The organism is uncultured Alteromonas sp. (assembly GCF_963976965.1).
GTDB lineage: Bacteria > Pseudomonadota > Gammaproteobacteria > Enterobacterales > Alteromonadaceae > Alteromonas > Alteromonas naphthalenivorans.
In genome coordinates, this window is record NZ_CAXBMP010000014.1 from 57672 (window position 1) to 115342 (window position 57671).

Genomic DNA, 57671 nt, shown 5'->3' on the forward strand with positions numbered 1-57671 from the left:
GACTTCATCTGAACCTGTCATAGGTGCTTTAAGGTAAAGCGGATCGGTAATGGTATATTCACGTTTTAAGACCGTGCCATCTTCGTTTAGTGAGAAGCGCTCTACAATCACCATCTCACGGCTGTTTTTAGCCGGTGACGGTGGACCGCCATTGCCTCTTGGGCCTGCTGGTGGGCCATTCCTACCATCTGGTTCGCCTTCAGGGCGAGGAGGACGATTGTTGCCTTGAGGGCTCCCCATACTAGCCCCAGTGCTAGCATCGTCAGGCTTTCCTCCAGGACCTCCGCCCATGGGCGCCATTAACCATCCTTCGTCAAAGCCAGTGGTGGTTACCACTAAGGTATTTCCTTCCCATATACCGGTCGAAAATCCTGCTCGATTGGGCTCATAGTCTTCGGGCATCTTAGTACCATCTAAATAAATGGTACGTGTCAGACTCATAAATCCGTAAGTTAGGTTTATCTGTGTGCTGGACTGTTCAATTTTATTAACCATAAGATCGAACCACCAATCCATGATGATATTAGTCGGTTCACATTGGTATCTAGGGTTTTCATCTTGAGTCGCCCCTTCTACCGCCAAAGCACCTGCATCAGTTAACTGTGCAAAAGCGCCGCCACCGCCAGGTCTGCTACCTTCTTTGCGCACCATTGCCCAATTTCCTGCTAGATTTGGTCTTCCATCAGCGCGAATAGTTTCGCGTTCAACGGTAACGTCACTGTCAACAGCTGATGCGGTACTTGCGCCGTTAACAAGGCTCCCGTTATCATCAAACACACTATTTCGGTTAGCGGTTACGCCATTTTCGAAAGTAATTTGCTGCATATAACATGTAGTGGGGTCGTTTCTATCTGGAGAGCCTAAAATGGTGATAGCACTGCCTGCTTTGAATTGCTCTGTGTTCCATCCTCTACGTTTGAGTAACGAGCCTGACTGTAGCTCACAACGCATATTTGTTACGCTGCCATCTTCGTTCGTAACATCGAAATACACATAGGCATGCGGGTTAACTAACCGTACTCGAGTAATCTCGCCAGACAACTCAATCGTTTTATTCGTTTCAAATTGACCGCTACTTCCATGATGGGCGAAGGCCACATTCGGTAAAATAAGCGCTACAAGTACACATAGGCATCGTAGATTCCACATTGGTGTTGATTCCTTCCCACTTAAAAAATGTAAATAATGCGAGCCGTTCCTCGCCTACTGAGTATCAATGAAAAAAGCAGTGATGCTAGTAATGTAAAGATCATAAAGTAAACTCGCAACGCTCGCCATTGACGAAATGTAAAGACTGGTTAAATACTTTCAAAAGCTCGGCCTCAAAGCGGTTGCTGTCATCACAAATGATTTATCAGCCATTGTGATTGACTATTATCTTCATTTTCAAAATTCTGTTTATACCTGTATCCCATTTATCTCTTGTCCTTAAAAAACTATATTCCCTCGCATCGGGGAAACCTATACCATTTTTTAAGGAGTGCTTTATATGGCTATAGCCACAGTAAACTATCATGTGAAAAGTAACGAAGTTCAGGCATTTCATTTCGATGTTAATGGCGTTGTTGGGAATTTGATTTCGCCTGAATTAATTTCAGTCAAAGTGCCGGTTACTGATATACGAAAAAAAAACTATTCAGTGAATTTCAATAAAGATGGGATCACTTTTATAAACGCACCAACAAAGGTACATGGGTTCGATGAGTCTGAAGCGTGGGCGAGTGACTATGAAAGTGAGCTTACTGCCATTCTGCAGCAACAGATAAAAGCAAAAGAAGTCATTGTATTCGACCACACAGTACGAATCGACGACCCAAATGCAACACGAAGACCTGCCCGCAACGTTCACAATGACTATAGTGAAGGTGGGGTAGAAAAGCGTTTGTTGGATATTTTAGGTGCCCAAAAAGCGCAAGAGTTTCAGCAAGGGCATTTTGGGTTTGTTAATGTATGGCGCCCAGTGGAATACACGATACCTTCATCCCCTTTAGGGTTTATCTGCCCACGCTCGATGCAAGAAGATGACTGGATGAACATCGAATTGGAATACCCCGATCGCAAAGGTCAAATATTAGGGGTAGCGGAAAATAGAACCCACGAATGGTTCTATCAATCTGATATGACACCCGAAGAAGCGATTATATTTAATATCTATGATAACCGTGGAAGGCCACATTTGGCGCATAGCGCACTCGATATGGAAGGCGATACTGCTGTGACGAAACCACGAAAGAGTATTGAAACGAGAACCCTTGTTCGGTATTAGTCTTTTAACATGGTACAGAGCGCACTTCAGAAATTGTGGGTGGTATATAAATAGAGGTGAATACCTTTTTAAGGGTTGAGGTATTTATTCAACACTTCAAGCAGCTTTTCTTTTCGAATAGGCTTGCTGACATGGTCGTTCATGCCTGCATTTAAACAGGCGTCAATATCTTGCTGCATAGCATTTGCTGTTAACGCAATAATAGGTAAGGTACCGTTCATTTGATGGCGTATGACCCGAGTGGCCTCGTACCCATCCATTTCTGGCATTTGAATATCCATCAAAATAATATCAAATGATTGTTGAGATAACGTGTAAATAGCGTCGTTTCCGTTAGCAGCACGAATTATTTGTAGATTTGTGGCGTTTAGCATTGCCATTATAACTTCAACGTTTATGTCATTGTCTTCGGCCAATAGCACGCGTGTTTTTTGGAACTGGGTAATGAGTTGTTCGGCTTCTGGGTTCTGAATGTATTCTTCACCTATTGAATGACAAAATTCCAAAGTAAAGTAAAAGCGTGAACCTTGTCCAATGGCGCTAACAACGTGAAGTTTAGAGCTCATTTGCTCTAATAATTTATTGCAAATATTTAAGCCTAGGCCTGAGCCTCCATACTTTCGTGCCGTTGAGCTTTCAGCTTGAATGAAGGGTTGAAACAAGTTTTCTTGTTGAGACTCACTAATACCGATGCCGTTGTCCTGAACCCATACGTCGAACAAGCAGTGGGTGTTGTCTTTCTGTTTAACCTTAATACCTATTTCTATATCCCCAGCACTTGAAAATTTAATGGCGTTGCTAATCAAGTTAGCAAGTACTTGTTTAAGCCTAAGTTCGTCAAAAATCATCTCTTTAGGAAGCTCTTTATCGATATTTAGCTTAATCGTTAATCCCTTGTTGCTTGCTTGCGCGTGGAATATATCAAGTAGCTTTCTTATGCTTTGACGTAAGTTATACGGTCCGTAATCTAGCGCTAGCTTACCCGCTTCAATTTTAGAGAAGTCCAGTAAGTCATTAATAAGTTGCAGAAGCATTTCAGATGAATTGACAATTTGGCTGGTGAGCTTTTTAGTTTGTTTATCTTCTAGTTTGTCAGTCAGTACTTGCCCAAAACCAATGATAGCGTTCAAAGGGGTTCTAATTTCGTGGCTTATGTTAGAAATGAACTCTGTTTTAAGCCTGCTGTGAAGTTCGGCTTTTTCCTTCGCTGATATATAAAGTGCATTGGTCTTGCGTGCTTTTTTAAGCAAAATTAAAATAATAACCAAGGTGACAAGGGTTAATGCAATAAAAATCACGAGCCAGCGGGTGAAGAGCTTTTGCGTTTGCTGAGCAGCTTCCCTAGCGTCAAGCAGTTCAGAAATAGCGCGGTTTTCTTTTTCTAATAGTGTGGTTTTTTCTTTTTGCTGCTCTATTTCGTAAACTAAATTTGCGCTCTCTAATAGCTCTAAATCTTCGTACTTTTTAGCTTCAAGGTATTCGTTATGGTAAACCTCGTATTCCTTGTACGCCGTTTCAAAATCACCTTCTTTGGCGCTAATTTGTGAGGCGAGCTTTTCAAGTTCTGCCCGCCATGTGGTCTTTTCACCCACGCGGTAGTCGTCATAGGTGCTGCGAGATTTATCAAGGGCCACTCTCGCTTCGCTTAAACGTCCCCGTTCCATCAACGCCTTCGCTTTTAATCTATAAATTTCGCTATCGTAAAAAGAGGTGGTAAGTGGGTGAGAAGTGACCGTTTCAGCCAGCTTCAACGCTTCTTCAATATTGTCAGTTCGAAAATAAGTAGACGCCATTCCATATAAGGCGATGTATTCTGCGTAATTAATGTCTATCTTTCTGTCAGATTCAATGGTTTGCTTAAAGTAGGTAATCGCTTTATCGAAGTTGCCCATATTTCTAAATAAAATGCCTATGGCGTACAGGTTGTCACTAACAAGCGGCCATTCATTGAGGGCTTTTGACTCTGCTAACGACTTCTCATAATACTCAAAGGCAATATCAAAAGACTTTACCGAGTGATAATAATCAGCAGCTATATAGTGATACAGGGCCGTGGCATAAGTGAGGTTATTTTCATGAACCAGTTCGTTAAGCGTATTTAATAAGTTAGCGCTTGATGCGAAAACTTGCCCTTCATTGTATGAAAGGATGAGATACGCAATTGCTATAGCCTTAACAGAAGAACTGGCAGCAGGAGATTGTATGACTTCACCGAACAACTGATATGACCGGTCATAATTAGCATTGATGCCTACCATTCTGGCCAGCCCCAATTTAATGATTAAACCATCTTCCGTTTCAGTGACTAAAGATTCTAGAATAGTCATCACATCATCAGGGGCGGTGTGATGTAATTTGAGCTTAAGTTGAATGTAGCTAACGGCTATTTTAGTTTTTTCAAACGAGGTGAAGTCAGGGGTGAGTAATCGTGTTTCCAGCGTCGATATCACTTCGCCAATGGGCATGGGGCTTTCAGTTTTAACCCGTGAATTCAACGACTCAAGTTCAGTCAATACATTGGCATACGCCACATGGCTAAATATACTAAGGCCAACTATTGTTAGAACTCTAAGAGAAAATTGGGTAATGGATAGCACAGTATTTTCTTACGTCTTGTTAGGTGACTGCTAGGCTTGAACTAACATCAACGAACTAAATTCAGTCTTTGCAAATTAGCAGACTTAACACGTTATGTCTTGAATTTAGGATAATTATCCACCGCGCCATTTGAAATTTAGCCTTTAGTCTAATGTTTTAAGTTTTATTGATATTTGCTCAAGCATTTCTACGTGTTCTTTTTAAAAGCCGTTTTAGGTAACCCTTAGCCTAGTATGACAATAAGTCATCTTCGTAACAAAGGCATGATAGCCCACAAGTCGCCACGTAGCATGACCACCGAACCTGCAATATCGGGCTTCCGATGAATAATTAACATATATGCTTGTCTTCTTAACTTTCTAAAAGCAGAATACGACCACAAAAAATAGTTCATCGCCAGATAGTTGGAAGCTTTATATGATTGGTTTTTTCAAGCCTGCAGCACATAAAACTCGGTTACAAGAACAAGAAATAGATCCAGTTTATAAAAAGCTTAGATGGCAGATATTCCTCAGTATCTTTGTCGGCTATGCGGGTTACTACCTTGTTAGAAAGAACTTTTCACTGGCCATGCCTTATTTAATTGAAGAGCAAGGCTTCACAAAAGGTGAGTTAGGTTTTGCGCTGTCTGCAGTCTCTATTGCCTACGGGTTAAGTAAATTTTTAATGGGCAATGTTTCTGATAGAAGCAACCCCAGATACTTTTTAATGACAGGGCTATTACTGTCTTCCTTGGTCATGTTTATTTTTGGTTTTGTGCCATGGGCAACCCAGAGCATAGCAATTATTTTTCTGCTGCTTTTTATTAACGGTTGGGTGCAAGGTATGGGGTGGCCCGCCTGTGGCCGTACTATCGTACATTGGTACTCGGGGAATGAACGAGGACAAGTTGTTTCGGTTTGGAATATTGCGCATAACGTTGGCGGCGGACTCATTGGCCCTTTATTTATCTTGGGAATGGCGTGGTTTAATGATTGGCGTAGCGCTTTTTATGTACCCGCAGCCTTCGCTGCATTAATCGCCGGTTTTGTATTTTTAACCTTACGAGATACACCGCAAAGTTGTGGTTTGCCACCTATTGAAGAACATCGCAACGACTATCCTCTCGATTATGAAGAAAAACATGAGCAAGAACTCAGTGCTAAAGAAATATTTGTTACCTACGTATTGAACAACAAACTCCTGTGGTTTATCGCTATTGCCAATGCGTTTGTGTATCTCATTCGATATGGCGTTTTAGATTGGGCGCCGCTGTACTTGTCAGAAGTAAAAGACTTCTCATTCGAGCATAGTTCTTGGGCGTACTTGTTGTATGAGTGGGCGGGCATTCCAGGTACGCTGTTATGCGGTTACATTAGCGACAAATGGTTTAAAGGCCGTCGTTCACCCGCTGCTATTTTGTACATGGTGCTCGTATTAGTCGCCGTTCTTGTATATTGGTTTAACCCTGCTGGAAACCCATCCATAGATATGGCTGCGCTAATGGCTATTGGCTTTTTAATCTATGGGCCTGTTATGTTGATAGGTTTATACGCGCTAGAATTGGTGCCAAAGAAAGCCGCTGGCACGGCAGCCGGATTAACGGGACTGTTTGGGTATCTTGGTGGTGCCGTTATCGCCAATATTGCCTTAGGTTTTACCGTCGATTACTTCGGTTGGAATGGCGGATTCGTACTACTCACAGGTGGGTGTATTTGTGCCATTGTGTTAATCGGGTTTACGGTTAAACATGAAATTGCGCATTTGAAAAGTAAAGAAGCGTCTGCAGCTAACTAAATGATGACGTTTATTTAACGCGAAATCTTGCCGTATTTAGACGTATTTAAATCTGGCAGTGGGTAATAGCATGAGCAAAATAAAGACAGCAAACAAAGCGAATATCGTCATGTTAGGCGCTGGGAGCATCGGATGTTATTTAGGAGGCTGTTTGCTGTCTGTTGGCGCGAATGTCACCTTAATTGGCCGTGCAAGGCTAAAAGAACAAATCGGGAAGAGCGGCTTAACGTTAACCGATTGGCGGGGTAGGAATACAAAGCTTAAACCGGACGCCGTTAATTTTACTAAAAGTGCCGAGGTAATGGAGAATGCTGATTACATTTTAGTGTGCGTAAAAAGCGGTGATACTCAAGAGGCTGCGTTGCTTATTGCGCAATATGGCAATAGCCTTCTACAGAAAACTAATCCGATTGTTATCAGCTTTCAAAACGGCGTAAGAAACGCACAGGTACTATCAGAATGCTTACCGAATTATACCGTCATGAAAGGCATGGTTCCCTTTAACGTGCTAGGGCAGGGCGACGGGCATTTTCACTGCGGTACAGAAGGCAATTTGTGTATTGAAGATAAAGCCGGGAAAGCGGAAGACTTAGTCGGCCTGTTTGACATGGCCGACTTGCCTGTTCAGGTGTATAAGGATTTATCTAGTGTGCAGTGGGGTAAGCTGCTCATGAATTTAAATAACGCCGTTAATGCACTTTCAGGCAAACCACTACTTGAGCAATTGCACGACAACGAATACCGAAAAGTAATGGCGGTTGTGCTAAAAGAAGCGTTAGTCGCAATGAAAACGGCTGGTATTGAACCGGCTAAAACAGGCAAGGTCGTTCCTAAACTTATGCCTTATATTATGTCATTGCCTAATTTTTTGTTTAAAAAGGTAGCTGCTGCAACGTTAAAAATTGACCCTCAGGCACGTTCATCTATGTATGAGGACTTAGCGCTGAATAGAAAAACAGAGGTCGATTACCTAAATGGCGAAATTGTTGCTTTAGGTGAAGCGCATCAAGTGAGTACCCCCGCTAATACCGCAATAGTCAAACTCATTAAAGCAGCTGAAAGCGCAAGAGAAGGGGCACCAAGATTGACTGCAGCCACCCTACAACAAGCGATAGCTGCTAGCTAGTCTATCGCTTTTAATCGTCTTGAAGGTCGTTAATATCGTCAATAATCTTGTTGAGCTTTTTCAACAAGTGTGACTTCTGCTTAGCGGTCATTGTCTTTACCAACTCATCGGCCAACGATAAATATGCTTCTCTGTTAGCCTTTCTGCGTGCTAGGTACTCTTCGGTGCGGTAGTCATCAGGGTGAGTAAGTAGGTGGGTTAGCTTTTGTTGAAAGGCTTCTGTATTTTGTCTGCTTGCAAACAGTCGGCGCGCTTCATTCTGCATGGTTATGCGGTATTCAAGCCAGTTTCCACGGGTACGGGCGAAGTGAGGTGCGGCATTCGCTATCATCGTTTTTTGCTCGTCAGTTAAGTCACCTACACTGTCTTCAAAACCTTCTTCGAAATTCTCAATTAACTTTTCAAGCCTTTCGCTGTCAGACATTGAGTCGTACTCATCAAGCTCTTCTTGCTCTTCTTTATTTTCTTTTTGAATTGCAGCAAACAAATAAATAACTTGGTCGTCACTTAAGCGGGAAGCGAGTTCTGCTAACTCAGGCGCTATTTTCGAACGTAATGTCATTACGTGCTCATTAGCCTGATTTAGATGATTGGCAATAACAGCTTTGTTTAACTTATCTTGTTTTATATCTTCGGTTATCTGCTCTAGTTGGGCCAAATATAAAGCCAATTGTTCTTCTCTGTGCCAATCAATCCACCCTTCAAGCTTAATATCGAAAATAGCTTCTTGTGAATCGTTAAGCTCTACATAATCGTCCATGTACCAATAAATAAGCCAATCGAGGTTATTGTATGCAAGCTTAGACGAGCACCCTGTCAGTACTAAGAAGCCAAGAACAAGCCATAACTTTTTCATCTTTAAATCCGTTGTCGATGTAGCTATTAGCTACTGATATATAAATTAATTACTGAGCACTAATAGTTCTTAGTAATTTAGCCGCATTTTGGATTTCAAAATCAATAAATCGCTGCTGAATTTCTATGGCAGCGCTACACATAATATCTGGTGACTCGAGAAAATCTTTAGGTGCTGCTACCACCTCAAAATGTGCCTTACTGCTATCCTTCATGCCTTTAACTAAATTCGTGATGATGTCATCACTTTCCTCGTCAGAATACAAAGAGGGGCTTACCTGCTGATGAGCAATAAGCTTTGCTATAACCTCAAGCTCAAGTGCCTTTACTTCGCTCGATAGCTGAGCTTCATTCCCAGCATGGTGTTCTAGTGGCACCTCTTCGGGATACACAAATGCGGCGCAGGCAAGGGGATATTGCCCTTGAAGTTCTTGCATTTGTTTTATCATTACATGCCAATAATCAACGATGTCAGCATCACTACCATGGGCGATATAATGCGTAATCCTCGCTTCAAACACCGCTCGAGCTCGGGTTGCAATAGCATTAATAGAAGCGCCTTCCCGTAAACCCTCTTCATTTATAGCGACAATTCGATAGTAGGTATCTGGATCTTTGTCTTTCATGGCAACCAAGTAGGCATGAGTCAATAAACCAGATTCTACTGCTTGCGTGTTTATTTCGCTTTCGTCTTCATAGCCACTGAACCCGTAGGCGCTACTGTCCACTACTTTACTGATAATACCTGCTCGTAAAAGTTCTTTGTGAGAAGGAGCCCAAAGTTCAGTATTCGGCGTATTTCGTATTTTTTTCGCAAACCAATTTGGAACATCGGCATCTTTATACGCTTGGTCAAACGCGGAACTTAACTCTGTGTTGTCATGCATAGACTTGCCGCCTAATGCGGGAGCGTGAAACTGCAACACGCCGTCTTCACCCAATAGCCTTTCTTTTCCCGCTAAATACACAATAGTGCATGCCGAAGAGCACGAGGTTTTCACAAATGTATTAAGTCCATATTCTTTGACTACAGCAGCTAGACGAGTCGCGCCGATAAGTCTTCCGCCAATACTGTGTAAGTGTATTGTTGTTATGTTTTCATTCTGTTTCAGTACATCTAGCAGCAGTAGTTCGGAGCCAATTTCTATACCGCCATAAAGTTCTAGCTCGGTGCCATTATTTAAAACTCTAAACTTGGTAGGGGGATAGGTGGATTCAGCGCCAATTAAAGAGATACTTTCAGTAATGATGGGTACCCCTGACCGATAGAAATCTACAGTGAAATTTATCATTCCTACTACTGTCATTATTATCGCCATTGTTGCCCAACCAGCAGAGCCACCGCGATGAGGGTGACGGATGGCAGAGCGAATTATGCCAACCGATTGCCAGATAACCACGGGTGTTAACACCACGTACAAAAGCATCATGTATATACCAAGCTCAGCTCGCGATGATGCACTTTCTATTTTAAGTTCAACAAATGAGCTTAGCGCAAGTGCACCAAGTGTTATTAAAATGCCAACCACCCAATAACTGATAGGTAACGATACTTGGCCTTTCCAAAAATGAATTAGCCAGTTTGCATGCAATGCTTCGTCATCGTATCTATCTTCTGCCAATACTGGGTCGTGATTGGCAGTATTTTGAGGATGAGAACTATCTTGATGCTGAGACGTTTCGGTTTTACTTGTTAAGGGGTGTCTTAAGGCTATTTCCTTTAGCACGGCAGACACTCTATAGGGGTATTGCTCTTTGTCGATGTAGGCTAACACATCTTCAAGTTCGGCAAGGCTGTAGTTTGAATAATCCGGAGCTTGCATTAAATACTTCCATGTGGCTTTTATATTATTGAAGATGACATTCATTGACGTGTTAATAATACGGAATATTAGCCGCTAACACTACAGTATTCACCATATCTACCTGAATAGATGAGGAAAAATCATGGCAACACACGAAAAGCTTAACTACGTTGAGTTCGGTACATTCGATATCAGTAGTACTAAGCGCTTTTTCGAAACTGTATTTGGTTGGGCGTTTACCGATTATGGCCCCGAATACACGGCATTTTCTAATCAAGGATTAGACGGGGGCTTTTTTAAAGCTGAGCGCGCTAGCACCACAGCAAATGGCGGCGCGTTATTAGTTTTTTATAGCGCTGACATTAGGCAAACCTTAAGCAAGGTAGAAAAAGCTGGTGGCAATGTGAACAAGCCTATCTTTGAATTTCCAGGCGGTTGTCGATTTCACTTTATAGAACCTGGGGGCAATGAATTCGCGGTTTGGTCTGAAAAGGAATAGAGGTCTGAAAAGGAGTAGTGGCCTGAAAAGTAATAGAAGCCTGCGCATGTTCACGCTGGCCCAGAGATGATCTGTATAAAAGAGCCCTTTATAAAAAAGCGCTGTATAAAAAAGCCCAGCTTAGAAAAAGCTGGGCTCTGTCACTTATTTTTAGCGGTGTTTACGCTATTATTTATTAAGCCTTACCAAGAACTATACGCAGCATTCTTCTAAGCGGCTCGGCAGCACCCCATAGCAGTTGATCGCCCACGGTGAAGGCTGAAATATATTCAGGCCCCATGGTCAATTTACGAATTCGACCTACAGGAATAGACAATGTGCCGGTCACTTTCGCTGGCGTGAGTTCTTGCATGGTGTCATCACGGTCATTTGGTACCACTTTCACCCACTCATTATGCTGTGCAAGAACTTGCTCAATCTCTTCAACTTGCAAGTCTTGTTTTAATTTGATGGTGATAGCCTGACTATGACAACGCATAGCGCCTACACGCACACAAATGCCGTCAATAGGAATAGGCTGCTCAGTTAAACCCATAATCTTGTTGGCTTCAGCTTGCGCTTTCCATTCTTCACGACTTTGCCCAGATGGCAACTGCGAATCAATGTAAGGAATTAAGCTTCCTGCTAGCGGCACGCCAAATTGTTCAGAAGGGTAATCATCGCTTCTGATAAACTCAGCGACTTGCTTATCGATGTCTAAAATAGCAGACGCTGGATTGTCTAAATTTGCTTTTACATTAGTGTGAATGGCACCCATCTGGCTAATAAGTTCGCGCATATGCTTAGCGCCAGAACCAGAAGCAGCTTGGTATGTCATGGGTGAAGCCCACTCAACCAAGTCTTTTTCGAATAAGCCACCTAGTGCCAACAACATTAACGATACCGTGCAGTTTCCACCTACGAAAGTGCGAATGCCGCTTTCAACGCCAGCGTCAATTTCTTTGCGGTTTACAGGATCTAAAACAATGACTGCATCGTCTTCCATGCGAAGCGCTGACGCTGCGTCTATCCAGTATCCATTCCAGCCGGTGTCGCGCAGTGAAGAATACACTTCTTTGGTGTAATCACCGCCTTGGCAGGTAATGATAATATCTTGCTTCGCAAGCGCTTGAATATCGAATGCGTCTTCTAGTACGCCAGCGTTAGCACCTGCAAAATCTGGCGCCGGAAGGCCTTTTTGAGACGTAGTAAAAAATGTGGGTTCAATGTGCGCGAAATCTTGCTCTTCTTGCATGCGCTGCATTAACACTGAGCCAACCATACCGCGCCAGCCCACTAAACCTACTTTTTGTTGTGACATTAACTTGAGAACCCTATAAAACTAAACTGTGTATTTATGTTGAACCAGCGGTGATATCACTCTGGCAACCCTATACCTGTCGCATATTCATTATTATGCCTGCAGTCTATAAACAATTTAAAACGCTGGCTAGCGGGTTTTTAGAAATATTACGTTATAGATATAAGTGAATCACATTTGGCGGGGGCATTATCAATCTTTTGTTGAAACTAATTCTTAAAATGCATAATTATCATTCATGTTAGAGAAAGGTAGTCTTGATTCAACAGTTTTTCAGGCTTTAGCAGTCTAAATGAGTACCGAGTCAAACGCGCTCTACTTTACGAAATTAAAAAGGAAATAAACGGATGAAAACTATATTAGTAACAGGCGCGACCGACGGCATTGGTCTTGAAACCGTAAAATTGTTAGCTCACGAAGGGCACAATTTGATCATTCACGGAAGAAGTGCTGATAAGTTAAAGCGTGTAGAGCAAATGTTAGGTGCCGATTACCCTGCAATAAAGGTGACAGGGTTCGTGGCAGATTTAAGCGACTTTCAAGCAGTTGATAAATTTGCAACTGATGTGGCAGGCGCTTTTTCAGCCATTGACGTTATCATTAATAATGCGGGTGTGTTTCATTCTCCCGACATTGAGACAAGCGCAGGACTAGACGTACGCTTCATGGTAAATACGATAGCGCCGTTCATCATTACTAAACGTTTGTTGCCACTTATGCCAAGTGATGGCCGTGTAGTTAACGTGTCATCTGCGGCTCAAGCCCCCGTTAACTTTGATCTGCTAAGCCAAGGCCCTTCTATGAGTGACGGCATGGCATACGCACAAAGCAAGCTTGCTATAACCATGTGGACACGCTTTTTTGCCGAAAAATACGCAGCAACAGGGCCATTGTTCGTGTCTGTTAATCCTAAATCTTTGTTAGGCAGTAAAATGGTGAAAGAAGCTTATGGTGTAGCCGGAGGTGATTTAGCAATAGGTGCGAAGATATTTGTGGAAGCAGCTCTTAGTGATAGGTTTGCAAACGTAAAAGGTGAATATTTTGACAACGACAACAATCAGTTTGCGCCTGCACATCCATTTGGTGAAAACTCAGCAAATAGAGAGCAATTGGTTAATGCAATTGAATCTATTGTTGCCTGTCACCTAAGTTAATAATTTCCAAACATTAGCATCTTCATGTAGAACACATCAGGTCCTCTGGTGTGTTTTGCCTATTCGGCACTATTTCATTTTTTCAATCTTGCCTTTGTACTATTTTTAATCCTTATCATTGCTTGCCTTGCGAGTATGTAAAATATTCCTTCTTCTTGTAATTCCTCTAATGCCTATAAATCGGTTTCAACTTAAGTCATTAATTTTATTTAATAATTTAACATGGAATTCTCCTTGCTTCGTTCAGTTCTGAAACATGAATGTTTCACCCTAGACCGTTATTACAACGTAATCAATTAGGTTATCTCTATAAGGAACTGAAATGGCTGAATCGTTTAAATACCAAGGACAAAAAGGGAAAGGCGGCGAGTTACATCAAACCGCGGGTAATGGACACCCAGCTATGACAACAGCGCAAGGTTGCCCCATTCACGACGATCAAAATTCTCTTAAAGCTGGCCAACGAGGGCCTACTGTTTTAGAAGATCACGTACTTAGAGAAAAGATTTTTCACTTCGACCACGAGCGTATTCCTGAACGTGTGGTACATGCTAGAGGCTTTGGCGCTCACGGCTATTTTGAAACTTACGAATCATTATCAGATATTACATCAGCAGATATTTTCCAGCGTAAAGGCGAAAAAACGCCTGTATTCACACGCTTTTCTACTGTAGCGGGCAATAAAGGTTCACCTGACTTAGCGCGAGATGTGCGCGGCTTTGCCGTGAAGTTTTATACTCAGCAGGGTAACTGGGATTTGGTGGGAAACAATATCCCTGTATTTTTTATTCAAGATGCTATTAAGTTCCCAGATCTTATTCATTCGGCAAAACAAGAGCCTGATCGCGGCTTTCCTCAAGCGCAAACTGCCCATGACAACTTTTGGGACTTTACCAGTCTATCGCCAGAATCTACACATATGTTGATGTGGGCTATGTCAGATCGTGCAATACCTCGGTCTTTCCGATTTATGGAAGGTTTCGGTGTGCATACCTTCAAGTTTATAAATGCAGAAGGTGAGATGAAATACGTTAAATTCCATTGGAAGCCAAAGCAAGGTTTACAATCGGTCGTATGGAATGAAGCACTTAAAATTAATGGCGCAGATCCTGATTTTCACCGCCGAGATATGTGGAATGCCTTACAAGCAGGTGACTTCCCAGAGTGGGAATTAGGCGTTCAGGTGTTCGACCAAGATTTTGCCGACAGTTTTGAATTCGATGTTTTGGATGCGACTAAACTGATCCCTGAAGAACAGGTGCCTGTGAAAATAGTAGGCAAAATGGTACTTAATAAAGAGGTTGATAACTTTTTTGCAGAGACGGAACAAGTGGCGTTTTGTACCCAAAACATAGTGCCAGGTATCGACTTTACCAATGATCCTTTGTTGCAAGGCAGAAACTTTTCCTACTTAGATACGCAGTTAAAGCGGCTAGGTAGCACGAACTTTACGCAGCTTCCTATTAATGCACCCAAATGCCCAATGCGCCATTTTCAACAAGACGGCCATATGGCAATGCAAAACCCGAAAGGGCGCGCTAATTACGAACCAAATTCGTGGGATGCCGATGAAAATAACCCTCGTGCGTGCCCAGAGACGGGTTATCAATCACATGCAGAGCCTATGGAAGGCAGTAAAACACGCTACCGCTCAGAAACCTTTGCAGACCATTACAGCCAAGCACGTCAGTTTTATATTAGTCAAACTGAAACAGAGCAAAAACATATGCGTGATGCATTTGCGTTCGAACTGTCAAAAGTTGAACGGTTAGCTATTCGCGAGCGGGTAGTGTCTCATTTGCTAAATGTAGATAAAACATTAGCCGAAAGCGTTGCACAAGAGTTGGGTTTTTTAGAAATGCCTGAACCCGCTGAAGCAGCGATGCCTACAAGAGAAGATTTACCGGTATCTGACGCTCTTAGTATCTTAAAAAATGCTCCTAGCACTTTTAAAGGCCGTAAATTAGGCATTCTTGTGTCTGATGGAATTGATGCCGATATGCTTTCAAATGTTATCGACTCCCTAATGGCTGAAGGGGCTATGTTTGAGTTAGTGGCGCCTAAAGTAGGTGGTGTAACATGCAGCGAAGGAAAACATATTGCGGCGCATCAAAAGATTGATGGTGGACCATCAGTGCTTTATGACGCGGTACTATTATTACTTTCAGAAGATGGCGCAACATCTTTATCGATGAAACCTGAAGCAAAAGATTTTGTTTCAGATGCGCATGCTCACCAGAAGTTTGTAGGTTACACGGCGAACGCCATGCCATTGATTAAAGCTGCAGGTTTGGGTGATGCAATGGACGATGGTTATTTGGATATCGAATCTATCAAGCCAGATGCGTTTATCAAACAGCTTCGCGACATACGTTTTTGGGCTAGGGGGTAAGGGCGTTTTTTGGCCATTTCCCCTTTAGCATATTTACTGTAATCGAAAAGGAATTGGCCCTAGTCTTCAACCTGAGGGGGGCGCTTTATAGGCGTTTCCCCCTATACCCAAGCAAATTTTCCCGTGCTAAGTTGAATTTTAATTTAGAATAGCTAAAAGGCTCGTGAGCTTTACTTTGCAAGTTGCGCAAAACGCAATTGCATTTGCGGTAAAAAGTAGCAAGGCTATATGAAATATATAAGAGCGCAATTTCACTATGTCTTTTATAGTGATGCACATTAATAACTATCGCGTTAATAACCGTCGCGTTGCCCGAGGAAAATATGCAGTACGATACACATCAAAAGTTTTCACCTACCACACTATTTTTACACTGGACTGTTGGCTTAATCATAATTGGCATGCTGGCTTCAGGTGTCTATATGGTAGAGCAAAATGCCTATTGGGTATTTTCGTGGCATAAATCTTTTGGCTTTATTGTGCTATTCCTAGCATTAGCTAGGGTGGCATGGCGAATGAAAAATGGTTGGCCTACAGCGGCAGGGGATTACTCTGCGTTAGTACACGGCGTAGCTAAAGTGATTCATTGGGTACTTATTCTTAGCACGCTGCTAATGCCAATATCAGGGCTTATGACTTCGGTACTGGGTGGCCACGGTTTATCTGTGTTTGGATTAGAGGTATTCGCACAAAATTTCAGTGTAGAAGACCCTGAAAAAACGTTGCCAATAAACTACGAGCTTTCAAAACTCGGCGGCACTGTGCATCATTATTTAGGCTATGTATTGATTGGTGCTGTTGTACTTCACGTTGCCGGTGCGTTAAAACACCACATTATGGACAAAGACGGCACGTTACGACGTATGTTAGGCAAAAGTATTTAGTTAGTAAAATTTAAGACTAACGGCTTCGAATAGACAAAAAACCACAGTTTACTTGCTGTGGTTTTTTTATGACTTTTCTATGCTTTTTTTAAAGACCCGCTTCTCTTAACACTTTATCCCAGTAGGGTTCACCACTATACCGCTCTTTTAAAAAGTCGATAAAGGCGCGCACTTTGGGCGCTAATAAACGGTTGCTTGGATATACAGCCCACAGTGCACACTCAGCGGTTAGGGGGTAATCTTTTAAGACTTGAACCAATTGACCACTTTCAAGATATGGGTAGCTACACCAGGTGGCCGTGAGGGTTAAGCCGTTGCCACCAATAGCAGCGTCGCGTACTGCTTCACCATTATCCATACGAATTCGCGTTTTAGGTTTTATCGATACTACGCCCTGCGGTGTGTCGAATTCCCATGTTTCCAAACCCATAAGATTTACAGCAGCATGTTGAGGTATGTCTTGTGGGGTTTTCGGCGCACCATATTTCTTAATATAGTCTGGTGACGCTACAATAATTCGCTTGTCATCGGCCAGTTTCCTAGCATGCAGATTAGAGTCTTTTAGCACCGCGTCACGAATTGCTACATCAAACCCGCCTTCTATCAGATCTAAAATACTGTCGCTGAATCGAAAGTCGACATTTAGCTGAGGGTAAGAGGCTAAGAATTCTTCCATAGCGGGTACTAAGTGTAGGCGACCAAAAGAGGCTGGAGCGGTTACTCGCAATGTGCCCTGTGGCGTTTGTGAGCCAACCCCAACGGCGGCTTGAGCGATCTCAATACTCGATAGCACCTCTTCCGCATGAGGTAAGAATAGTTTTCCTTCATCGGTTAACGACACTTTTCGCGTGGTTCGGTGAATAAGCCGCACACCCAAATTTTCTTCCAATTTATTAATGTGAGCGCTAGCCACGGCCGGTGAAACATTCAGTTCACGCCCAGCAACACTGATGTTATTGGTATTGGCGATACGTACAAAAAGCTTAAGGTGATCGATGTTCATAATGGATTATCAATAAAATCTATAAACTGTATGTGTTTATAACCTAATTATCATATGCCTGGCTAGTGTCTATTATTAGTCTCGAACTTAACGCAACGAGGCTAACTCACATGAAAGCAATGGTTATTAACGAATTTGGCGGACCTGAAGTATTTACTGCGGCTGAAATAGATGCCCCACGACTTAAAGCGGGCCACGTCATTGTGCGTATTGCAGCAACTAGCGTAAACACTGTAGACACCATGATCCGTGAAATAGGTCAAGACCTACCATTTTCCCCTAAACTTCCAGGCGGTGTTTTAGGGATGGATTTCGCCGGAACAATCGAATCTGTAGGCGAAGGCGTAGAAGACTTTAATGTAGGTGATGAAGTTTACGGTTGCGCGGGTGGATTAGCTGACTTGCAAGGTACATTAACTGAGCTCATTCTAGCGGATGTGCGTTTGATTGCGCCAAAACCTAAATCTCTATCTATGCGTGCAGCGGCAGCGCTACCTTTAGTGGGGATCACCGCTTATGAAGGATTAACCCGCGCACAAACTGCAAAAGGTCAAACGGTGTTGGTCCATGGCGGCGCTGGCGGTGTAGGTCACCTTGCTATCCAAATGGCCCGTCACTTTGGTGCAACCGTTTTTGCTACAGGTGGCTCAGATGAGCAAGCCGCGCTTATTGAGAAGCTGGGTGCTACTTATATTGATTATCGCTCAGAAAAAGTGGCTGATTATGTTGCTAAGCACACCGATGGCGCAGGTTTCGATGTGATTTATGATTCTGTGGGTGGCGGCAATTTACAGAACTCTTTTGAAGCAGCAAAACTATGCGGTCAAGTGGCGACTACTGTTTCATTGATTGAAACTGATTTGAGCCCTGTGCACTTCAGAGGTTTGAGCTTACATGTGGTATTCATGCTGATCCCTATGATCCACGACTACAAGCGTGAAAGTCATGGCGCTATATTACGCGCTATAACCGACATTGTTGATGCAGGTGCATTAACCCCAATCCTGGATAGCGAGGTGTATACCCTTGATCAAGTAAGTGATGCACATGCGCGCTTAGCAAGCGGCAAAGCCATGGGCAAAATCGTTATCGATGTAGCCTCTTAAATTTTCGAGCACAAGCTGTTGAATACGTTCTTGAACAAGCTCTTGAAATAACGACTTGTGCTAACTTTTAGATTTGTACTGTTTACTTTCCCTAAGCGCTACCCTTTGCGCACTTTTACCCTTGGTGATAGCCGTTATGCTCGCCAAGGGGCTTTTATTTTTTCTCTCGCCTTTAATTAATCGTCAATATCCTTATCTCTGTATTAAACCATAGAGCATATTTACTTATGTTCGCATGTTGCGTTGCGAGTTTTTTAGCGCTATTGGTATTTTGTACTCGCAATTGTAAACATCCCCTAAACTATCTTCACTTGCTAATCAGGAAGGAAATTTTATGAAAGTAATGCGTTTGAAAGACAACAGTGAAGGATTAGCATCACTTTACTGCGCAGACGAAGCAGAGCCAACCGTCGTCGGCAACGATGAAATTAAAGTAAGGATCCATGCTAGCTCTCTAAATTATCATGATTACAGTGTAGCGACGGGCGCTATTCCCACAGAGGGCGATCGTATTCCTATGTCTGACGGCGCTGGCGTAGTGGTAGAAGTTGGGGAAGGCGTTACACAATTTGCCCCAGGAGACCATGTGGTTTCTACCTTTTTCCCTGACTGGTTAAGTGGCGCACCTACGGTAGGTGATTTTAGTCGCACACCTGGCGACGGTATTGACGGTTATGCCAGAGAAGTCGTGGTAAAACCGCAGCAGTGGTTTACTAAAGCACCGAGCGGGTGGTCTCATGAAGAAGCGGCTACTATTACTACGGCAGGGCTGACCGCATGGCGAGCCTTGGTTGTAGAAGGCGGGTTAAAAGCTGGAGACACGGTTCTGTTGTTAGGTACGGGTGGTGTTTCTATCTATGCGCTTCAAATTGCCAAAGCAATGGGAGCGAAAGTGGCAATAACCTCAAGCTCTGATGAAAAGTTAGAGAAAGCAAAAGCCTTGGGTGCAGATTTCACGGTTAACTATAATACAGACGAAAAGTGGGGCAAAACCGTTGCCAAATGGACTGGTGGAAAAGGTGTCGATCACGTGGTTGAAGTTGGTGGGCCCGCGACATTAGGGCAATCTATTCATGCGTGTAGAGTAGGGGGCAGCATTATACTTATTGGTGTATTAACCGGTATTAAGGGTGATATTCCAACGGCTACCCTTATGCGAAAACAAATTAGGTTAACTGGCGTAATTGTGGGAAGCAACAAAGACCAGTGGGACTTTGTCAGTGCCTTGGAATGCATGAACTTTAAGCCTGTGGTTGATACTACATTTGCCCTTGAAAGGCTGTCGGATGCGTTTGCTTTTGAGGAATCGGGTAAACACTTTGGCAAAATTTGCGTGAGCATTTAAGCTAAGCATTGTGGGCAGCAACATCGCACGCTGCCCCCTTATTTAGCAAAGCAGGAATCGCTAGGGTTAACGTAAAAGTAAAAGTAAAAGGAATACCATGAGTTTGTCCCATATTATGTCTACTCGTGTGGTCAGTGTGCACATGGATGATAGCCTAGAGTTGATACAAACCTTGTTCGCTGAAACGGGGTTTCATCATTTGGTAGTCGTGCATCAGAATCAACTGCAAGGCATCATTTCAGACCGCGACGTGTTAAAGGCGACAAGCCCTTTTGCAAATACGGTTAATGAGCGTTTTCGTGATAAAGCGACACTAGAAAAGAAAGCGCACCAAATTATGACACGAAATGTGTTAACCCTTTCTGCAAGCGATTCAATTGTTAGCGCAATTTCATTATTCAATGACAACAAGATTTCCTGCATTCCTATCATTGATGAGAAGCGATGCCCGGTTGGCATTGTCTCTTGGCGAGATGTTATGCGCTTTATGGAAGCGAGGGTGAATGCTAAGAAAGGTTAGAGGCTATTGGTAGAAGTTGTGAAAACCATATAATCAGCGATGCTAACATCAATAAAAAAGGTGCGTATAAACGCACCTTTTTTGATTCTTTCCTAGTTTACAGTAAACAAACTAACTGGCTTTTCGATAGCTTACTTTGAACAAAATGCTATAGAGAACAGGCACTGCAATAAGCGTTAGAATGGTGGCAAAGGTTAGTCCGCCCATAATCGTCACTGCCATATCTGCAAAGAAGGCATCGAATAACAGTGGCGCCATACCTAAAATAGTGGTTAATGCAGCCAACGTTACAGGACGCAAACGGCTTAGCGTTGCTTCTACTATTGCCTTTTTAATTTCTAGCCCTTCTTCAATTTGTAAATCTATCTCTTCAATAAGTACGATGGCATTTTTAATCAACATGCCGAATAAACTTAAGAACCCAAGAAGTGACATAAAGCCAAATGGCATATTGGTAGACAGAAGCCCTGTCACTACACCAACTATCGCCATAGGCACCACTAACCAAATGATCAGCGGCTGACGAGCGTGTCCAAATAGCAGTACAGAAATAATGAACATCACTAAGAAACCCACAGGTAAACCTGCACCAAGCGCCGCTTGTGCATCGCTAGAGCTTTCAAACTCACCACCCCATTCAAGGGCATACCCGGCAGGAATGTCCATTGCTTCAATTTGAGGGCGAATACGGGCAAATGCTTTCGCGGCAGTTTCATTATCGCTAGGCTCAGCTTCTACTGTGATAGTACGTAATCTGTCTTTTCGGTGAATGCGCAGCTCTTCTGTCACAATATCTAAACCGCTAGATACTTGCGTAAAAGGCACGTATTGACGTTGCTGTGACGACCATACTTGGCTTTCTCGCACCGATTGAATGGCGGTATCATCAGGATGCCCCATTTTTGCCACAATACTGTAGGCATAGTCTCCATCTTGCACACTGCCTAAGCGCAACCCGCTACTAGCATATTGCACGGTTTGGCTGAAGTCTGAATGAGACACGCCCGCAATACCAGCATTGTAATTATCGTACTGAGTATTAATAGCAACGCCTTTTTCACGCCAGTTATGTCGAATATCTTTGATATTGCCATCAGCAAACATCAAGCCTTTCGCTTCTTCTGCGAGGGTTCGCAAAACTTCAGCATCAGGGCCTGAGAAGCGTGCTTCAAGTTTAGCGCCAGAGCCTGGGCCAAACTGCATACGCTCTTGATAAAAGTTAGCATCCAGGTCAATGTTGTCGAGCAAGCCGGAAAGCTTTTCTTGAACGGCAGGGATATTCTCTAACTCATTAACCCGTACCATGAAAAATCCATAGTTTTCATTGGCACTTTTGGGCGCGTATGTAAGCGTAAAGCGATCTGCACCTTGACCAATAATGGTGGTAACAGCCGTTACATTTTCTTGCGCTAAAATACGTTGCTCAGCTTCTTTAATGATTTTTTCTGTCGCGCGAATATCACGATCTTGTGGGCCCCAATAATGCACAAAGAAAAGCGGAGCGTTTGAGGGAGGGAAAAAGCCTTGTTTTACCATTCCGAAACTGCCATAGGCCACCACGGTAATGACAACAAGTACGGCAATAGTCACCCACCGTAATTTCAATGCCCCGGTGAGGGTTTTGGTGAACCAGCGCTGCAACACAGTAGGTTCATCGCCATCGGTTTGCTTCACGCCTTTGCGGAACACTAACTCGCCAAGCACTGGCACTAAAGTAACGGCTAGTACCCAGCTCATCATTAAAGAAACTAACACAACGGCAAATAAGGAGTATAAGAATTCACCGGTAGCATCATCAGATAGCCCAATTCCCGAGAAGGCCGCGATACCTATTACCGTTGCACCTAATAAAGGCCACTGCGTTCGTTTCACAATAAAGCTTGCCGCATCTTTGGCCGACGCGCCGGTAGCCATTCGCAGCATCATGCCTTCGGCCACTACAATCGCGTTGTCTACTAACATTCCCATAGCGATAACCATAGCGCCAAGGGATATACGCTGAAGCTGAATATCCATAAGCCACATGATAAGAATAGTGCCAAGTACGGTAACTAACAGTACCGCGCCCACTACCACGCCAGAGCGCCAACCCATGAATAGGCACAACGTCAGGGTCACAACGACTACCGACATTACTAGGTTTGCAATAAAGCCATCGACCGATTCATCAACCACCGCAGCTTGGTCGTAAATGGGGGTGAGGGTAATGCCCACAGGAAGGGTGTTAAGTAGATGATCCACTTTGGCATTTACTCGGGTGCCTACATCAACAATGTTCACGTTAGACAGCGCTGAAACCGATACAGTTAAAGCTTCTTCACCGTTACAACGAATGAGCTGGGATTGAATATCAGCAGGCTCTAACTTGAGGGTGGCTACATCGGAAACGCGAATAGAGCGATATGTACCGGGAATAACTAACGAAAGGTTAGATATTTCTTTTATTTTATCTGGTGCCCGTTCTACGATTAACCGTACATTCTTTTCGTCTACCAACACTCTGCCGCCGTTAAAGGGGCGTAAGTTATCTTCAAACAGTGAAGTTAAATCAGGAAAGGATATGCCCAATCCGGCAAGCTGATAAGGATTCACGTAGGCAACTATCTGTTCGGTTTGCACACCACTTACAGTGACCTTCGCAACGCCCTCCGTCGTTAATAGGTCTCGTCGAATTAAGCGCGCAAATTCCCGTAACTCACTGGTGGTAAAGTCGGGGGCACTTAGGGCGTAATAAAGCCCGTAAACATCACCAAAATCATCAAAAACCACAGGGTCTTGTGCGCCGGTGGGCAAGGATGTGGCGGCATCTCGTAAGCGCTTCCTAAGTTCATCCCAAATTTGAGGAAGTTCAGTACTGTCATAGTTGCTTTTAACTTCAACAGTAATTTCAGACAAGGCTGGCGAAGAAGTTGAGGTCAGCTTTTTAAGTTGCGGCATTTGCTGGATAGCAATTTCTAATGGTTCGGTAATTTCCTGTTCCACTTTCTCTGCGCCAGCGCCAGCGTAGCTGGTGTAAACCTTCACCTGTTTAATCGTGAATTCGGGGTCTTCCAAACGACCAATATTGGTCATTGCAATAATACCGCCCAACAGCAGTATTACTACCATTAGCCATACATTTACAGGTTTATCAATTGAATAACGAGCGATATCCATAACTTACTTTTCTCCCTCGTAAGGAAGCACCTTCATGTCTGCTCGCATTTTAGTTGCGCCTGCTGCAACCACCTTTTCACCCAGCGCTAATGAACCACTTAGTACTGCGAAATCTTCGTGAATGTGTTCAACAGTAACACTAACTTTGTTCACTAATTTACTGCTTTCGTTATATACCCAAACCCCAAAACCTGAGGCTTTGTCACCCACTAACGATTGCACTGGAACAACGACACCGTCAGGAAATGGTGAACCTTGTAAGCTCACTTTCACAACAGCCCGCGCGCCTGGCGTAAGAGGTAAATCTGCACGTGGCTCCATAGCAAAAACGACTTCATAAGTTTGCGAGACAGGGTCGGGCTGAGTGCTGTGTTCTACATAATTAACTGGGTACCACTGTGTTTCTTCTGTCGTTAACGATGCACTAGCTTGCTCAATTCCACGATTAAGGTTCGCGGTGAGTAGCCTTTCAGGTACGTTAATATTGAAGTAAATTTTAGAGACATCTTGTAAGCGAGCAATAGGTGTTCCCGCGGCTACAAAGCTATTATTTTCAACAAGACGCTGAGAAACCTTGGCATCGAAAGGTGCATATAATTGGGTATAACTTAAATCCTGCTTCGCCGTTTTTAGTTCTATTTCAGCTAATTCGTAAGTGGTTTTTGCAGTATCAAGGGTACTTTGCGCAACCAGTTTCTGCGCGTACATTTTTTCAATACGATCTAATTCGCGTTTGGATTGCTCCAAACGAGTGCGTTGTTCGTCAACACGGCGCTCAAAAGGTTGTCTGTCAATCGTAGCTAACAGCTTACCTTCTTCGATATCGCTACCTGTCGTTAAATCGGTTTGAACTAATCTACCTGATACTTCAAAACTAAGATCTACCGTTTTTACTGCAGAAACTACTGCCGGAAAGGTAAATTCATCAAATGCAGGAACAGTGCTCACTTCAGCGAGTTTTACATAGCGAGGGGCTACCGTTTGCTCTTGTGTATCATCCTCTGACGAACAACCAGCAAGAGTGAGAACAGACAGGGCAGTAAACGCAACAAGGTGACGAATTCGCGAAATGGGCATAGGAAATTATCGATCCGTATTTGTGGTGAATACAGTATAGACGACTATATTCACCTATAATTAAAGTAAACTGTGCGGTGCATTTTAGAGATCATGCATTGAAAAGTAAACTACGCAGTGTAAAATGACCGCATATTATTTTTAGACAGTAAAATTATGACTAGTGCTACACGTACCCGAAGTGATGTTAAGCGAGATGCTATTATTCAAGCAGCGAAGCAAGCATTTCAGGAATTTGGCGTTAACGGAACCAGCATGGATAAGCTGGCCGAGCTAGCGAACGTGTCTAAAAGAACAGTGTACAACCATTTCTCAGCAAAGGAAGAGCTGGTAATGCACCTAATTAAAGAGCAGTGGCAATCAGCGCTTGTTGATATAGGTGCGCCTTATGATTCAGAGGTCTTGCTGGCCGACCAACTCACCGACCTGATTATGGCCGACATCAACTTTATGAGCGGGGATGAACACTTAGAGTTGGCCCGTGTTGCTATTGGCCATTTTTTTTATGAGCCCAATCGTTTAAAAGATGAAGTTGCCCAACTTCAAGCCCAAGAAAAAGCGATGCATAAGTGGTTAAAAGCCGCAAAAAAAGACAACCGTATGGCTTTTGATGACATTGAGCAAGTGGTTGAAGAGATGGATAGCCTTGTAAAAGGGCAGTGCTTTTGGCCACAACTGTTTAAGTTAGAAGACCCACTTTCTGAAGCGCGTAAGTTGCAAATTGCAAAAGGCGTGACTGAACTGATACTTTGTCGTTATGGCGTGAACACTTAGTTCAAAGCAGATGCAATAAGGCTGCGAAGCTAATCAGCATACTAGTGAACCCCACAATATTTTCTTTCTGCGTCTTAATATTCCCACCGCTATACACCAGTGGGAATATTGTTAGACGTTAAAAAATCTTACCTAGTTGCCATACTCAATCTCAACCTCCACCTCAGAATCATTTGCACGAGATCTACGAAAGATTTTACGTTTTATCCACGAAAACGGTACGGCTAAGTCGAGCATGATTAAGTACAAGCAAGGCACTAAAATTAATGTGACCAGTGTGGCGTAAAGTACGGCAAAACCGAGTGCGGCGGCCATGGGTACGACGAACGCCGCTTGTAGGCTACTTTCAAACATAATCGGCAGTACACCGGCAAAGGTAGTAATCGAAGTCAGTGTGATAGCCCTGAAGCGCGCACTGCCAGCTTCTGTTACCGCTTCTTTAACACTGTAACCTTGTGCGCGGCGTTGATTAACAAAGTCTGTCATTACTAGGGAATCATTTATCACCACACCAGCGGCGGCTATCAGACCAAAAGTAGACATCATACTTAAATCTAGGCCGAGCCAGAAGTGACCCCATATAGCCCCAGTAAAGCTAAATGGAATAACCGACATTATGATAAGCGGTTGCCCGTAGCTTTTAAGCGGTACGGCCAGAAGAATATAGACCATAATCATCGCGGCTAAGAAAAACAATAATTGTTCACTTTGCTGCGCTTGCTGTTCTTCAATATCGCCGCCAAGCTCGGTCATCACTGATGGAAATTCTTCTTGTAACTGAGGAAGTAGTTTTTCCTTAATCTGTTCTACCACTTCGTTCGGCTCTACCGCCTCTTCATCTATATTGCCCCACACATACACGCTACGGTATCCACCTTCACGACGAATGTAACTGATGCCAGGTTTTTCTTCCAATAACGCAATGTCACCAAGCAATACGTCACGGCCTTCAGGTGTTTTGATAACGGTATATTTCAAATCAGCAAAACGCTCACGGGTAAGTTCGGGATAGCGCACCATTACCTTCACTTCTTCGCCATTACGAATAACGCGTTGTGCTTCGCCGCCATAGAAGCTAGCGCCAACTTGAGAGGCAATGTCAGAAAGGGTTAAACCTAGGTCATAGGCCACCGGCAACATAACTAATTGCACTTCTTTGCTGGCAGGATCTATGGTTGAACTAACGTCAAATAGTCCATCTTGTTGTTGAAGCATTTCAATAAACTTCAAACCTGCAGCGTTCAATGTGTTGATATCAGGGCCGAATAAGAGATAGCCAAATTCACCATCATCACCATTTCCGCCATTCACATCGTCTATCACGGTGAACGACTTCATACCGGGAATGTCCGGTATGGCTTCTCGCCAGCGCCTTGCTAACTCGAAGGTATCAATAGGGCGTTTGTCTTCGTGCACCAACGGAGTCAGAATTTGGCCTTGGGTACGCTCATTGTTGAAGGCCAGTCTGTCGCGGATCATACCGGTGCCAAACTCTTCAATAACTTGTTCTTCAACGTCTAAAATAGTTTGTTCTATCGTTTTTAACGCTGTGATGGTGGCGGTATCTGACACGTTTTCATTCATTTCAATGCGAACGCTAGGAAAGTCATGAGGCACTTTCGGATTAGGCACCATTCGCACATAGTTTGCGTTGATTAGCCCGATACTAATCATCAATATCCCAAAGAATAGGAAAAACACCGCCCAACGCCACTTTAACGCGCGCTCAACTGTGCGTTTATAAGGACCGTTTACAAAGCCGTAGAATCGGGTGTTAAATTTATCCCGCCAGCTTCCTTTTTTAATCGGTGTAAAGTGTGTATGGGCAATATGTGCTGGTAGTATTAGCTTTGATTCAACTAAGCTGAACGCTAAGCAAAAGATAACCACAATTGCGATATTGTAGAAGAAGGCACCTTCAGGGCCGCTACTTAGGGTAAACGGAGCGAACACGGCAATGGTGGTCAAAACACCGAATGTAGCTGGCGTAGCAACACGCTTTGCGCCCCGTACTACGTTATCAATGCCGCCGCCTTTGCTTTCTATTTCGGTATAGGCACTTTCCCCTATGACGATGGCATCGTCTACCACAATACCTAGCACCATAATGAAAGCGAATAACGAAAGAATATTAATACTGATGCCAAATATCGGCATTAGCATAACAGCACCTAAGAAGCATACCGGTAAGCCTACCATTACCCACAAGGCCAGCTTGAAACGTAGAAATAGGGTTAGCATCAAGGCGACAAGAACGGAGCCTTGAAACAAGTTTTTAAGCATCATGTCTAAGCGAGCATTCAAGTAGTAGGTCATATCTACCAATATTTCTAAGCTCACCCCGTTGGGAAGGGTTTTATTTCTTTGCTCGATATAGGCTTTCACCGTGTTAGCCACGGGGATGGTATTTTGCGACTTAGTCGCACTTACCGACATGTAAATGGCGTTTTTACCATTGTATTTAAAGTATCGTTCGCCTTCGGTAAAGCCATCTTTAATTGTAGCAATGTCACCCAAAGTGACTTTGGCCCCTGCAGTGCCAATCTTAACGGGAATTTGGGCAAACTCATTTCCGCTGTAATACTGGTTTTCTACCCGAACAGAAATGATGCCTGCATTAGTACGGAGCTGACCGGCTGATATGTTAGTAGAGTAATTGCTTATTGCACGGCTAACATCGGCAATGCTAAGGCTGTATTTACGCAACATTTCTGGCTTTATTTCAATGGCAATTTCATCACTGGGTGTAGACACTTCTACTAAGGACACGTTGCCTAGTTGAAGCAGTTCATCTTCAATCTCATTGGCGATGACCTTAAGTTCGGGAAGGGGTAAATCGCCCACCAATGGCATTTCAATCACGTCTTGTTGAAACTCAATTTGCGATATATTTACCGGCTCCATTCCCGCAGGGAAGGTAGCAATACCGTCAACTCTCAGTTTAACTTTATCGAGTACATCGGTAAGTTCTTCAGCGGTATCGATTTCAAGTGTAACGGTTCCAGAATCACGAAACGCACGGGCTACCGTTCTTTTAATCTCGGTAACGTCTTTTAGCGCCTCTTCTACCTTAATAAGAATACTTTCTTCTATTTCTTGGGGAGATGCCCCAGGATATTGTGCCGACACCGTAATGTAGTTTATTTCGATGTTGGGAAACATTTGTCGCTGAATGGTAAAATAACTGGCAAGGCCCATCAAAATGATAAATATCATTAATAGGTTAGCGGCTACTGCGTTATTGGCAAACCACGCGATAATGCCCGTTTCTGAATTCGTTTTATTCATGGTGGCGCTCCTATTTCGCGGTGTCGCTGTTCGCCGCAAAACCAGCGCTGTTATCGATGACTTTTACTTCCATGCCATTTTGAGGGTATTCAGGTAAAGACATCACCACTTTGTTCGGGTTAAAAGTACCTTGAATAAGAAAGTCGCTTCCATCTTCACGAATAACCTGAATTTTTTTCGAGACCAACTTACTTTCTTCATCTATTGTCCAAAGCGTGCGGTTGGTGACTAATTCTTGAGGAATACGGTATACATTTTCTAGCGTCTTACCTTCAAAACTTATCGTGGTATAGGTACCGAATTTCACGATAGGTTTAGTTGCATTCAGGGCGTAAGGGTCTTCAATTCTGGCTACAAAATGGGTCATTCTGGTGGCACTGTCGATAACGCCCGTGTCACGATGAATTGTGGCGGTAACTTGCGTTTTGCTTACATCGTCAAGGGCAAGTATCGCTTTTGTTCCTAGGGTGTTTTCATCTAAAAATACCCGGTCGAATCCCGCGATAGGAAAGGTGATTTCTGCCTGCTCAATATTATTGATAACCGCCGCGGTAGTGCCTTGGGTAACATAATCGCCGGTACTGATCTCTCTGGAAATAATAAGGGCATCATAAGGGGCAGTTACTTCGCAGTTATTTAAGTCGCGCTTGGCAATTTTGAGCTGAGCTTCTGCCGATTTAACCGCCGCTTGTGCACTCATAACCTGTGGCTTTCTAAGATACAAGTCGGTGATCCTCGCATCAGGCATAGATTTAGCTTCTAATGCCGCTACATCCGCTTGAGCTTGCTCTTGAATTAATTGGGCCTGCGCACTGGAAAGGTTAGCTTGCGCGAGTAATAGCGCTGCCTCGTAGGCATCTTTTTCTACCGAGAATAACACTTCACCTCGACGAACCAGTCCACCACTTACAAATTTGGGGTTCCAAGACTCCACCTCTCCGGAGACCTGAGCAGCAAGGTTAGTACTTTCTAGCGGCTGCACTTCCCCATATGAAGATAATGTGATGACAGAGCTTTCAACATCAATGTGCTCGATAGTGACGGTGGGACGGGTGTCTACCGCTTCAGTTATGGCTGAATCTGAGGCAGAGGCCTCAATGCCTTTCATTATAAAGTAACTTACTACCAAGATGGCAACGGGAAGTATGAATTTCATCCATTTCATAATCGGGTCTTTTTAAAAAAATTAGCTGAGTGGAGTTTAACGACAAACTGTGTCTAAGTTATTCATCAATTGTAACTAAACGTGAGTCAATAAATGTAAAGACTCAGGGAGACCAATGCTTGCATACGTAAGGGGATTGAGGGAGGGAATATCTTTGGTTGATTAGTCTAGCGACTACTTTTACGCTTGAGTTCTGTTGCGGTACACACTTTATTTCTACCGTCATTTTTTGCTTGGTATAACGCTTGGTCGGCCAAGTTTAACGCAGTAGTGAGTGTCATAGACGGCGTAATCTCGCACACCCCAAAACTTGATGTAACACGGTGCGATTTGTTATCAACCGGAATGGCTTTAGCACTCAGGTTTTCTCTTATTTGTTCAGTCACCATTCTCGCATCTTGCGCATTGGTTTCTGGAAAAATAAATAAAAATTCTTCGCCGCCCCATCGTGATAGACCATCTTGAGCGCGCAAGCGGCTGCTGAAAACGCTGGCAACCTGTTTCAAAACCTCGTCACCCACATCGTGTCCGAAGGTATCATTTATAGATTTAAAACGGTCGATATCAGCGAGCGCGATAGAAAATGGTTTTTTGTTTCTCTGCATTCTGCTGAGTTCTTGCTCAAGCTGCTGCTGGCCACCTCTGCGGTTTAGCTGGGTAGTTAGAGGGTCATATCTTGCTTGACGTTCGAACTGTTCGCTCAGGTACACGGCCGTATTGTAGCTACGTTGACGGCTATATTCATAAACTGCGGATAGGAAAGAAACCGTGATGAAAGTATAAACAATACGCGTTTTAAACTCGAAAGAATACTCTGTCGCCAATAAGGCATTATCGGGTGTAAAAAATATGACAATAATAACTGCGGCAAAACCTGTTAGCGCCATTAGCCCCCGGCGAAAACCGGTAAAAAACATGGTGACTGAGGGAACGGTAAATATCCAAAGAGGCCCCGTATTTTCACTTCCACCAGTCACGACTAGTATCAGCATAAGTGACATTAGACAGGCAATTAAAACGGTAGCAGAAATGAAACTGCCTCGCTTTGCCCCTATCATTGCTTGTAGTTTATGAGATATTGCAAACAGTATGGTGGCAGAAAATAACACGGAGGTTAAGAATGTTTCTTGTGCAAACAGTGCCCGAAACCCAAGTAAAAAAGTCACGGTCATCCCAACCGCAGAGAACATGTTAACGACTCTGATTCGACGATTTAGATCGTCAGACAGAGAAGCGTCGGTTCCAAGGTTTACAAACTTTTTAAGGGCACTAATCATAAAAATAGGGTTATCCCTTAGTGACTTCGCTAGCGATATTTTCCGCCAAGGCATGAATAGCTTCTCGCATCACTTCGATACTTGCAGGGAATCCATCGACTGCAAGGGGGAGTATGTACTCGAAATTACGTGCTGACTGCGATTCGTCGATATGTTTTACAGTGTATTGACCGCTCAGAATAATATCGCCTTGCCATGTCGCGATAAAGTCGTCTATCTGTAGGGTTAAATAGTCATTAGCCTCTTTGGCATTCATATTGTGGGTAACTAAAATTACACCTTGGGTGCGCAACGATGCTTTTAATGACTTAGTAATACCCTCATCAAGTGGCTCGGCCCAAAGGTGGTCAGTCGCGATATGTAAACTGGTAGAGCTGGTTTGATAAACTAGGCCACGCTGTTTTAGATAGTCGGGAAGGATAATCTTATTTATTAATAAACGATGGGGGGGAGTTTCATACTCATTTGCAAAAGACGAAGTCGTTGAATGTAGCAAGTAATATTGCAGTGCGCTGCCAGATGAAGCACAGCCTACTAGTGAAGCGCCAAGAAAAGCAGCGAAAATTAATCTTGCTCTAATAACTTTGCAAACCAGCGCATTCCTATTGTTAATAAAAGTGTTCATTATTATCCTTACAGTACATAGATAGCGCTTAGCTCAGCCGCTTCTAGGTTGGCATTTACTTGCCCACGCAAACCCAGAAGCCTTATACGTATTTTAGTTCTTAGTTGACTAAGTTTCTACTTCGCTAATTTTTCGCTTTTGGTTCAATACCAGAGCTATTGCTATCAGTAAAAATTAAGCTATTCGGTGACTGATTCAGCTTTAATAACAAAGGCTGAAGATTACGCATAGTATCTTGCATAGTATCTACCGTTTCTTTGATTTCAGACTGGCTCAAGCCCCCTTCGCTGTAGTTTTTTAACAAGCTGTCTAAGCTTATCAATACTTGATTTAAGTTAGTGTTAAGCAGCTCTGTATCTACATTTTCAATAAGCAAATCAAAGTCATCACTCGCCGTTTCAACAGACTGCGCAGCCAGTTTCATATCTTCCACGGCCAATAATACGTTTGATACCATGTCACCCAAAGGCAGTTGATTTATCTTGTCTAAAATCGCATCTGCTTTTTGCGTAATTTGCGTAAACTCGTTAGATACAGTTGGGATCACTTCGTAACCGTTCAGCACCGCTATTTCATCACTGTCGTCAGGTTTTGAAACGTGCTGTAAGTCTACAAAAAGACCACCGGTGAGTACATTACCCATTCGGAGGGTAGCCCTTAAATCTTTACGAAGCCAATTGCGTATGGTTTGTTTGATGGCATTCAAGCCTTCTTCTGTGTCCGGCTGTCTGACTTTTCCAGGGTAGATGTTAATAATGACGGGGATGGGATAATCCCGTTCAAGTATGTTGCCTTCCACGGCAGGAAACGAGTTAATAGCCGTTACATTACCGATTTCAATACCTCGGTATTCAACGGGGGCGCCTACGGTAAGCCCACGAACACTTTCATCAACTAAAAGCACATACTCGGCGGTAAGCTTGTACCGTGCATTGGAGGCAGTAGCAATATCGCCGTAAATAGTAAAAAACGCGTTCTCTACCACTTGCTCACCAATTTGAACCCCTTCAGGTACACCAAAGGTAATACCGTTGGCTAACAGGGTTTCTAAACTGCCGGTTTCCATTTTTACGCCGCTTGATTCAAGCTTAAGCTTTACGCCGCTTACATCCCAAAAACGCGTATTCTCGGTAACAAGCTTATGGTAGGGGGCTTCAATAAACGTATCGTAGTACACCACACGTTCTTCAATATTAAAGACCGCATCTTCAAACTCACCGACTTTGAAGCCTTTGTAAATGATGGGGTCGCCTGGTTTATAAGCAAACTCATCATCGCTTTGCAGAATGACGTGTAATCCAGGTGTGCCAGCAGGTGTTACCGGAGGGCGCTCGAGGGCGATAAAATTGAGCTGTTCTTTACCGCTGTCATTCGCAGCCATGGCGATATAACTACCAGAGAGTAAGGTGTTTAGACCGGACACTTCTGAAAAACTAATTCGCGGGGCTACCACCCAAAATTCACTTTTATCGGTAAGTAGGTGAGATGCATTGGCATCGATGCGCGCAGTTACCAATACACCATCTAAGTTAGGCTTAAGCGTAATCTTTTTCACTTGTCCTACATCTAAATCCCGTACTTTTATTGGGGTTTTGTTAACTTCAATGCCAGTGGCAGATTGCAACTCTATAGTGATCAGAGGCCCCTGATTTTTCCATTGCTGATAAACCATCCAGCCACCAACCACGACTACTAATATGGGAATGATCCATATACGAGAGATTGATTTTGTGGACGTAACTTTTGCCTCTTCTGTCATGGTAGTTGTTTCCAATGCTGCCAAATTAACCGTGAATCAAATGTCATCGCGGCTATCATCGTAGTAAAGACCACCGCGCAAAACGCAAGCGCTGCGGGGCCAGGGAAAATAGAAAGTGTATTACCCATTTGAATCAATGCAACCAATACCGCGACAACGAAAACATCAATCATAGACCAGCGTCCAATTGCTTCGGTGATGCGGTAATAGCGAATGCGTAATTGTGTAGAGCCTGTTCGGCCCAGTTGAACACTTAGATTCAACCAACACAGAATGATAATTTTAGCGACGGGTACCACTACGCTGGCCACTAAAATAATAATGGCGATGGGGTAGGAGCCCCCCTCCCACAGCGTGATCACGCCGCCTATAATGGTATTTGGGGTTTCTTGACCAAAAAATTCAGTTCGCATGATAGGTAATACGTTAGCGGGGATATACAAAATAGTTGATGTAAGTAGCAGCGCCCAAGTGCGTTGTATACTGCCACTGGCTTGTTTTTCTTCTAAAGGTTTTGGCGGTGGTAAGTTGCCTTCGTGCAGCCACAACGCAAACCCTGTACTGTCAAAGTTCGACATAGAAAGAGCCATAAATGCGGTAAAACCAATAAAAGCGTAAAAAGACATACCAATAGCTACATCGGCGAGTTCGGAGACTTTTATCAAACTAACTAATGTTCCAACTAAGAATATCTCGGCCATACTCCACGGTAGCAAGGCTCTTACCCAATAAAACATTCGCTTAATAAATGGGGTTCTTGCATTGTTTAAATGTGCTAACCCAAGGGTAATAAAACCTAAAAGCACCATGCCGGGTAAAATTAACGTCGCTAATCCGGTAATAATAGCCAACGATAAATAGTCATTTTCCATTAAAACAGAAAGACCACCGGGAAGATCGATACTATGCTTCTGACCACTTGATTTAAAAGTCAAAAAGTTAAAAGGTAGGGATAGGGCCAAGAACACAAACGCACTTATTGAAAACGCCAAAAGCCGCTCGCTCGCATTTCTCTTAAATGTGAGCAAGGTATGATGGCATCGAGGGCATACTGCCCGTTCTCGATGATTCAATTCTGGCAATACAACGCGATGATGGCATTGTTCGCAAACGAGGGTTAACCTATTACCTTCAGCCATAGGGGTAAGAAAACGACTACCTTATTTTAAATGGAAACATCGAACTGTAGATCCAAGCCTTAGAGCCGGAATGTATACCCAAACTATAAAAACGACGGTTAAACCGTTGAATTGTAATTGTTAACAGAATAGCGTATTCCACGGTTAGCGGGAAGCTTCGCTGAGAAGTACAACTAAAAATAATCACAACATAAGACATTACATGAACATAAAAATTCAAATCCAGCGCCGCTTTGGGGTATTTAAGCGCGTAATCGAGCGTGGCTTACTAAAACGATCTTCAAGGGGAACAACGTTTTGGAAAAGCCTGAATTTGGCGCAGCGTTGTTATGCTGCTGCAACCTTGGTGTATTTTAGTGTACTGTTTTTCGATATTCAGGGTGTTTTCTTTAACATCGTAATTGGCGCATTGGTGACGATTGCCATTCTTCATGAATTCTGGCCAAGGTTCATGGTGGTATGGAATAGCTTACCAGGTAAAGCTTTGATCCTTTTCATTTATGCTGTAATCGCCAATTTTGCGTTGGCTTCGGCAAGTGGATTAGTGAATAGCGTTTCGGGTGTCAGCGCAGCATCACTGCCTTACAGTCATAATTTCGCCATTATCCTCATGCTACCAAGCTGGTTTTTTATCACCACGCTCTTAGCGCTGGTACTTGTTCAATTAGTCATGCCGCTGTACTTAATTGCATTACTGCTGCTAAAGCCTTTTGGCGTTCATGGCTTATGGCATGCGCCAGACTACCGGTTTGTGTTCACCACTGCTTTAGTCCGCTACGTATGGACGATATTGATATTGGTAAAGGTGTTAGAAGTGTCGATGGAATCGGGGGTGGTGAGCTTTTTCTCAGACACGCCCTCTGAAGTCGTGTCGACCAGCTCTGAAGTTGAAGATAAAGGTGTGAATGATGCCCAAATCGGCAACGCAAAAAAAACGGTTAGGTTGGCTGACGCTGCTAATAATTTAAAAGGGCTGATTGAGGCGGAATTTGAAGCTGAGCGTAAATCTTCTGCAGTTCTCGAAGCCGATTCAAAAGCATTACCAGATGCTACCTCGCCAGGCTCAACCGAAGATGAAAAAGTGGTTAGCTTTGACCTTGCTGCTCAAAGTGCTAAGTTTCGACTTATGCAGATGCAATTGCTTGCTGAGTTTATCTTCCATTATGAAGCTGATGAGTTCTCTCGCTGCGCTAACCCCGAAGGTACACGAGTTGTGGAATTGAACGACTATGAAATTTTAACTATCAGCCTTTTAGAAAATAATGATATTGGCTATTCCTATACGGTAATACCGTGTCGCTCAGCAGCGATTGGCAATGGCATAACGCCTTAATAAAATAGCGTGAAGTGATGAGTGGTAAGAAACGCTGACTGCAGAAAACAAAAAGCCAGCACAAGGTGCTGGCTTTACATAAACAAGATTTCCGACATTTAGAAGCTTGCGTTACCTGGTGTACGTGGGAATGGAATAACATCACGTACGTTTTGCATACCAGTCACATAAGCAACCAAGCGCTCGAAACCTAGTCCGAAACCAGAATGAGGTACGGTGCCATAACGGCGAAGGTCGCGATACCAAGCGTAGTCTTCTTTCGACAATTCCATTTCTTCCAAACGGGCATCGAAAACATCAAGACGTTCTTCACGCTGCGAACCACCAATAATTTCACCAATACCTGGTGCAAGGACGTCCATAGCTGCAACGGTTTTACCGTCGTCGTTAATACGCATATAGAATGCTTTAATATCCTTAGGATAGTTTTGCATAATGATAGGCGCGCCAACATGTTCTTCGGCTAAATAGCGCTCATGCTCAGAAGATAAATCAATTCCCCATTCAACAGGGAATTCGAACGTCTTTTTGCAGTTTTGTAGAATGTCGATAGCGTCTGTGTAGTCCATGCGAACAAAGTCAGAACTCACTAGCTTTTCTAAGCGTTCAACGGCATCTTTTTTAATGCGCTGAGCAAAGAAGTTCATGTCATCTGGCAGCTCTTCAAGTACGGCTTTACATACATATTTCAGCATATCTTCAGCTAACTGAGCAATATCGCTCAAATCAGCAAAAGCGACTTCCGGCTCAATCATCCAAAATTCAGCCAAGTGGCGAGATGTGTTCGAGTTTTCTGCGCGGAAAGTAGGCCCAAAGGTATAAACCTTAGACATAGCTGTACAGTACGTTTCAACGTTCAACTGACCCGAAACGGTAAGGTAAGTTTCTTTACCGAAGAAATCTTCTGAGTAATCAACGTTACCTTTGTCGTCTAGTGGTAAGTTCATCATATCTAATGTAGATACGCGGAACATTTCACCAGCGCCTTCTGTGTCACTTGCGGTTAAAATTGGGGTTGATACCCAAAAGTGGCCGCGTTCGTGGAAGAAGCGATGAATGGCCTGTGATAAGCAGTTACGCACACGGGTTACCGCACCAATTACGTTAGTACGAGGGCGCAAGTGAGCGTACTCTCTCAAATACTCGATACTGTGACGCTTAGCTGACATTGGGTAGGTATCTGGGTTTTCTACCCAGCCTAATACCTCAACCTCAGTTGCTTCAATTTCTACCGATTGGCCTTGGCCTTGGGATGCTTTTACCACACCCGTTACCGATAGTGAGCAACTTGCTGTTAAACGCTGTACGTCAGCGTAATTTGACAGAGAACTCAGTGCTACCACTTGAATAGGGTCAAAGCAACTACCATCGTGTAGTGCTATAAAAGATAACCCAGCCTTAGAGTCGCGGCGTGTTCTTACCCAACCTTTAACGGTTACCGATTCGCCAACTGCGTACTTACCTTTAAGCACGTCGACAACGGGCGCATGCGTCATGTTAATTTCTCCGTCTCACTGATTTATGCTGTTTTGTGTCATTATCCACACGCAACAACAATGTGCATTTGCACTAATAATGGTTTTTACGTCAATCTTTTGGATTTTTTGCCGATAATTCAGCATGTTTTAGAATTTTCATCCTGAAAAAGCGAGATAGCACTTAGTCATTTTAAAAACGCGAGAATGGCGTTTACAAGAGGACTAAAAATAAATACCGCTAATAACGCATAATCCAATAGCACGCTAGTATACTCAACCTAAAGCGGGATGCCAGAGAACAGAGTGACAAATGGGAAATAAATATAATCCGTACGGTGTTGAAGAGCGACGTTCAAGACCTAGAACCGAAACGAATTTCTTTCGCGTGATGCTGGCCCTGAATGTACTAGGATGGTTAGCATTGGTCGTAACCCTGGTTCTATTTCACTTCGCGCGCCCCGATTTCATCAGTGGTGTTCAAGAATATTGGGGCATTGAAGGCGACACAGGTTGGTCGGCTGAATATGTGAAAGCCATGCAAATTATGCTGCAAGTGTGTTTGTTGGTGAGCTTGGTGAGTATTGTAATGCGCGCCCGCCGAAGCAGGCGACAGGGCGATCAATTCGGTTTTAATTTGTTCGTATTGGCCAGCATAGCTGTTATTAGCCTTATTACACTGGCCACTACTATGGGAGCCGCTACATAAAGGCGATACTAATAAGCCAATAGGTGTAAATGGCGTAAGCTGCCACAAATGCGCCCCCTTCTACTCGATTTAAGCGCCCTTGGCGCTTGTAGCCAATGCAAAATACAAACAGTGCTACGGTGGCTGCTAGCATCACCACTACATCGCGATACAAGAAATCGGCACTGACCGACATAGGCTGAATAGTACCTGCAATACCCACAACAGCTAACGTATTAAACATATTCGAGCCAATAACATTACCTATGGCTAAGTCATGCTCACCTTTTTTCACCGCTATTAAAGAGGAGGCGAGTTCAGGTAACGAAGTACCAATCGCAATAACAGTTAAGCCAATGATGGTATCGCTAACACCAAAGTAGGTAGCTACTTCAACAGCCCCCCAAACCAGCATGCGAGAGCTTGCCACTAATAGCAGTAGGCCTGTAATTAACCAAATTATATGGGTTTTAATAGTACCTTCTGAGGCATTGATTTCCTCGCTGTATTCATCGGCGAGTTTATCTTTACTGCCTTGCATACCGTGCCAAATACTCCAAGAAATAAGCAATACAAACAGGCCTAGTAATGAGAAAGCATCATCCTTTGATACCGTTTGGTCTAGCACCTGCCAAGAGGCAAAAAAGGTAATGCCCAGTAGTACCGGAATTTCCTTTTTAATAATGTTCGATTTAACCGCTATAGGGCTGATAAGCGCGGTTAATCCTAAAATAAGCAGTATGTTAGCGATGTTTGAGCCGTAGGCATTACCAAGCGCAATACCTGAGTTGCCCTGAATGGCTGCGAAGATTGAAACAATGATTTCAGGGGCTGACGTTCCAAAACCAATAATGAGCATACCAATAAGAAGTGGAGATACGCCAAAGTGATTGGCAACAGATGCTGCGCCACCTACAAATTTACCTGCACTCCATAGCAAAACCGGTAGCCCAATAAGAATGGCTAAACTGGCTAATAACATACAATCTCCTAGTTATTCTACTGAACTCTTTTTACTGAACTCGTTTTACTGAAAATCTATGACAGAGCTCTTTTTAAGAACACTGCTTAACTGTTAATAATATACATCACGGTACGAGCTAGAATTGAAGATTTACCTTAATTTATACTCGTGTTGGGCAAAAATTTTAGCCCAATTAGAAACCTTTAACGCGGGAATATCTACCCAATTCTTTGGATTAGTTTTCGTTGTCTTTACGATGAAAAAAAGCCGTGCTCAATTCACTTTGCAATTTTCACTTTCGGCGTAAACTCAGCGCCATTCTTACTCGAGTGGTGGCGAATATTACGTTCAAATATCACATCACTCGAATTGTAACTTACTTAATATTATTTAGAAGCGAATTACATGCACAATACGTTGATTGTGGCTGACGATGTTGCGCCATTTAGCGAAACAGCGTTATCGGTACTTACTTTTCAAGATTACTTGGCGGAGTTTCCGAAACTTAATGAACCAAAAATACGGGTGATAAACCTGTGTGATACTACCCGCTATTTAAGCCAAGGGTACTATTGTTCATTGCTAGCGCAGGCACGTAACCATTTAGTATTGCCCGGTGTAAATACCATTAACGACCTACGACTAGCAGAAGCACGCAGTGTGGATAGGCTGCCTTTTGCATTGTCGCTACCCGTGGATGAAATTGACATTCCTACTGCACCTTTATTAGTACTTTTTGGTGAAGTTAAAGATCAGCGTTTCAAGCGTGTCGCCCGTCAAGCGTTTGAAAAATATCCGTGTCCAATTTTGCTACTTACCCTGTCGGTATCTGATTCCCGTGCAGACAAAAAGGAAGGTAAAAAAGTAAGTGGTAAACATAATGTGGTTGGCTTTGCTGATATTGCTGCGAAGCCGTTTACCGCGCTAGACAGTAAACAACAGCAACAGTGTATTGCACAGTTAGAAAACTACACTACGAAACAGTGGCGTGCTTCTAAAGTAAGTAAGCGCACTCGTTGGGACATGGCTATTTTAGTTAACCCTGATGAGTCGACGCCTCCTAGCGATGAAAGAGCCATTCGTCACTTTGTAAAAGCGGCTGAGAAGGTGGGTTTTAGAGCTGATGTGGTTTCACGTTTGTCGCCTGAAGATTTGGGGCACTATGATGCGTTATTTATTCGTGAAACTACGGCGATAGACCATCATACCTACCGTTTAGCCAGAGCGGCTGAGCGAGAAGGGGTGATAGTGATGGATGATACCCAGTCTATATTGCGCTGTTGCAATAAAGTGTTTTTACAAGATGCGTTTACTTATCAAAAAGTACCGGCACCGAAAGCCACCTTTGTGTCGAATTCAGATGATGAAACCTGCGATAAGCTTATTGAAGAATTCGGCTTACCTTTGGTATTGAAGTTGCCAGAAAGTTCGTTTTCAAGGGGGGTTCACAAAGCAGAAAGCCGCGATGTGTTAAAAGCCCGATTAGTCGAGATGTTAGCAGAATCTGCCTTAGTACTGGTTCAAGAATATATTTTTACCGAGTTTGATTGGCGTATTGGTATGTTGGGCGGTAAGCCGATTTACGCGTGTCAGTATTTTATGGCGCGAAATCATTGGCAAATTTATCACCATCAAGGCGAGCGTTTTTCATCCGGTGGCTTTACTACTATGCCAACCTTTGAAGTACCTAAGCCGGTATTGCAGGCAGCAATTAAAGCAGCAAAGGTTGTGGGTGATGGTTTATACGGTGTAGACATCAAGCATTCAGGCAATCAGGTATACGTGATTGAAGTAAACGACAACCCGAGCATAGATGCTGGGGTGGAAGATAAGTATTTAGGCAAAGCCTTGTATGAGTTGATTATGCAAGAATTTGCGAACAGACTAGAGCGGCGAGGACGATAAGCATGAACAGTGCACTTGCTTCTGAATACAATAAACTTTTGCCTGAATATAAAGGTGGGGATGAAGCTGAAAAGAATGCTGCGAACAATGTTAAATTGAGAAAAGCTACGTTAGATGATGTGAAACAAATACAACACATCGAAAACACATGCTTTAAAAGCGATAAGCTGAATGTCCGTCGTTTTCGTTTTTACGTTACGGCCAAACATGCTGAATTTTATATTGCCGAGCATCACACCGCACAAGGAGTTACTCTAGCGGGTTATGGATTACTGTTGCTGCGCAGAGGAACACAACTTACTCGGTTGTATTCCATTGCGGTGTTGCCCGAAGCCCGTGGTTTAGGAATCGCTGAAAAGTTGATAGCGAGACTAGGGGAGCAGGCGTTAGCCAGGGGAAAGCGCTTTATGCGCCTGGAAGTGTCTGCAGACAATAAGGACGCTATTTCACTTTACCAACGGCTAGGCTTTAAACAGTTCGGTATGTACGTTGATTACTACGACGATCATTCAAATGCCTTGCGTATGCAGAAGGTACTGGTGACATCGAAAGCCATGTCTCACGCTATATACCCTTGGTATCAGCAAACGACTGAATTTACCTGTGGGCCATCGGCACTGATGATGGCCATGTGTTCGTTGCAAAATAACTATGGAATGAACCAGCAAAAAGAATTGGCGATTTGGCGTACGGCGACCACAATATTTATGACGTCAGGTCATGGCGGTTGCCACCCTATTGGATTGGCGCTAGCGGCACAATTGGAAGGGTTTACGGCAGAAGTTCTGATTAACCAGCCTTTGCCATTGTTTGTAGATGGCGTAAGAAGTGAGCATAAAAAGCATATTGTTGGGCAAGTAGAAGCTGACTTTTTGCTTCAAGCACAAAAAAGCAATATGGCTATTGCTACTGAAGAGTGGCGGGTTGATGTTATAGAACAGGCCCTAGATGCTGGTAAAGCAGTGGTGTGCTTAATAAGCACCTATGCATTTGATAAGAAAAAAGCACCACATTGGGTGGCTATTACCAGTTACGATGAACAATGCTTTTACTTGCACGATCCCGATGCTGACGAAGGCAATAGTCAAAACGAAAGTCAGCGTGTTGAATTTCAACACATTCCGGTGGCAAGAGACGACTTTGTTCGCTTAGCCAGTTACGGTACACGCAAAGTGCGTACGTTAGTGCTATTGTCTACAAAAGCTGCTACGTAAATAACCGGTATATTAAGTACTAATTTCTAAAGCCTTATGTAGCTACAAAGGTATGCCCAATAGCCAAGATTGCTTCAATAATAAAAGGCGCAGTTGTTTTCACAACACTAAGAAACAAAAACTAAGGTAGAGCCTAAAAGCCTTTGTTTGAGAACCTTTGTTTGAGAAGCTTGAGTTAGAAAATAGCAGCGCCTTTGTTAGTGCTTAACCTGCGCAATCGTAACTTCTTCATTTAGCGCGTTCAAGCGGCTAACTAAACCTGATAATTCCTTAACTGAACCAGAGTAGGCAAGTTGCTTGCTGGTATGTTGACCTTTCACCGCAGATTTAAAAATGGCTGTGCTTTCGAAGCAGGCTGTTTTCTTATCAAGTGCGTTCCATTCAGTCTGTAACTCGTTAGGGATGCAATGACGTTTTGCACTAATTTTGTCTTTTATTTGCAACACTTTCCCAATAAGTAATTGTGCGTCAGTAGGCATTATGATTCTTCCTTACTATTTAACTAACTAAAATAATTGCGTTTTTTGTAATTGGCATAGTTTGTTTATGCTGAAACAATAAAACTCGTAATAAGGTTGTTGCATGGAGAGTGCCAAATTTGCATAGAATTTACTCAAAGTGCATTTTAGAAGAAAAAAGTAGGAGAAATAGACAGGGAAATAGATAGGGAAATAGGCAGCGCAAAAAGTGCGTTAGCGATAGCTGGCGTGCCGCGGTTTGTGCTTCAAGTGCCTAACTTGGCAGTAGCAAAGGTAAGGGCTCCACAATAATAAATTAACTAGCAAAGCAGTAATAAAACTGAAAATAATGGAAGATGGCGTAAGCGGCACCGACGGGCTGAAATTACCCAACACCTTTTGCAGCGTAGGCGCGTTTGAAGGGGAGACCATATACCAGGCTTTTTCATAATAATGCCCGTACTCAAGGGTCTTGACCCCTTGCTCTATATGGCTTAGCTTGGTGTAAAGCGCCGATTTACGTTCTGCATCTGCCCTCACCACAGCTTCACTGTTTTGCCTTAGTGCATTTAACATTGCCCCCACTGATGCATAGCCATGCTGCGTTGCTAATGCCGACATGGCCGACACTTCTTCGCGGGTTGCATCGTAATAGCCGCTTAAATACTGTCTATAGTGATCGGCTAAAATAGGCACTTGCAATGCGGCAACAAACAGAGTGGCAAAAACGATTTTATCGACAACGCGTATGAACATATAAATGACTGACCTAAAGTTATTTTTCAGCAATTAAAAGCATATAAATTTTATTAGACCAGTCATCGCACCCCTTAATTTTCACCCCTATTTTTTGCCTTGTTTTTTAACCTTATAAGTCACCTTACTGTCCGGCTTAAATAAGTGTAAATAGCATGGGTGAGTTTGCTCAGCTGGTCTGGGCTAATGATGTACGGAGGCATAATGTATACCAGCTTACCAAAAGGCCGTATCCACACACCTTGTTTTACAAAATGACGCTGAATATCGGCCACGTTAACAGGGTGAACGGTTTCAATAACACCTATTGCGCCTAGCACTCTTAAATCGGCTACCGTAGGCAGATTGGCACATTTTGACAGTTCAGTGTGTAATTGTTTCTCAATGGCGGGGATTTGTTGCTGCCAGTGATTTTCATTAATAAGTGCCAAGCTGGCGTTTGCCACGGCGCAAGCCAATGGGTTACCCATATAAGTAGGTCCATGCATGAATACACCGGGGGAGCCTTGGCAAACACCCAACGCTACATCTTCAGTACATAGGGTGGCCGCTAGGGTCATGTAACCGCCAGTAATAGCTTTTCCTAAACACATAATGTCTGGCGAAATGCCGGCATGTTCACAGGCGAATAGCTTGCCTGTTCGCCCAAATCCCGTAGCGATTTCATCACAGATAAGTAGCACGTCGTAGTTGTCGCAGAGTTGGCGGCAGCGTTTTAAATATTCAGGGTGATAAATACGCATACCGCCCGCACCTTGAACTACGGGCTCAAGAATAAGCGCTGCCATTTCATGATGATGATTTTCGAACAGCTCGGCTAAAGGTAAAATGTCGTCTTCACTGAACGTCTGGCCGAAACGGGTTTGTGGGGCTGGGGCAAATAGTTGTTTGCTTAATACACTCTCAAATAAGCTGTGCATGCCGTTTACCGGATCGCATACCGACATGGCCGCAAACGTATCGCCATGATAACCATTACGCGGTGCCACGATGCGTGATTTTTCAGGGCGGCCTTGGCACGCCCAGTATTGAATGGCCATTTTGATAGCCACTTCTACCGAGACCGAGCCGGAGTCGGCTAAAAAGACCCGTTCAAGACCATCAGGCACCATTTCTAGAAGCGTGCGACATAGGTCGACCGCTGGCTGGTGGGTAATACCGCCAAACATCACATGGGAAAAAGCATCTATTTGGCTGTGGGCCGCTTGGTTTAATACAGGGTGGTTGTAACCGTGAATGGCCGCCCACCAACTCGACATGCCATCTACTAAAACGTCGCCCGTTGAAAGCGCAAGCTCTGCTCCTTTAGCGCCAACCACTTCATAGCAAGGCAAGGGGTTGGTTGCTGACGTATAAGGGTGCCAAATGTGTTTCTTATCAAAATCTATATTGTTCAAAATTCAACCGTTAGTAAAGCTTTTGAAATGGTTAGAGTTGACAACTCGTGTTTGGAGCATAGACTAAGCTAGCATTCTTAATTAGTAAAGGACAGTCAATGACTCTGGCTTCAGCGCCTGACGCGCAAAATAATACAATTCGTCACGATTGGTCACAAGCCGAAGTAGAGGCGTTATATGCCTTGCCATTTAACGACTTGCTGTTTCAAGCGCAGGTAGTTCACAGACAACACTTCAATCCAAACGAAGTACAAGTAAGCACCTTGTTGTCGATTAAAACCGGTGCATGCCCGGAAGATTGTAAATACTGTCCGCAAAGCGCGCGTTACGATACTGGCTTAGAAAAAGAGCGTTTGCTTGAAATCGAAAAAGTGATTGAACGAGCAAAAGAAGCCAAGCAAGTAGGCTCTACTCGTTTTTGCATGGGTGCTGCATGGCGTAACCCACGTGACAGAGATATGCCTTATATTGTAAAAATGGTGGAAGAGGTTAAACAACTTGGCCTTGAAACCTGCATGACCCTTGGCATGTTAACCCGCGACCAAGCGGTAGCGCTTAAACAGGCTGGTCTAGATTATTACAACCACAACCTTGATACCTCGCCTGAATACTACGGTGATATCATTACCACTCGTACCTATCAAGACAGACTAAACACCCTTGAAAACGTACGCGCGGCAGGCATGAATGTGTGTTCTGGCGGTATTGTGGGTATGGGCGAAACCGCGGGCGACAGAGCCAGTTTACTGATTCAATTAGCGAACTTGCCGGAACAGCCGCAAAGTGTGCCAATTAACATGTTGGTTAAAGTAAAAGGTACGCCACTAGCCAGTTTAGAAGATTTAGATTATTTTGAGTTTATCCGCACCATCGCGGTAGCCCGTATCATGATGCCTAAATCTCATGTGCGTTTATCAGCAGGCCGTGAAGCCATGAATGAACAGATGCAAGCGCTATGCTTTATGGCCGGTGCGAACTCTATTTTCTACGGTTGTAAGTTGCTGACTACGTCTAACCCTGACACCCACGAAGACGTTATCTTGTTTAAGAAGTTAGGTATAAACACCGAACGTACTCGCGATTTTTCTGATGAAGCACATCAGCAAGTCTTAGAAGAAGAAATTGCGCAGCAACAAGAACAAGGTTCTGATGCTAGCGATTTATTTTACGACGCTAGCGCACCGCGTAAACAAAAACAGCAGCCCGCGGAGGCATAATGGCCTTCGATTGGCTTGAAGCCCGCTTAAGTGAGCGGGCTCAGCGAGGTTACCTGCGCAAGCGGGTATGCCAGCAATACGAAAAAGACAACATTATCTGTATTGATGGTGAGCACTATTTAAATTTTGCCAGTAACGATTACCTTGGCATGCGGCAACACGAAGGCGTGTTGCAAAGCTGGGTAGAAGGCTTGGCACAATTTGGTGGTGGCAGCGGTGCTTCGCCCCTGGTAACGGGCCATACCCAAGCACATTTGGCTCTTGAGGCGTACATTGCCGACGGTTTAAATCGAGACGCTGCGTTGTTGTTTAATTCGGGTTTTGCGGCTAACCAAGCATTATGTATGGCGCTATTTAGTGGTGCTCATAATCAAAGCGCTAGTAATAAAAGTGCTAGTAATCAAACCCCAAGTGCCGCAGCCGGCATTAAACATTCCGGTGAAATTTTTGCCGATCGGCTTATGCATGCCTCCTTCCTTGAAGGTGCTATGGCAACCAAAGCCAAGCTGCGTCGCTTTAGGCATAACGATTTAGCTCACCTATCCAATTTATTAGAAAAGGTTGATACCACAAGTAACAGTGACAAGTTAGTCGTCACTGAAGGTGTATTCAGTATGGACGGCGACAGCGCCCCCCTTCGTGATATGGCGGGTATAGCAAAGCAAAACAAAGCATGGCTAATGGTAGACGATGCCCATGGTATGGGTGTATTAGGTGAAAACGGGCTGGGCAGCGTTGAAGCGCAGGCGTTGTCTCAAACCGATGTTCCTATCGTGATGGGCACCTTCGGTAAAGCCGTAGGAACCGCAGGTGCGTTTATAGCTGGAAGCCAGGCGCTCATTGATTACCTAGTCAATTTTGCCAAGCATTATGTCTATTCCACTGCCATGCCACCGGCCCAAGCAGTAGCAACATTATATTCGTTAACCCATATTGCCGCTGATTCAAGTCGAACCGATGCCTTGAATCACAATATCGCGTATTTTCGTGAACGGTTTAGTACCCAAATCGGGAGTGCACGTTGTAGCAATGATGACAGCGAAGACGAAAATGGACACATACTCAAAGCGTCATCGAACAACGCTTCGTCAATCAAAGCTTCGTCAATCAAAGCTTCGTCAAATACCCATCATGATTTAGTCTTGGCTAATTCACATAGTGCAATCCAACCTATTATTGTAGGTAGCCCTGAGCGTGCGTTAGCATTGAGTGATGCGCTAAAAGCCCGAGGCATATGGATACCTGCTATTCGCTACCCTACCGTACCAAAAGGGGAAGACCGATTGCGCATTACACTAAGCGCTACTCATACCCAGCAAGATATAGACGTACTTGTTGATGCTATTGCCCTTGCGATGGAGTCGATATCATGAGCCCGCAATCTTTAGCTAAACAAGCGCCACAGCCGCTTAAACAAGATTTATCTCAACCGCTTTGCCAACAGGGCGCAGTTGCAGTGCATGCTGCTAGTCACTCCGATGGTTTATTAGACTCACAATCTGAAAGCGGGATCAGTGAAGCGGTGATCGCGAAGCAATTTTCAAAAGCCGCAAATAAGTACGATAACGAAGCGCATATTCAGTGCGAAATTGCGCAGGCAGGGTTAAACAACTTACCTATTTCTTTAAAAGGCGACTTACTTGATATTGGCTGTGCAACGGGAGCCCATAGTGACGAACTTCAGCAACGTGGCGCTAACGTCACCGGGGTAGATATTGCACCAGGCATGGTACACAGAGCACAAGCCCGCTTCCCTGATGTTAATTTCAAGCAGGGGTCGGCACAGTCTCTACCATTTCAAAATAGCTGCTTTAGTACGGTATTCTCCTCTATGGCATTGCAGTGGTGTAACAGCCCGCAAGCAGTGGCTAGCGAACTTTACCGCGTACTTAAGCCATCGGGCATGGCGGAAATTGCCATTATGGTGAGTGGTTCTTTTTCTGAGCTTCAAAAAGCGAGAAGTGTTGCCCAACTACCTGCTGCGGTAACACGTTTGCCCGAAGCTAGGTTGTGGCTTAATTCGTTTCTTGGGGCTGGGCTGCGGGTTAGCCGTCTTATTAATAAAGATTATGTTGATGAGCACCAAGATGTACTTTCTTTACTTCGTTCAATTAAAAACGTAGGGGCGGGGGCTACGGGCGCTAAACAGCAATCGCTGTCACGTAGTGATATTAAGAAATTGTCGTTGGCCTATAAAAATATTAGCGCTGTCGATGGCGTGCTACCTCTTACTTACAAAGTGTGTCATTTCAGACTAGAGAAACCATGAAGCAGTATTTCATTACCGGAACCGATACCGAAGTAGGTAAAACCTACGTTACTTGCCATCTACTAAAAGCCGCTGAAAGCGCGCAAAAAACGAGCTTAGGTTATAAACCTATTTCGGCAGGCTGTGAAAAAGTGGGAAACGACTGGGTAAACGAAGACGCATCTGAAATTCAGCAATCAAGTAGTATTAAACTGCCTATTAGTACTATCAATCCTATTACGTTTGTTCCGCCGATTGCGCCGCACATAGCTGCAAAAGAGGCGGGCGTAACATTAACCAGTGAAGCTGTGGTTGAAGGGCTAGTTCGCCTGCAACAAGAGACTCCAGATCTTTTGTTGATGGAAGGAGCGGGAGGTTGGCGATTACCGTTAACCGATACGCTGTTTCTTTCAGATGTGGTTAGCGACTTAAAAATGGACGTGATTTTAGTGGTGGGTATGAAGCTGGGCTGTTTAAACCATGCATTACTTACCGCGCAAGCAATTCAAAATGACGGGCTTAATATTGTAGGTTGGGTAGCTAACGATATCACCGGTTGTATGTCTAGATATGATGACAATTTGGCTACGCTTAAAAACGTTATGCCAGCACCGCTGCTGCTGGAAGTGCCATTTTCAAGCGCGCCAAGTACCGAAGCGCTACAAACTGCTATTCAAAAGCTCTGTTAAATTTTCATTTGGCGCGATTGGGCGCTTTTCGTTACCTAAAAATATAAACCCGCCTTTCTCACCCACCAGTGTTAATTGCTGCTTAGACAAAGAAAGAGCGGTACCTTCACGAATGGCTACCACGGGTGTGGTGGGGTTTAGCACCGTAAATTCAGCCAATCGCTGATCACGTGTTTCACCATTGTGCCCCGGCGGGTGATAATCGCTGTAGTGCGGATTCAACTGAAAAGGAACTACATTGAGCGCATTAAAGCTTTCTGGCTCAACAATTGGCATATCATTGGTTGTTCGAATGCTTTGCCCACAAATATTTGAGCCCGCACTCCAGCCAATATATGGCGTGCCTTCAGCAATGGCGTGCTGAAGTGGTTCCAATAAGTTTTGTTGGTATATAGTATGCATCAAATGGAAGGTATTTCCGCCGCCTACTACAATGGCTTGATTATTTGCCTTTGCATTATTGATAACCTTTACAGGGTGATCAAAGGTATGAATCCCTGTCACATTACATTCTGGCAGGGCTGTTGCGACAGCTGAGACATAGTTATCGTAGCTTTGTGTCACTGCTGCGTAGGGAATAAATAGTAGGTCGCGAATGCCACCTAAGTGTGCAAGAATAAGGCTTCTCGCATGTTCAAGGTACGCTTCGTCGCCCTGACGAGAACTACTTAACATTAATACATGTGCGGTCATTACTGCTCCACAATTTTTTTAAACGGCGTTATTTACGTGAAAGTTAACATAAAGTTTAGCTTAGTGCCGTTATTGGTTTTAAAGGAATTTTTATATGGGTCAGAACACATCGGTGTTATTCGTTTGCTTGGGTAACATTTGCCGCTCACCTACGGCCGAAGCTGTGTTTCTTGCTAAGGCCGCTCGAGCTGGTTTAAAACTAGACGTAGGCTCTGCAGGAACCCATGGGTATCACATTGGCAAACAACCCGATAAACGCTCGCAAGCAGTTGGCGTAGAGCGTGGTTATAGCTTTAAAGGCTTAAAGTGTAGACGGGTAGATGACAAAGACTTCGAAAAGTACGACTACATTCTGGCGATGGATAATAGCAACTTAGACAATTTGCGTGAAATGTCGCCGCCTGAACACCACGAAAAAATTCACTTGTTCTTAGACTTCGCTAACAGTGAAGATAAAGAAGTTCCCGACCCTTATTATGGCGGAAAGCGGGGCTTTGAATTAGTGTTAGATTTAATTGAAGAGGCCTCTGACGGGCTAATTGCACATATTCAACAGAGCTAGATATGCACACTGTGTTAAAGGGAAGGGCTGCCACCTTCCTACTTTGTAGTGTTACCTTCTTGCTAACCGTTGGTGTGTTAGCCACGGTGTGGCTAACCGATTCACCCACGGCATTAAAACAACACATCACACTACAGCTTCAAATTCCGCTTATCATTACCGCTATCTTAGTAGGTAGTGTATTAGCAGTCAGTGGTGCCACTCTTCAAATAGTATTGCGCAATCCGTTGGCAGACCCAGGTGTTATTGGTATCACTAGCGGCGCCAGCCTAGTGGCTGCATCCCTGTTGTTACTTACTCCTTTGTGGGCACAGCCTTATCTTCATTACATACTACCTTTAGGCTGCTTTATTGGTGCGCTAATAACAACGTTTGTTATTTATCGTCTTGCTAGAAAACTTCTGGGTTCTGCGGTTGCTGTTATTTTATCGGGTATTGCTATCTCTACCTTGAGTGGGGCAGTTATTGCTTGGTTGTACATGTTTAGTGATGCCCAATCATTGCGTAATTTAACGTTTTGGCTGATGGGAAGTGTCTATCAAACCACGTGGCCTATTTTATGGCTAAGCGGCCCACTAATTGTTGGTAGTTTATGGTATCAAATACGCCAATCTGCAAAATTCAATCGCCTGTATGCTGGAGATTTAGCCGCGTTAAGTAGCGGCGTGAATGTGCAACGACTTACCGAACGTAGTCTTATTGCTACCGCCGTGGGGGTAGGGGCGGCGGTGTCTATTGCGGGTGCTATTGCCTTTGTTGGGCTGTTAGTGCCCCACATTCTTCGGCTTATTCTTGGCCATGACAATAGAATACTGTTACCAGCAAGCGCGTTATGTGGCGCCAGTTTATTACTTGTTGTGGTGCTCATGTCTGAACTTACGCGTGCGATAACCCTGCCGGTATCGATGATCACTGCCACCCTCGGTGGCCCTTTACTCATTTGGGCATTACTTAAAGGGCAGCTTCGATGAGCCCAGTTATTTCATTGCGCAATATTAACGTGAACAAGCGTTTAACGAATATCACCCTTGATATCAATAAAGGTGATTGCGTCCATATTTTAGGGCCGAATGGTGCTGGAAAATCTACCCTTTTATCGATAATGGCAGGCGTATTACCCGCTGAACATGGCGAGGCTTTACTGCTAAAACAACCCCTACCTCAATGGCCTCTAAGTGCATTGGCAACATTTAGAACCTTATTAGCACAGCAAAGTGAAGCTGTATTTGCGGTATCAGTAAGAGAATACCTTTCGTTTTTTTCAAGTGAGCAGGCGTTCGAACTTCCCAGTTTGTTAGAGGCCACACTGGAAGTAACGGGTTTTTATCAAACGCCCTTAAACCGACTTTCAGGTGGAGAGCGTCAGCGCGTTGAAATTTGCCGTGCACTGCTGCAAGTTTGGCCTGCCATTAAGCGGGGGGAAGCGCTTTTATTGTTAGATGAACCCTTGCAAGGGGTAGATATTCGCCATCAATACGCATTGATGGCGCTGTTTCAAGCCTTATGCAATAAAGGGAATACCTTAGTGCTAAGCAGTCATGACATTTCATTAAGCGCAAACTATAGTTATAAAATGCTGCTCATGAAGTTGGGTACTAGCGTAAGTTTCGGTTTACCCGAGTCGGTATTGTCGGTTAAAAACCTAGAACATACCTTTGATTGTCATTTTGCAGTGAATAAGCGCGACGACTTTCTAGATATTCAAGTTTGCGCACCTATTGTATTAGATCAAATGTGGTAAAATGGCGCGCATACAGATAAGCGCTCATACAACGAGATTAACGTTTGCCTAAACGTAAAAACACTTAAATCAGGAGAACCCCTTGAGTAATTGGCAAGTAGACAGTTGGAGGCAAAAACCTATCCTTCAACAACCAGAGTACGATGATGCGGCACAACTTAAACAAGTAGAGCACACGCTAAGTACATATCCACCGCTGGTTTTTGCCGCTGAAGCCCGTGATCTTCGCCGTCAACTTGGTGAGGTTAGTTTAGGTAAAGGCTTTCTGCTTCAAGGCGGTGACTGCGCCGAATCGTTTGACGAATTTAATGCGCCAAAAATTCGCGATACCTTTAAAGTATTGCTTCAGATGGCCATTGTTTTAACCTTTGCAGGTCGGTGTCCAGTTACAAAAGTGGCTCGCATGGCGGGTCAATATGCTAAGCCTCGTTCATCAAACTTCGAAACCCGTGATGGTGTTACATTGCCAAGCTACCGCGGCGATATCATTAATAGTTTCGAGTTTAACGAAGCGGCTCGCCGCCCCGATCCGAACCGTTTGATTGAGGCGTACCACCGCAGTGCATCGACGCTTAATTTACTTCGCGCTTTTTCTCAAGGTGGCTTAGCCGACCTTCATGAAGTAAATCGTTGGAATATGGCATTTGTTGAAAACAACCCGCTTAAAGAGCGCTATCATGATATGGCCGTGCGTATTCAAGATACGTTATCGTTCATGGATGTGATTGGTATTAATTCCCAATCTAGCCCTACATTGCACGAAACGTCATTGTTTACGTCGCATGAAGCATTACTGCTTAACTATGAACAAGCCCTCACGCGAATTGATACGCTAACGGGTAAGCCTTACGATTGCTCTGCGCACATGATTTGGATTGGTGAGCGTACCCGTCAGCTAGACCATGCCCATATTGAGTTCTTCCGCGGTATTCACAACCCTATTGGTGTGAAAGTTGGGCCTAGCATGCAAGAAGACGAACTTATTCGTTTGATTGATGCGCTTAACCCGAATAACGATCCAGGTAGATTGACCCTTATTACCCGTATGGGGGCTGATAACTTAGCTGATAATTTACCTCGCTTATTGCGCCGCGTTAAAGCAGAAGGTAGACACGTAGTATGGAGTTCAGACCCCATGCACGGAAATACGTTCTCTGCATCAAGCGGTTACAAAACTCGTAATTTTGATGCCATTTTGCGTGAGATTAAACAGTTCTTCCAAGCACATAGCGATGAAGGCACACATGCTGGTGGTATTCACCTTGAGATGACTGGCCAACACGTGACTGAGTGTACTGGCGGTGCATATGAAATTAGTGATGAAGACTTAGCGCAAGCGTATAAAACCCAGTGCGATCCGCGTTTAAACGCCGATCAAGTACTTGAAATGGCGTTCTTAGTGGCAGACCATTTACGCAACGCCTAGTTGAATGAAAGCCTTATCGATGTAGTGGTAAGGCGTCATACTAAAAAGGCTAAATCGACTATCGATTTAGCCTTTTTTAATGTTTCTTATGTTTACTTAATCTTTAAGAACTTCTGCTCGCTCAGCTTCGGTCAAAATTCCCGTAAATATGGTTTCCCGCCTAAGGCTTGCTGTACGTTCATCTTCGGCGAGTAGCAGCGCTGTAAATACCTCAGGTTTATGAATAGTTTCTACAATCCCTTGCCATAACATATAGCTACCGTAACGCATCATGCCACTTTCATAACGAGCCTCTAACGTTGCTTGAACGTTAGTTATGAGTGAAGGTTGTGCAACGACTTTTTTAGCAATGCCTGTGTGCAGGCGCAATATTCGTTGATCGATAGCCTCACGTTTTTGCTTTCTTGGGCGAGCGAACATGGCTAGTCGTCATTAAGTAGAGGCTCAACAACTGACTCTAATCCATTTAGTTTAATTTCGTACATGAGCGCGAGTTGCTGCCCCAGCTTTCCTTCGGGAAAACCTTGTTTGTTAAACCAAACTAAATAAGGTTCTGGTAGGTGAAACAGGCGTCGTCCTGCATACTTTCCGAATGGCATGGTTTGGTTGATTGCACTTTTTATTGCTTCTGGATCCATATTGCTCAAAATTACTTTAATGTCGTTAGGTTGTTAGAGTGCCTACAAGGTGTCAATATTCTCGTCTGCGATGAACAGGTATATGCACTAGTGTTCACGGTTTGAATATGAATGTCGAATATACTGGATGGGTACATTCGGTAAGAGCCTCAAGCCGCATCACTTCTTTAGTATTCATTGGCCCATTTCTTCATGATTTGAATCTCGCTGCTGAGTAGCCCACAGCCGATTGTATATACCTTGTTGTGCTAAAAGAGTCTCGTGGGTGCCATGTTCGGCAATCATGCCCTTGCTTAACACTAAGATGGTATCGGCATCGACGATAGTAGACAGCCTATGGGCAATAACCAAGCTAGTATGCCCCTTTGCGGCGTCTCGCAGCGCGCCTAATATCGCTTGCTCAGATTGACTGTCTAACGAAGAGGTCGCTTCATCGAATATCATTATTGGCGCACCTTTTAATAGCGCACGAGCGATGGCAACTCGCTGTTTTTCGCCGCCAGAGAGTTTTAGCCCACGTTCGCCTACTGTTGTGTCTAGTCCGTCTGGCAAGCTTTCAACAAATTGGGTTAAATGCGCAAGCTTAATAGCATGAGTAACTTCTTCGTCGCTAGCATCAGGGTTGCCGTAACGGATATTTTCTACCAAGGATGTATTAAACAACACGGTATCTTGAGGAACAATACCGATATGGCTTCGTAAACTGTGTTGGCTAAGTTCGCGAATATCCTGCCCGTTTATGAAAATGCCACCCTCGGTGGGGTCGTAAAAACGAAACAGCAACTTCATGATGGTGGATTTTCCAGCACCACTTTCGCCAACCACAGCAATCTTGGCGCCTGATGGCACCTCGAAGCTGATTCCTTTTAAAATAGGCCGTGCTTGCTGATAGTGAAATTGAACGTTACTAAAACGTATGCTCGCCTGTTTTGCTGAGAGGTGGGTAGCATTGGGTTTATCTTCAATTGCGGGTTTTTGGGATAGCAGGGAAAACAAGTTTTGAATGTTCGCTAGCGAGCCACGGATTTCCCGATACACAAAGCCCAAGAAATTGAGAGGCATAAATATTTGCATGGTGAAGGCGTTAATTAGCACGAAATCACCAATGGTCATCTCGCCTTCCATTACGCCATAAGCTGCATTCGCCATCATGGCTGTCATTGCTAGGGCAATAATGCTGGCCTGTCCGCCATTTAAGGCAAACAGTGATAACCGATTTTTACGCCTGGCTTTTTCCCAGCCAGCTAAATCTGTATCGTATCGATTTGCTTCGAAGCGCTCATTGTTGAAATACTTTACGGTTTCAAAGTTAAGTAAGCTGTCTACCGCGCGTGAGTTGGTGGTGGAGTCAGCTTCATTCATTTGCTGCACAAATCGCGTGCGCCAATCGGTAGCTTTCATCGAAAACATGACATAGCTGATGACACTGACCACAATGATCATCGCAAACGACCAGCCAAACTGAATCAATAGCAATATCACGACTAAGCCAATCTCTAAAAGGGTAGGCACGATGTTAAACACCATAAACCGCATTAAGAAACTTACGCCATTTGTGCCACGTTCAATATCTCTTGATAAGCCGCCCGTTCTGCGGTTTAAATGAAAGCCTAAATCTAGATTGTGCAGATGATTAAATACCTTTAAACCTAGCCGGCGCATAGCGCGTTCGGTGACACGTCCGAATAAGGTGTCTCGTACTTCGCCAAGTAAAACATTGGTGAGCCTAAGTGCGCCGTACGCAATAATTAAGCTGATAGGTACGGCAATGGCCAGTGCTTCCACATCCCCATTTAAACTATCTACCGTGTATTTGAGTACATAGGGTAGACCAATGCTGGCAAGTTTAGCGGCGACTAAGCACAGTAACGCTAATGCTACCCTACCTTTGAACTCAAGAAGGTAAGGCCACAACTGCTTGAGCACTTGCCATTTGATAGGCTCATTTTCGTTTAGCGGAAATCGATTTTTTCGCATGGTGTAATATTGTTCTCACTGCATATTTGTGACGGTGTAAAACGAAGACGTTAACGGAAGGCAGGAAGGAAAGCCCCTGCATAAAGGTGAATTGTGATAGATTAACGAACTTTAAACTACATTGTTTACGGTGAACCGTTATATTTATTTAAGAGAAATAAGTTAACGGTACGATAAAACGTTCTAATTTATGCGTTATCAAACATTTCATTCTTATTTGCAGCCGCGTAAACTGGCGAAAAGACATCATAGTCTATTTAATCACATTATTTGTTTTACGTACCCCTAAAGGGAGAAAATTTGTTAGAAGATAGCTTTGGGCGACAATTCCATTATTTGCGTTTATCGGTAACGGAGGCGTGTAATTTTCGCTGTCAGTATTGTTTGCCTGACGGCTACCAAGGTCCTTCCAGTGAGCATTTTCTTTCCTTAGGCGAAATCAACACGCTATTGAGTGCCTTTTCAGGGCTGGGTACGTCAAAAGTCCGCCTTACTGGCGGTGAGCCAACACTTCGCCGCGACTTTCTCGATATTTTAAGTGCAACGGCAAATACTCCCGGCATAAAGCGAGTGGCCATGACCACCCATGGTGGTCGTATGGCTGAACATGCTGCCGCGTGGAAACAGGCGGGTTTACACCAAGTGAATGTCAGCATAGATAGCTTAGATCCCAGGCAGTTTGCGGCAATTACAGGGCAAGACAAATTAAAGCAAGTGTTAGCCGGGCTGGACGCTGCGGTTGAGGCTGGTCTTGATGTAAAAGTAAATTCGGTGCTGCTAAATGATTTTTCTGATGCACGATTGAATCGCTTCCTTGATTGGCTGAAAACGATGCCTGTCACATTGCGGTTTATTGAGTTGATGGAAACCGGCGATACTACTCATTTCTTTAAAGCGCAGCATCAAGGTGGAACCCCACTTAAGCAAACGCTTATAGATGCCGGATGGCAACCCATGGTTAGACGAAAAGATGCTGGCCCTGCACAGGAATTCTTTCATCCTGACTATGCCGGTAAAATTGGTCTTATCATGCCGTACAGCAAAGATTTTTGTAAAAGTTGTAATCGACTTCGCGTTGCCGCCAATGGTAAATTACATTTGTGCTTATTTAGTGAGCACGGTATTGATATGCGACACCTATTAGCCGACCAAGATGTAGTAGGACTACAACAGTTTTTAGTTGAGTGCTTAGGTGAGAAGCATGCAACGCACTTTTTGCATGAAGGTAATACTGGAGCAACGAAGCACTTAGCTATGTTAGGTGGCTAAATTTACGTTCGTTGCGCCAAAAAATACGAAAGCAGCAGTATAAAGTTGCTTGTAATAATGATTGGAAAGGGAAATCTATGTTTATTGAAGATAGCGCGCGCCTGTCTTTCCATTATATCACCGACGCTGATG

The 57671-nt window shown here is 43.9% G+C and carries 48 protein-coding genes (2 of these 48 cut by a window edge); 25 read left to right on the plus strand and 23 right to left on the minus strand.

Going from position 1 to position 57671, the window contains the following annotated elements; genetic code table 11:
• Positions 1-1149, minus strand: the 5' portion of a protein-coding gene (locus tag AAC006_RS12215) for a DUF6152 family protein (RefSeq protein ID WP_126873979.1). It extends 612 nt beyond the left edge of the window; only the first 1149 of its 1761 coding nucleotides appear in the window; it begins with the start codon at positions 1147-1149; its stop codon lies off the left edge, out of view.
• A gap of 340 nt (positions 1150-1489) precedes the next feature.
• On the opposite strand from AAC006_RS12215, the gene AAC006_RS12220 reads away from it, so the two are divergent.
• Positions 1490-2266, plus strand: a complete 777-nt coding sequence (locus AAC006_RS12220) for a CmcJ/NvfI family oxidoreductase (RefSeq protein ID WP_126873978.1) — start codon at positions 1490-1492, stop codon at positions 2264-2266.
• A 68-nt stretch (positions 2267-2334) separates the two neighbouring features.
• Here AAC006_RS12220 and AAC006_RS12225 read toward each other — a convergent pair whose 3' ends face one another.
• On the minus strand, positions 2335-4863 hold the full coding sequence (locus AAC006_RS12225) for an ATP-binding protein (RefSeq protein WP_260563900.1): 2529 nt from the start codon (positions 4861-4863) through the stop codon (positions 2335-2337).
• A 418-nt stretch (positions 4864-5281) separates the two neighbouring features.
• On the opposite strand from AAC006_RS12225, the gene glpT reads away from it, so the two are divergent.
• Positions 5282-6640, plus strand: coding sequence for a glycerol-3-phosphate transporter (glpT, locus tag AAC006_RS12230; protein ID WP_126873976.1), 1359 nt, complete (start codon positions 5282-5284; stop codon positions 6638-6640).
• A gap of 70 nt (positions 6641-6710) precedes the next feature.
• Positions 6711-7766: a 2-dehydropantoate 2-reductase gene (locus AAC006_RS12235; RefSeq protein ID WP_126873975.1), complete on the plus strand. Its 1056-nt coding sequence runs from the start codon at positions 6711-6713 to the stop codon at positions 7764-7766.
• A 10-nt stretch (positions 7767-7776) separates the two neighbouring features.
• Here the strand turns inward: AAC006_RS12235 and AAC006_RS12240 are convergent, their stop codons facing one another.
• The gene (locus tag AAC006_RS12240) at positions 7777-8622 is read right to left on the minus strand and encodes a DUF6279 family lipoprotein (RefSeq protein WP_126873974.1); all 846 of its coding nucleotides are present in this window, start codon (positions 8620-8622) and stop codon (positions 7777-7779) included.
• A gap of 49 nt (positions 8623-8671) precedes the next feature.
• Positions 8672-10444, minus strand: coding sequence for a hypothetical protein (locus tag AAC006_RS12245; protein WP_126873973.1), 1773 nt, complete (start codon positions 10442-10444; stop codon positions 8672-8674).
• Positions 10445-10568: 124 nt separating this feature from the next.
• On the opposite strand from AAC006_RS12245, the gene AAC006_RS12250 reads away from it, so the two are divergent.
• Positions 10569-10925, plus strand: a complete 357-nt coding sequence (locus tag AAC006_RS12250; RefSeq protein ID WP_126873972.1) for a VOC family protein — start codon at positions 10569-10571, stop codon at positions 10923-10925.
• Between the two features lie 175 nt (positions 10926-11100).
• Here the strand turns inward: AAC006_RS12250 and asd are convergent, their stop codons facing one another.
• Positions 11101-12225 carry an aspartate-semialdehyde dehydrogenase gene (asd, locus tag AAC006_RS12255; RefSeq protein ID WP_126873971.1) on the minus strand — a complete coding sequence of 375 codons (1125 nt, stop codon included), beginning with the start codon at positions 12223-12225 and terminating at the stop codon, positions 11101-11103.
• A 347-nt stretch (positions 12226-12572) separates the two neighbouring features.
• Here asd and AAC006_RS12260 point away from each other — a divergent pair, with 347 nt between their 5' ends.
• The 3 genes from AAC006_RS12260 (at position 12573) to AAC006_RS12270 (ending at position 16655) form a co-directional block, all read left to right on the plus strand.
• The gene (locus AAC006_RS12260) at positions 12573-13379 is read left to right on the plus strand and encodes an SDR family NAD(P)-dependent oxidoreductase (protein WP_126873970.1); all 807 of its coding nucleotides are present in this window, start codon (positions 12573-12575) and stop codon (positions 13377-13379) included.
• Between the two features lie 322 nt (positions 13380-13701).
• On the plus strand, positions 13702-15771 hold the full coding sequence (locus AAC006_RS12265; RefSeq protein ID WP_126873969.1) for a catalase: 2070 nt from the start codon (positions 13702-13704) through the stop codon (positions 15769-15771).
• A 323-nt stretch (positions 15772-16094) separates the two neighbouring features.
• Positions 16095-16655: a cytochrome b gene (locus AAC006_RS12270; protein WP_013784841.1), complete on the plus strand. Its 561-nt coding sequence runs from the start codon at positions 16095-16097 to the stop codon at positions 16653-16655.
• Positions 16656-16743: 88 nt separating this feature from the next.
• Here AAC006_RS12270 and AAC006_RS12275 read toward each other — a convergent pair whose 3' ends face one another.
• Entirely contained in the window at positions 16744-17658 is a 915-nt protein-coding gene (locus AAC006_RS12275) for a LysR family transcriptional regulator (protein ID WP_126873968.1), read from the minus strand.
• A 110-nt stretch (positions 17659-17768) separates the two neighbouring features.
• On the opposite strand from AAC006_RS12275, the gene AAC006_RS12280 reads away from it, so the two are divergent.
• The 3 genes from AAC006_RS12280 to AAC006_RS12290 all read left to right on the plus strand — a co-directional run bounded on the left by AAC006_RS12280 (position 17769) and on the right by AAC006_RS12290 (position 20629).
• Entirely contained in the window at positions 17769-18764 is a 996-nt protein-coding gene (locus AAC006_RS12280; RefSeq protein WP_126873967.1) for a zinc-dependent alcohol dehydrogenase family protein, read from the plus strand.
• Positions 18765-19098: 334 nt separating this feature from the next.
• Positions 19099-20109 (plus strand): NAD(P)-dependent alcohol dehydrogenase, encoded by a 1011-nt coding sequence (locus tag AAC006_RS12285; RefSeq protein ID WP_013784838.1) that lies wholly within the window; start codon positions 19099-19101, stop codon positions 20107-20109.
• Between the two features lie 97 nt (positions 20110-20206).
• The gene (locus AAC006_RS12290) at positions 20207-20629 is read left to right on the plus strand and encodes a CBS domain-containing protein (RefSeq protein WP_041452560.1); all 423 of its coding nucleotides are present in this window, start codon (positions 20207-20209) and stop codon (positions 20627-20629) included.
• A gap of 111 nt (positions 20630-20740) precedes the next feature.
• Here AAC006_RS12290 and AAC006_RS12295 read toward each other — a convergent pair whose 3' ends face one another.
• Together AAC006_RS12295 and AAC006_RS12300 are read right to left on the minus strand one after the other, a co-directional pair.
• Positions 20741-23785: an efflux RND transporter permease subunit gene (locus tag AAC006_RS12295; RefSeq protein ID WP_339891497.1), complete on the minus strand. Its 3045-nt coding sequence runs from the start codon at positions 23783-23785 to the stop codon at positions 20741-20743.
• 3 nt (positions 23786-23788) lie between these two features.
• Positions 23789-24862, minus strand: coding sequence for an efflux RND transporter periplasmic adaptor subunit (locus AAC006_RS12300; RefSeq protein WP_339891498.1), 1074 nt, complete (start codon positions 24860-24862; stop codon positions 23789-23791).
• A 156-nt stretch (positions 24863-25018) separates the two neighbouring features.
• On the opposite strand from AAC006_RS12300, the gene AAC006_RS12305 reads away from it, so the two are divergent.
• Positions 25019-25636 carry a TetR/AcrR family transcriptional regulator gene (locus AAC006_RS12305; protein WP_339891499.1) on the plus strand — a complete coding sequence of 206 codons (618 nt, stop codon included), beginning with the start codon at positions 25019-25021 and terminating at the stop codon, positions 25634-25636.
• A 132-nt stretch (positions 25637-25768) separates the two neighbouring features.
• On the opposite strand, the gene AAC006_RS12310 is transcribed toward AAC006_RS12305, so the two are convergent.
• The 6 genes from AAC006_RS12310 to AAC006_RS12335 all read right to left on the minus strand — a co-directional run bounded on the left by AAC006_RS12310 (position 25769) and on the right by AAC006_RS12335 (position 34889).
• The gene (locus AAC006_RS12310) at positions 25769-28924 is read right to left on the minus strand and encodes an efflux RND transporter permease subunit (protein ID WP_339891501.1); all 3156 of its coding nucleotides are present in this window, start codon (positions 28922-28924) and stop codon (positions 25769-25771) included.
• Between the two features lie 10 nt (positions 28925-28934).
• The gene (locus AAC006_RS12315) at positions 28935-30089 is read right to left on the minus strand and encodes an efflux RND transporter periplasmic adaptor subunit (protein WP_339891503.1); all 1155 of its coding nucleotides are present in this window, start codon (positions 30087-30089) and stop codon (positions 28935-28937) included.
• Between the two features lie 167 nt (positions 30090-30256).
• Entirely contained in the window at positions 30257-31420 is a 1164-nt protein-coding gene (locus AAC006_RS12320) for a GGDEF domain-containing protein (protein ID WP_339891504.1), read from the minus strand.
• Complete coding sequence (locus AAC006_RS12325; protein ID WP_339891506.1) at positions 31377-31991, minus strand: ABC-type transport auxiliary lipoprotein family protein; 615 nt, start codon at positions 31989-31991, stop codon at positions 31377-31379. Before AAC006_RS12325 ends, AAC006_RS12320 begins: the two co-directional genes overlap by 44 nt.
• A 124-nt stretch (positions 31992-32115) precedes the next feature.
• Positions 32116-33750, minus strand: a complete 1635-nt coding sequence (gene pqiB, locus AAC006_RS12330) for an intermembrane transport protein PqiB (protein ID WP_339891507.1) — start codon at positions 33748-33750, stop codon at positions 32116-32118.
• Positions 33747-34889 carry a paraquat-inducible protein A gene (locus AAC006_RS12335; protein WP_083820155.1) on the minus strand — a complete coding sequence of 381 codons (1143 nt, stop codon included), beginning with the start codon at positions 34887-34889 and terminating at the stop codon, positions 33747-33749. The genes pqiB and AAC006_RS12335 overlap by 4 nt, the downstream gene beginning before the upstream one ends.
• 202 nt (positions 34890-35091) lie before the next feature.
• Here AAC006_RS12335 and AAC006_RS12340 point away from each other — a divergent pair, with 202 nt between their 5' ends.
• A complete protein-coding gene (locus AAC006_RS12340; RefSeq protein WP_013784827.1) occupies positions 35092-36222 on the plus strand; it encodes a hypothetical protein in 1131 nt (376 codons plus the stop codon).
• A gap of 98 nt (positions 36223-36320) precedes the next feature.
• Here AAC006_RS12340 and asnS read toward each other — a convergent pair whose 3' ends face one another.
• Complete coding sequence (asnS, locus tag AAC006_RS12345; protein WP_013784826.1) at positions 36321-37718, minus strand: asparagine--tRNA ligase; 1398 nt, start codon at positions 37716-37718, stop codon at positions 36321-36323.
• 292 nt (positions 37719-38010) lie between these two features.
• Here asnS and AAC006_RS12350 point away from each other — a divergent pair, with 292 nt between their 5' ends.
• Complete coding sequence (locus AAC006_RS12350; protein ID WP_013784825.1) at positions 38011-38406, plus strand: hypothetical protein; 396 nt, start codon at positions 38011-38013, stop codon at positions 38404-38406.
• Here AAC006_RS12350 and AAC006_RS12355 read toward each other — a convergent pair.
• Complete coding sequence (locus AAC006_RS12355) at positions 38399-39367, minus strand: calcium/sodium antiporter (protein WP_208806005.1); 969 nt, start codon at positions 39365-39367, stop codon at positions 38399-38401. The two genes, AAC006_RS12350 and AAC006_RS12355, sit on opposite strands and share 8 nt — an antisense overlap.
• Positions 39368-39754: 387 nt before the next feature.
• On the opposite strand from AAC006_RS12355, the gene AAC006_RS12360 reads away from it, so the two are divergent.
• Positions 39755-41254, plus strand: a complete 1500-nt coding sequence (locus AAC006_RS12360) for a RimK family protein (RefSeq protein ID WP_339891509.1) — start codon at positions 39755-39757, stop codon at positions 41252-41254.
• 2 nt (positions 41255-41256) lie between these two features.
• Positions 41257-42468, plus strand: coding sequence for a GNAT family N-acetyltransferase/peptidase C39 family protein (locus tag AAC006_RS12365; protein WP_339891511.1), 1212 nt, complete (start codon positions 41257-41259; stop codon positions 42466-42468).
• 197 nt (positions 42469-42665) lie between these two features.
• Here AAC006_RS12365 and AAC006_RS12370 read toward each other — a convergent pair whose 3' ends face one another.
• The 3 genes from AAC006_RS12370 to bioA all read right to left on the minus strand — a co-directional run bounded on the left by AAC006_RS12370 (position 42666) and on the right by bioA (position 45079).
• Positions 42666-42947 (minus strand): hypothetical protein, encoded by a 282-nt coding sequence (locus tag AAC006_RS12370; protein WP_013784821.1) that lies wholly within the window; start codon positions 42945-42947, stop codon positions 42666-42668.
• A gap of 213 nt (positions 42948-43160) precedes the next feature.
• Positions 43161-43682: a DUF2937 family protein gene (locus AAC006_RS12375; protein ID WP_126873954.1), complete on the minus strand. Its 522-nt coding sequence runs from the start codon at positions 43680-43682 to the stop codon at positions 43161-43163.
• Between the two features lie 119 nt (positions 43683-43801).
• The gene (bioA, locus tag AAC006_RS12380) at positions 43802-45079 is read right to left on the minus strand and encodes an adenosylmethionine--8-amino-7-oxononanoate transaminase (RefSeq protein ID WP_126873953.1); all 1278 of its coding nucleotides are present in this window, start codon (positions 45077-45079) and stop codon (positions 43802-43804) included.
• Between the two features lie 98 nt (positions 45080-45177).
• On the opposite strand from bioA, the gene bioB reads away from it, so the two are divergent.
• Genes bioB through bioD form a run of 4 tightly spaced genes read left to right on the plus strand, consistent with a single transcriptional unit; the run spans position 45178 to position 49233 of the window.
• Complete coding sequence (gene bioB, locus AAC006_RS12385) at positions 45178-46296, plus strand: biotin synthase BioB (RefSeq protein ID WP_013784818.1); 1119 nt, start codon at positions 45178-45180, stop codon at positions 46294-46296.
• Positions 46296-47669: an 8-amino-7-oxononanoate synthase gene (locus tag AAC006_RS12390; protein ID WP_288388742.1), complete on the plus strand. Its 1374-nt coding sequence runs from the start codon at positions 46296-46298 to the stop codon at positions 47667-47669. The genes bioB and AAC006_RS12390 overlap by 1 nt, the downstream gene beginning before the upstream one ends.
• Positions 47666-48565, plus strand: a complete 900-nt coding sequence (locus AAC006_RS12395; protein WP_013784816.1) for a methyltransferase domain-containing protein — start codon at positions 47666-47668, stop codon at positions 48563-48565. The genes AAC006_RS12390 and AAC006_RS12395 overlap by 4 nt, the downstream gene beginning before the upstream one ends.
• The gene (gene bioD, locus AAC006_RS12400) at positions 48562-49233 is read left to right on the plus strand and encodes a dethiobiotin synthase (RefSeq protein WP_288388741.1); all 672 of its coding nucleotides are present in this window, start codon (positions 48562-48564) and stop codon (positions 49231-49233) included. Before AAC006_RS12395 ends, bioD begins: the two co-directional genes overlap by 4 nt.
• Here the strand turns inward: bioD and pepE are convergent.
• The gene (gene pepE / locus AAC006_RS12405; RefSeq protein ID WP_013784814.1) at positions 49204-49926 is read right to left on the minus strand and encodes a dipeptidase PepE; all 723 of its coding nucleotides are present in this window, start codon (positions 49924-49926) and stop codon (positions 49204-49206) included. The genes bioD and pepE overlap by 30 nt on opposite strands.
• 94 nt (positions 49927-50020) lie before the next feature.
• On the opposite strand from pepE, the gene AAC006_RS12410 reads away from it, so the two are divergent.
• The 4 genes from AAC006_RS12410 (at position 50021) to AAC006_RS12425 (ending at position 53655) form a co-directional block, all read left to right on the plus strand.
• Positions 50021-50488: a low molecular weight protein-tyrosine-phosphatase gene (locus AAC006_RS12410; protein WP_013784813.1), complete on the plus strand. Its 468-nt coding sequence runs from the start codon at positions 50021-50023 to the stop codon at positions 50486-50488.
• Positions 50489-50490: 2 nt separating this feature from the next.
• On the plus strand, positions 50491-51459 hold the full coding sequence (locus tag AAC006_RS12415; RefSeq protein ID WP_288388740.1) for an iron chelate uptake ABC transporter family permease subunit: 969 nt from the start codon (positions 50491-50493) through the stop codon (positions 51457-51459).
• The gene (locus AAC006_RS12420; RefSeq protein ID WP_013784811.1) at positions 51456-52229 is read left to right on the plus strand and encodes an ATP-binding cassette domain-containing protein; all 774 of its coding nucleotides are present in this window, start codon (positions 51456-51458) and stop codon (positions 52227-52229) included. The genes AAC006_RS12415 and AAC006_RS12420 overlap by 4 nt, the downstream gene beginning before the upstream one ends.
• A gap of 82 nt (positions 52230-52311) precedes the next feature.
• Positions 52312-53655, plus strand: coding sequence for a 3-deoxy-7-phosphoheptulonate synthase class II (locus tag AAC006_RS12425; protein ID WP_013784810.1), 1344 nt, complete (start codon positions 52312-52314; stop codon positions 53653-53655).
• Between the two features lie 96 nt (positions 53656-53751).
• Here AAC006_RS12425 and AAC006_RS12430 read toward each other — a convergent pair whose 3' ends face one another.
• The 3 genes from AAC006_RS12430 to AAC006_RS12440 form a co-directional block, all read right to left on the minus strand.
• On the minus strand, positions 53752-54075 hold the full coding sequence (locus AAC006_RS12430) for a hypothetical protein (protein ID WP_126873948.1): 324 nt from the start codon (positions 54073-54075) through the stop codon (positions 53752-53754).
• Between the two features lie 2 nt (positions 54076-54077).
• Positions 54078-54293 (minus strand): DUF3820 family protein, encoded by a 216-nt coding sequence (locus AAC006_RS12435; protein ID WP_013784808.1) that lies wholly within the window; start codon positions 54291-54293, stop codon positions 54078-54080.
• Positions 54294-54467: 174 nt separating this feature from the next.
• Positions 54468-56270, minus strand: coding sequence for an ABC transporter ATP-binding protein/permease (locus AAC006_RS12440; protein ID WP_013784807.1), 1803 nt, complete (start codon positions 56268-56270; stop codon positions 54468-54470).
• A 300-nt stretch (positions 56271-56570) separates the two neighbouring features.
• On the opposite strand from AAC006_RS12440, the gene moaA reads away from it, so the two are divergent.
• On the plus strand, positions 56571-57539 hold the full coding sequence (gene moaA, locus AAC006_RS12445) for a GTP 3',8-cyclase MoaA (protein ID WP_013784806.1): 969 nt from the start codon (positions 56571-56573) through the stop codon (positions 57537-57539).
• 77 nt (positions 57540-57616) lie between these two features.
• Positions 57617-57671 carry the start of a GNAT family N-acetyltransferase gene (locus AAC006_RS12450; protein WP_041452953.1) on the plus strand. Its footprint extends 473 nt past the window's final position, so only the first 55 of its 528 coding nucleotides appear in the window; it begins with the start codon at positions 57617-57619; its stop codon lies beyond the right edge, outside the window.

Bases quoted from the DNA above. Each gene is read 5' to 3' on its own strand.
- AAC006_RS12220 (WP_126873978.1), top strand. From the start codon at position 1,490: ATGGCTATAGCCACAGTAAACTATCATGTGAAAAGTAACGAAGTTCAG.
- glpT (WP_126873976.1), top strand. From the start codon at position 5,282: ATGATTGGTTTTTTCAAGCCTGCAGCACATAAAACTCGGTTACAAGAA.
- AAC006_RS12235 (WP_126873975.1), top strand. From the start codon at position 6,711: ATGAGCAAAATAAAGACAGCAAACAAAGCGAATATCGTCATGTTAGGC.
- AAC006_RS12240 (WP_126873974.1), bottom strand. From the start codon at position 8,622: ATGAAAAAGTTATGGCTTGTTCTTGGCTTCTTAGTACTGACAGGGTGC.
- AAC006_RS12245 (WP_126873973.1), bottom strand. From the start codon at position 10,444: ATGCAAGCTCCGGATTATTCAAACTACAGCCTTGCCGAACTTGAAGAT.
- AAC006_RS12250 (WP_126873972.1), top strand. From the start codon at position 10,569: ATGGCAACACACGAAAAGCTTAACTACGTTGAGTTCGGTACATTCGAT.
- asd (WP_126873971.1), bottom strand. From the start codon at position 12,225: ATGTCACAACAAAAAGTAGGTTTAGTGGGCTGGCGCGGTATGGTTGGC.
- AAC006_RS12260 (WP_126873970.1), top strand. From the start codon at position 12,573: ATGAAAACTATATTAGTAACAGGCGCGACCGACGGCATTGGTCTTGAA.
- AAC006_RS12265 (WP_126873969.1), top strand. From the start codon at position 13,702: ATGGCTGAATCGTTTAAATACCAAGGACAAAAAGGGAAAGGCGGCGAG.
- AAC006_RS12270 (WP_013784841.1), top strand. From the start codon at position 16,095: ATGCAGTACGATACACATCAAAAGTTTTCACCTACCACACTATTTTTA.
- AAC006_RS12275 (WP_126873968.1), bottom strand. From the start codon at position 17,658: ATGAACATCGATCACCTTAAGCTTTTTGTACGTATCGCCAATACCAAT.
- AAC006_RS12280 (WP_126873967.1), top strand. From the start codon at position 17,769: ATGAAAGCAATGGTTATTAACGAATTTGGCGGACCTGAAGTATTTACT.
- AAC006_RS12285 (WP_013784838.1), top strand. From the start codon at position 19,099: ATGAAAGTAATGCGTTTGAAAGACAACAGTGAAGGATTAGCATCACTT.
- AAC006_RS12290 (WP_041452560.1), top strand. From the start codon at position 20,207: ATGAGTTTGTCCCATATTATGTCTACTCGTGTGGTCAGTGTGCACATG.
- AAC006_RS12295 (WP_339891497.1), bottom strand. From the start codon at position 23,785: ATGGATATCGCTCGTTATTCAATTGATAAACCTGTAAATGTATGGCTA.
- AAC006_RS12300 (WP_339891498.1), bottom strand. From the start codon at position 24,862: ATGCCCATTTCGCGAATTCGTCACCTTGTTGCGTTTACTGCCCTGTCT.
- AAC006_RS12305 (WP_339891499.1), top strand. From the start codon at position 25,019: ATGACTAGTGCTACACGTACCCGAAGTGATGTTAAGCGAGATGCTATT.
- AAC006_RS12310 (WP_339891501.1), bottom strand. From the start codon at position 28,924: ATGAATAAAACGAATTCAGAAACGGGCATTATCGCGTGGTTTGCCAAT.
- AAC006_RS12315 (WP_339891503.1), bottom strand. From the start codon at position 30,089: ATGAAATGGATGAAATTCATACTTCCCGTTGCCATCTTGGTAGTAAGT.
- AAC006_RS12320 (WP_339891504.1), bottom strand. From the start codon at position 31,420: ATGCCTTGGCGGAAAATATCGCTAGCGAAGTCACTAAGGGATAACCCT.
- AAC006_RS12325 (WP_339891506.1), bottom strand. From the start codon at position 31,991: ATGAACACTTTTATTAACAATAGGAATGCGCTGGTTTGCAAAGTTATT.
- pqiB (WP_339891507.1), bottom strand. From the start codon at position 33,750: ATGACAGAAGAGGCAAAAGTTACGTCCACAAAATCAATCTCTCGTATA.
- AAC006_RS12335 (WP_083820155.1), bottom strand. From the start codon at position 34,889: ATGGCTGAAGGTAATAGGTTAACCCTCGTTTGCGAACAATGCCATCAT.
- AAC006_RS12340 (WP_013784827.1), top strand. From the start codon at position 35,092: ATGAACATAAAAATTCAAATCCAGCGCCGCTTTGGGGTATTTAAGCGC.
- asnS (WP_013784826.1), bottom strand. From the start codon at position 37,718: ATGACGCATGCGCCCGTTGTCGACGTGCTTAAAGGTAAGTACGCAGTT.
- AAC006_RS12350 (WP_013784825.1), top strand. From the start codon at position 38,011: ATGGGAAATAAATATAATCCGTACGGTGTTGAAGAGCGACGTTCAAGA.
- AAC006_RS12355 (WP_208806005.1), bottom strand. From the start codon at position 39,367: ATGTTATTAGCCAGTTTAGCCATTCTTATTGGGCTACCGGTTTTGCTA.
- AAC006_RS12360 (WP_339891509.1), top strand. From the start codon at position 39,755: ATGCACAATACGTTGATTGTGGCTGACGATGTTGCGCCATTTAGCGAA.
- AAC006_RS12365 (WP_339891511.1), top strand. From the start codon at position 41,257: ATGAACAGTGCACTTGCTTCTGAATACAATAAACTTTTGCCTGAATAT.
- AAC006_RS12370 (WP_013784821.1), bottom strand. From the start codon at position 42,947: ATGCCTACTGACGCACAATTACTTATTGGGAAAGTGTTGCAAATAAAA.
- AAC006_RS12375 (WP_126873954.1), bottom strand. From the start codon at position 43,682: ATGTTCATACGCGTTGTCGATAAAATCGTTTTTGCCACTCTGTTTGTT.
- bioB (WP_013784818.1), top strand. From the start codon at position 45,178: ATGACTCTGGCTTCAGCGCCTGACGCGCAAAATAATACAATTCGTCAC.
- AAC006_RS12390 (WP_288388742.1), top strand. From the start codon at position 46,296: ATGGCCTTCGATTGGCTTGAAGCCCGCTTAAGTGAGCGGGCTCAGCGA.
- AAC006_RS12395 (WP_013784816.1), top strand. From the start codon at position 47,666: ATGAGCCCGCAATCTTTAGCTAAACAAGCGCCACAGCCGCTTAAACAA.
- bioD (WP_288388741.1), top strand. From the start codon at position 48,562: ATGAAGCAGTATTTCATTACCGGAACCGATACCGAAGTAGGTAAAACC.
- pepE (WP_013784814.1), bottom strand. From the start codon at position 49,926: ATGACCGCACATGTATTAATGTTAAGTAGTTCTCGTCAGGGCGACGAA.
- AAC006_RS12410 (WP_013784813.1), top strand. From the start codon at position 50,021: ATGGGTCAGAACACATCGGTGTTATTCGTTTGCTTGGGTAACATTTGC.
- AAC006_RS12415 (WP_288388740.1), top strand. From the start codon at position 50,491: ATGCACACTGTGTTAAAGGGAAGGGCTGCCACCTTCCTACTTTGTAGT.
- AAC006_RS12420 (WP_013784811.1), top strand. From the start codon at position 51,456: ATGAGCCCAGTTATTTCATTGCGCAATATTAACGTGAACAAGCGTTTA.
- AAC006_RS12430 (WP_126873948.1), bottom strand. From the start codon at position 54,075: ATGTTCGCTCGCCCAAGAAAGCAAAAACGTGAGGCTATCGATCAACGA.
- AAC006_RS12435 (WP_013784808.1), bottom strand. From the start codon at position 54,293: ATGGATCCAGAAGCAATAAAAAGTGCAATCAACCAAACCATGCCATTC.
- AAC006_RS12440 (WP_013784807.1), bottom strand. From the start codon at position 56,270: ATGCGAAAAAATCGATTTCCGCTAAACGAAAATGAGCCTATCAAATGG.